This window comes from Rhodanobacteraceae bacterium, from assembly GCA_016713135.1.
Taxonomy (GTDB): Bacteria; Pseudomonadota; Gammaproteobacteria; order Xanthomonadales; family SZUA-5; genus JADKFD01.
In genome coordinates this window covers 346,030-403,700 of sequence record JADJPR010000001.1, presented here as the reverse complement: position 1 = coordinate 403,700, position 57,671 = coordinate 346,030, and the positions used below count along the sequence as shown (strand labels likewise).

33 protein-coding genes and 2 pseudogenes (2 of these 35 only partly in view) are annotated in these 57,671 nt (G+C 69.3%); 16 read left to right on the top strand and 19 right to left on the bottom strand.

The genetic code is table 11. The features are described 5' to 3' along the window. Together IPK27_01470 and hppD are read right to left on the bottom strand one after the other, a co-directional pair. A protein-coding gene (locus IPK27_01470) for a homogentisate 1,2-dioxygenase (protein MBK8066324.1) crosses the window boundary here: on the bottom strand, nucleotides 1-255 show its 5' end (the start). The gene continues 873 nt to the left of window position 1, outside the view; only the first 255 of its 1,128 coding nucleotides appear in the window; it begins with the start codon at nucleotides 253-255; its stop codon lies beyond the left edge, outside the window. A 134-nt stretch (nucleotides 256-389) separates the two neighbouring features. Beyond that, the gene (gene hppD, locus IPK27_01465) at nucleotides 390-1,466 is read right to left on the bottom strand and encodes a 4-hydroxyphenylpyruvate dioxygenase (protein MBK8066323.1); all 1,077 of its coding nucleotides are present in this window, start codon (nucleotides 1,464-1,466) and stop codon (nucleotides 390-392) included. A gap of 200 nt (nucleotides 1,467-1,666) precedes the next feature. On the opposite strand from hppD, the gene IPK27_01460 reads away from it, so the two are divergent. Continuing rightward, nucleotides 1,667-2,167 (top strand): winged helix-turn-helix transcriptional regulator, encoded by a 501-nt coding sequence (locus IPK27_01460; GenBank protein ID MBK8066322.1) that lies wholly within the window; start codon nucleotides 1,667-1,669, stop codon nucleotides 2,165-2,167. A 112-nt stretch (nucleotides 2,168-2,279) separates the two neighbouring features. On the opposite strand, the gene IPK27_01455 is transcribed toward IPK27_01460, so the two are convergent. The 4 genes and pseudogenes from IPK27_01455 to IPK27_01440 form a co-directional block, all read right to left on the bottom strand. Next, nucleotides 2,280-3,764: an MFS transporter gene (locus tag IPK27_01455; protein ID MBK8066321.1), complete on the bottom strand. Its 1,485-nt coding sequence runs from the start codon at nucleotides 3,762-3,764 to the stop codon at nucleotides 2,280-2,282. A gap of 112 nt (nucleotides 3,765-3,876) precedes the next feature. Continuing rightward, nucleotides 3,877-5,386, bottom strand: a pseudogene (locus IPK27_01450) (MFS transporter). 168 nt (nucleotides 5,387-5,554) lie between these two features. Continuing rightward, the gene (locus tag IPK27_01445; protein ID MBK8066320.1) at nucleotides 5,555-5,863 is read right to left on the bottom strand and encodes a hypothetical protein; all 309 of its coding nucleotides are present in this window, start codon (nucleotides 5,861-5,863) and stop codon (nucleotides 5,555-5,557) included. An 11-nt stretch (nucleotides 5,864-5,874) separates the two neighbouring features. After that, the gene (locus tag IPK27_01440) at nucleotides 5,875-7,590 is read right to left on the bottom strand and encodes a proline--tRNA ligase (protein MBK8066319.1); all 1,716 of its coding nucleotides are present in this window, start codon (nucleotides 7,588-7,590) and stop codon (nucleotides 5,875-5,877) included. Between the two features lie 87 nt (nucleotides 7,591-7,677). On the opposite strand from IPK27_01440, the gene IPK27_01435 reads away from it, so the two are divergent. Continuing rightward, nucleotides 7,678-8,721 (top strand): hypothetical protein, encoded by a 1,044-nt coding sequence (locus IPK27_01435; protein MBK8066318.1) that lies wholly within the window; start codon nucleotides 7,678-7,680, stop codon nucleotides 8,719-8,721. Beyond that, complete coding sequence (locus tag IPK27_01430; GenBank protein ID MBK8066317.1) at nucleotides 8,718-10,130, top strand: hypothetical protein; 1,413 nt, start codon at nucleotides 8,718-8,720, stop codon at nucleotides 10,128-10,130. Before IPK27_01435 ends, IPK27_01430 begins: the two co-directional genes overlap by 4 nt. A 98-nt stretch (nucleotides 10,131-10,228) precedes the next feature. On the opposite strand, the gene IPK27_01425 is transcribed toward IPK27_01430, so the two are convergent. The 7 genes from IPK27_01425 to IPK27_01395 form a co-directional block, all read right to left on the bottom strand. Next, nucleotides 10,229-12,079 (bottom strand): hypothetical protein, encoded by a 1,851-nt coding sequence (locus tag IPK27_01425; protein ID MBK8066316.1) that lies wholly within the window; start codon nucleotides 12,077-12,079, stop codon nucleotides 10,229-10,231. Then, nucleotides 12,076-12,834 carry a response regulator transcription factor gene (locus IPK27_01420; protein MBK8066315.1) on the bottom strand — a complete coding sequence of 253 codons (759 nt, stop codon included), beginning with the start codon at nucleotides 12,832-12,834 and terminating at the stop codon, nucleotides 12,076-12,078. The genes IPK27_01425 and IPK27_01420 overlap by 4 nt, the downstream gene beginning before the upstream one ends. Before the next feature lie 2,283 nt (nucleotides 12,835-15,117). Further along, on the bottom strand, nucleotides 15,118-22,275 hold the full coding sequence (locus IPK27_01415; GenBank protein MBK8066314.1) for an Ig-like domain repeat protein: 7,158 nt from the start codon (nucleotides 22,273-22,275) through the stop codon (nucleotides 15,118-15,120). Nucleotides 22,276-22,482: 207 nt separating this feature from the next. Then, nucleotides 22,483-23,883, bottom strand: a complete 1,401-nt coding sequence (locus tag IPK27_01410; GenBank protein ID MBK8066313.1) for a hypothetical protein — start codon at nucleotides 23,881-23,883, stop codon at nucleotides 22,483-22,485. Between the two features lie 162 nt (nucleotides 23,884-24,045). After that, entirely contained in the window at nucleotides 24,046-28,368 is a 4,323-nt protein-coding gene (locus tag IPK27_01405) for an FG-GAP repeat protein (protein ID MBK8066312.1), read from the bottom strand. A 280-nt stretch (nucleotides 28,369-28,648) separates the two neighbouring features. Next, nucleotides 28,649-32,308, bottom strand: a complete 3,660-nt coding sequence (locus IPK27_01400) for an Ig-like domain repeat protein (GenBank protein MBK8066311.1) — start codon at nucleotides 32,306-32,308, stop codon at nucleotides 28,649-28,651. A gap of 88 nt (nucleotides 32,309-32,396) precedes the next feature. Further along, nucleotides 32,397-34,169, bottom strand: coding sequence for a peptidase M14 (locus tag IPK27_01395; protein MBK8066310.1), 1,773 nt, complete (start codon nucleotides 34,167-34,169; stop codon nucleotides 32,397-32,399). 104 nt (nucleotides 34,170-34,273) lie between these two features. Between IPK27_01395 and IPK27_01390 the strand changes: the two genes are divergently transcribed. The 11 genes and pseudogenes from IPK27_01390 (at nucleotide 34,274) to IPK27_01340 (ending at nucleotide 48,870) form a co-directional block, all read left to right on the top strand. Next, on the top strand, nucleotides 34,274-35,521 hold the full coding sequence (locus IPK27_01390) for a hypothetical protein (protein ID MBK8066309.1): 1,248 nt from the start codon (nucleotides 34,274-34,276) through the stop codon (nucleotides 35,519-35,521). Continuing rightward, nucleotides 35,470-35,826: a hypothetical protein gene (locus IPK27_01385; GenBank protein MBK8066308.1), complete on the top strand. Its 357-nt coding sequence runs from the start codon at nucleotides 35,470-35,472 to the stop codon at nucleotides 35,824-35,826. The genes IPK27_01390 and IPK27_01385 overlap by 52 nt, the downstream gene beginning before the upstream one ends. A 102-nt stretch (nucleotides 35,827-35,928) precedes the next feature. Then, nucleotides 35,929-37,719: pseudogene (gene ltrA / locus IPK27_01380) on the top strand (group II intron reverse transcriptase/maturase). 202 nt (nucleotides 37,720-37,921) lie between these two features. Next, nucleotides 37,922-38,926 carry a hypothetical protein gene (locus IPK27_01375; protein ID MBK8066307.1) on the top strand — a complete coding sequence of 335 codons (1,005 nt, stop codon included), beginning with the start codon at nucleotides 37,922-37,924 and terminating at the stop codon, nucleotides 38,924-38,926. Further along, a complete protein-coding gene (locus IPK27_01370; GenBank protein MBK8066306.1) occupies nucleotides 38,905-39,600 on the top strand; it encodes a hypothetical protein in 696 nt (231 codons plus the stop codon). Before IPK27_01375 ends, IPK27_01370 begins: the two co-directional genes overlap by 22 nt. A gap of 71 nt (nucleotides 39,601-39,671) precedes the next feature. Then, a complete protein-coding gene (locus tag IPK27_01365; GenBank protein MBK8066305.1) occupies nucleotides 39,672-40,709 on the top strand; it encodes a hypothetical protein in 1,038 nt (345 codons plus the stop codon). A gap of 519 nt (nucleotides 40,710-41,228) precedes the next feature. Continuing rightward, nucleotides 41,229-43,127, top strand: a complete 1,899-nt coding sequence (locus IPK27_01360) for a pyridoxal-dependent decarboxylase (GenBank protein ID MBK8066304.1) — start codon at nucleotides 41,229-41,231, stop codon at nucleotides 43,125-43,127. A gap of 59 nt (nucleotides 43,128-43,186) precedes the next feature. After that, on the top strand, nucleotides 43,187-44,218 hold the full coding sequence (locus tag IPK27_01355) for an efflux RND transporter periplasmic adaptor subunit (protein MBK8066303.1): 1,032 nt from the start codon (nucleotides 43,187-43,189) through the stop codon (nucleotides 44,216-44,218). Then, a complete protein-coding gene (locus IPK27_01350; GenBank protein MBK8066302.1) occupies nucleotides 44,218-47,286 on the top strand; it encodes an efflux RND transporter permease subunit in 3,069 nt (1,022 codons plus the stop codon). Before IPK27_01355 ends, IPK27_01350 begins: the two co-directional genes overlap by 1 nt. Next, nucleotides 47,279-47,593, top strand: coding sequence for a DUF3240 family protein (locus IPK27_01345; GenBank protein ID MBK8066301.1), 315 nt, complete (start codon nucleotides 47,279-47,281; stop codon nucleotides 47,591-47,593). Before IPK27_01350 ends, IPK27_01345 begins: the two co-directional genes overlap by 8 nt. Continuing rightward, nucleotides 47,593-48,870, top strand: a complete 1,278-nt coding sequence (locus IPK27_01340; GenBank protein MBK8066300.1) for a TolC family protein — start codon at nucleotides 47,593-47,595, stop codon at nucleotides 48,868-48,870. Before IPK27_01345 ends, IPK27_01340 begins: the two co-directional genes overlap by 1 nt. A gap of 255 nt (nucleotides 48,871-49,125) precedes the next feature. On the opposite strand, the gene IPK27_01335 is transcribed toward IPK27_01340, so the two are convergent. The 3 genes from IPK27_01335 to IPK27_01325 all read right to left on the bottom strand — a co-directional run bounded on the left by IPK27_01335 (nucleotide 49,126) and on the right by IPK27_01325 (nucleotide 51,910). Then, nucleotides 49,126-50,502 (bottom strand): HAMP domain-containing histidine kinase, encoded by a 1,377-nt coding sequence (locus IPK27_01335; protein ID MBK8066299.1) that lies wholly within the window; start codon nucleotides 50,500-50,502, stop codon nucleotides 49,126-49,128. Further along, on the bottom strand, nucleotides 50,486-51,154 hold the full coding sequence (locus IPK27_01330) for a response regulator transcription factor (protein MBK8066298.1): 669 nt from the start codon (nucleotides 51,152-51,154) through the stop codon (nucleotides 50,486-50,488). The genes IPK27_01335 and IPK27_01330 overlap by 17 nt, the downstream gene beginning before the upstream one ends. Before the next feature lie 120 nt (nucleotides 51,155-51,274). Continuing rightward, entirely contained in the window at nucleotides 51,275-51,910 is a 636-nt protein-coding gene (locus IPK27_01325) for a DUF2202 domain-containing protein (GenBank protein ID MBK8066297.1), read from the bottom strand. 132 nt (nucleotides 51,911-52,042) lie between these two features. On the opposite strand from IPK27_01325, the gene IPK27_01320 reads away from it, so the two are divergent. Beyond that, a complete protein-coding gene (locus IPK27_01320) occupies nucleotides 52,043-52,753 on the top strand; it encodes a response regulator (GenBank protein ID MBK8066296.1) in 711 nt (236 codons plus the stop codon). After that, complete coding sequence (locus IPK27_01315) at nucleotides 52,750-54,072, top strand: HAMP domain-containing protein (GenBank protein ID MBK8066295.1); 1,323 nt, start codon at nucleotides 52,750-52,752, stop codon at nucleotides 54,070-54,072. The genes IPK27_01320 and IPK27_01315 overlap by 4 nt, the downstream gene beginning before the upstream one ends. Nucleotides 54,073-54,252: 180 nt before the next feature. Here IPK27_01315 and IPK27_01310 read toward each other — a convergent pair whose 3' ends face one another. The 3 genes from IPK27_01310 to IPK27_01300 all read right to left on the bottom strand — a co-directional run. After that, a complete protein-coding gene (locus tag IPK27_01310) occupies nucleotides 54,253-54,510 on the bottom strand; it encodes a hypothetical protein (GenBank protein ID MBK8066294.1) in 258 nt (85 codons plus the stop codon). A gap of 92 nt (nucleotides 54,511-54,602) precedes the next feature. Further along, nucleotides 54,603-56,978, bottom strand: a complete 2,376-nt coding sequence (locus IPK27_01305) for a hypothetical protein (GenBank protein ID MBK8066293.1) — start codon at nucleotides 56,976-56,978, stop codon at nucleotides 54,603-54,605. A 166-nt stretch (nucleotides 56,979-57,144) separates the two neighbouring features. Beyond that, nucleotides 57,145-57,671, bottom strand: partial view of a hypothetical protein gene (locus tag IPK27_01300; protein MBK8066292.1) — the 3' portion only. The gene runs 226 nt beyond the window's last position; the window shows 527 of its 753 coding nt (coding positions 227-753); its start codon lies beyond the right edge, outside the window — the gene reads right to left on this strand; its stop codon occupies nucleotides 57,145-57,147.

Here is a 57,671-nt window from a genome sequence, read left to right as displayed (position 1 = left end):
GTGCATCAACTCATGCGCGCGCCAGGGCGAGTTGCCGTGGCCGGGAAACTTCGTGGTGTCGAAGGCGCGCGGGCGCAGCGGACCCTCGAAGCTGGTCCACGCCGTCGGCGGGTGCGCGTGGTACATGTGGCAGGCCGGGCCAAAGAAGCCCTCCTTGCCCATCTCGCGCTCGTAGGTGCCCTCGGGCAGGTCGCAATGCGCCTGGCGCGAGGCCTTGCCTTCAATGCGGGAAACGCCAATCCATTTTTTCGACATGTTCTGTGACCTCCGAATGGCGAATTGGGAGGGCACGAGGGCATGAGGGCACGAGGGCACGTCAAAGCGACTCGGTGCGAGCTTCGACTTCTACGTGCCCTCGTGCCCTCGTGCCCTCGTGCCCTCGTGCAGACTCACAGCACGCCGCGGCGCATCTGGTCGCGCTCGATGGACTCGAACAGCGCGGTGAAGTTGCCTTCGCCGAAGCCCTCGTTGCCCTTGCGCTGGATGATCTCGAAGAAGATCGGGCCGATATTGGTTTCGGTGAAGATCTGCAGCAGCAGCTTCTTCTTGGTCTCAGGGTCGGCGTCGATCAGGATGCGGTTCTTGGCCATCCGCGCCAAGTCCTCGCCGTGGTTCGGGATGCGCTGGTCGATCACGTCATAGTAGGTGTCCGGCGTGTGCAGGAAGCTCACGCCCTGCCCGCGCATCGCCTCCACCGTGGCGTAGATGTCGTCGGTGAAGCAGGCGATGTGCTGGATGCCCTCGCCGTGGTACTGGTCGAGGTACTCGTTGATCTGCGACTTGGGATCGCTGGACTCGTTCAGCGGGATGCGCACGATGCCGTCCGGCGCGGTCATCGCCTTCGATACCAGTCCGGTCTTGGCGCCCTTGATGTCGAAGTAACGGATCTCGCGGAAGTTGAACAGGCGCTCGTAGTAGCCGGCCCACTTCTCCATGTTGCCGAAATAGAGGTTGTGGGTCAGGTGATCGATGAAGGTCAGGCCGAAGCCGCGCGGATAGTGCTCGATGCCGTCGAAATAGACGAAGTCGGCGGCATAGGGATCGCTGCCGTCGGTGACCAGGTAGAGCATGCAGTCACCGATGCCCTTGATCACCGGCGCGTCCACCGCGCGGGTCTCGGGCTTGTGCACGAAGGCTTCGGCGCCGCGCGCGACCACCTCGCCGAACACTTCCGATCCGTCGCGCACGCGGATCGCGAAGCCGCAGGCGCACGGACCGTGCTGCGCGGCGAAATCGGCGGCGAAGGAACCCGGCTCCTCGTTGACCAGGAAATTCACCCCGCCCTGGCGGTACAGGGTGATCGCACGGCCACGATGCTTCGCGACGGCGGTGAAGCCCATCGAGCGGAACAGTGCGTGCAGCAGCGCAGCATCCGGCGCTGCGAACTCGACGAATTCGAAACCGTGGATACCCAGCGGATTGGGCATGCCGGTGGGCGTGGCGGCGGGCTGCACAGTGGCGTTCATGCGATCCTCGAAAGTGCGTGCTGCACTGCAGATTGCGGGATGGGAGCGCACATTATAGTTTCAATTGAAACTTTTGCATCTGGCGGTGCAGCAGAAGAGCGGCAAAGGGTGAAAAGTGAAAAGTGAAAGGCGCGCAACCTGGCGGGCCGATCTTCTTTCACTTTTCACCTTTCACTTTTCACTCCCTTCCGGCAGGCACGATGGCTACCAAGGGCTTCACGACTTCCCCGCCCACCCTCGACCTCGAACGCTTCCTGCCCTATCGGCTGTCGGTGCTGTCCAACACCATCAGCGAGGCGCTGGCGACGCTCTACGGGGAGCGCTTCAACCTCAGCGTCACCCAGTGGCGGGTGATCGCGGTGCTCGGGCGCTATCCGGATCTGTCGGCGGTGGAAGTCGCCGAGCGCACGCGGATGGACAAGGTGGCGGTGAGCCGGGCGGTGGCGGAGCTGATCGACTCCGGTCGCCTGGACCGCGAGGTGGATCGCCTGGACCGGCGCCGCTCCGTACTCAACCTGAGCGCCGCCGGGCGCCGCGCCTACGAGGAGATCGCGCCGCTCGCGCTCGCCTGCGAGGCGCGCCTGCTGTCGGCCCTCAGCGCCCGCGAGCGCGAGGCACTCGAAGGCATCCTGGACAAGCTGACCACCGCAGGCGTGGGGCTGCTGCTGACGGGTAAGGATCTGGGGATGCGGGGAAGCTGACAGCCGGTTGTGGGTTGTGAGTTGTGGGTTGTGGGCAACAAGGTCAAGAGCGCGCGGGTGCGACGGTCGCGCTCGCTGCCCACAACCCAGAACCCACAACCCAGAACCCGCTTCACTTCACTCCATGCATCAGCCGGTTGACCAGCGGCGCGCCGAACAGCAGCACGGCGCCGAGACCGAAGCCGGCGTATGCGATCAGGGTGTAGGTGGCGGCGTACTGGGTCAGGCCGACGCTGCCATCGCCGCTGACCGCCACCGCGGCCACGTGGCCGGCGGTGGAGTTGCCGATCGCGGTGCACATGAACCAGGCGCCCATCGCCATGCCGACATCCTTGGGCGCGGCCAGTTTGGTCACCATCGACAACCCGATCGGCGACAGGCACAACTCGCCCATGGTGTTGATCAGGTAAGCGAAGGCCAGCACCTCCCACGGCAGCTTGCCATCGGCGCCGACCAGGTTGCCGATGCCCCAGACCAGTGTCGTGAAGCCCGCCGCCACCAGGATCAGCGCGAGGGCGAACTTGCGCGGGATCGACGGATTCAGCCCGCGCGCTTCCAGCCGCGGCCAGGCCCAGGCGAACACCGGCCCGAGCAGCAGGATGAACAGCGGGTTGAAGGACTGGAAGGCGGAGAAGTCGAAGGGCGCGTTGACGTGGTCCTTGGCGAAGAAGTTCAGCGAGGAGCCGGCCTGCTCGAACATGCCCCAGAACACGATCTTGGCAAGGAACAGCAGCAGCATCGCGATGTAGCGATCCAGTTGCACCCGGTCTCCGCTCTTCACGCCGCTGGCGATGAAATAGACCGTGAGCAGCACGAACAGGCCCATCAGGATGAAGCTGACCATCTTCGCCTGGCTCAGCATCAGATAGACCACCGGCACCGCCGCGGCGCAGCCCAGCGCCACCTTGAGCAGGCGGTTCAGGTTCTCCGCCGGCTGCAAAGCAGCGCCGATATGGCCGAGCCAGCCGCTCAGCCAGTGGAACACCACCAGGCCGAGGATCATGCCCAGGCCCGCGGCGCAGAAACCCCATTTCAGGCCAAAGTACTTGCCGATGAGCGATCCGCAGATCAGCGGCGCAATCATCGCGCCGGCGTTGATGCCCATGTAGAAGATGGTGAAACCGGAATCACGGCGCGCGTCGTCCGGCGCGTACAGCTGGCCGACCATCGCCGAGATGTTCGGCTTGAACAGCCCGTTGCCGACCACAATCACCGACAGCCCGATCAGGAACCAGTGCAGTTCCGGGATCAGCAGCAGGAACAGGCCGAGCGCCATCAGCCCGCCGCCGAGCAGGATCGACGGGCGGTAGCCGAGGTAGCGGTCGGCGACGAAGCCGCCGAACAGGCCGGTGGCGTAGATCAGCGCGGTGTAGGCGCCGTAGGTCAGGCTCGCCTGCGCCTTGGCCTCGCCCTCCGGCAACAGGCTGAAGAAGGTGGTGGCGACATACACCGCCAGCAGCGCGCGCATGCCGTAATAGGCGAAGCGCTCCCAGAACTCGGCGCCGAACAGCATCCACAGCGGGCGCGGATGGCCGATGAACTCGCCGGGCGGAGGTGGGATGAAGCCGGCATTGTTGGAGCTGACGGTCGAGCTCATCCTTGACGCTCCGATAATGGCGAGTGTTGGTGTTGGTTGCTGGTGTTGGACAACGGCTGGCGGGGTGTCGGAGCGAAGCGCTCCAACACCCGCACCAGCAACCCACACCGTCTTACTTCACGCCATGCATCAGCCGGTTGATCAGCGGCGCGGCGAGGAAGAAGGCCACCGCGATGACGATGCCGATCAGGAACAGCTGGTTGAACACGCTGGCGTACTGCAGCAGCGAGCCCGCGGCCTGGTCGTGCGCGCCGCCGCCGGAGGCGATTGCGGCGATTCGGCCGGCCACGAAGTTGGCCATCGCGATCGACAGGAACCAGCCGCCCATGGCCAGGCCGGTTTCCTGCGGGCGCGCCAGCTTGGTGACCATGGCGAGGCCGATCGGCGACAGGCACAGCTCGCCCATCGTGTGGATGAGGTAGGTCAGTGTCAGCCAGATCCAGGAAATGCGGCCATCGGCTTCGGCCATGTTGTTGATCGCAAAGACCAGTACATAGAAGCCGAGCGCCGCGCCGGCCAGACCGTAGGCGAACTTGCGCGGGATCGACGGGTTCAGGTCCTTGCCATCCAGCGCCGGCCACATCGCGGCGAACAGTGGCGCCAGCAGGATGATGAAGATCGGGTTGACCGACTGGAACACTTCGAAGGTCGGCGTCCAGCCGAAGATCGACACGTCCGGCATGCGCACATAGTCCTGCGCCAGGAAGTTCAGCGAGGAACCCGCCTGCTCGAAAAGCGCCCAGAACAGGATGTTGGCGAGGAACAGGATCAGCATCGCGATGTAGCGGTGCAACTGCTCCTTCGACCCGCTCTGGATGCCGCTCCAGATGAAGTAGCCCACCAGGCCGAGCATCATCGCGATCAGCAGCACGCCGAGCACATCGCTCTTGGACAGCAGGAAGAACACCGGGATCACCAGCAGCGCCGCGCCGATGACCACCTGGAGCATCGTCTTCGGGCCGTTGCGATCCTTCGGCGCAGTGCCGATGTGGCCCAGCCAGTGCTTGACCACCTGGAACACGATCAGACCGATGATCATGCCCATGCCGGCGGCGAAGAAGCCCCAGCGGTAACCGTACTTCTGGCCGATCATCGAGGCGCAAATGAACGGCGCCACCAGCGCACCGGCATTGATGCCCATGTAGAAGATGGTGAAGCCCGGAGTCGCGGCGCGCGTCGCCGGGTTTGTACAGCTTGCCGACCATGGTCGAGATGTTCGGCTTGAACAGGCCGTTGCCGACGATCAGCACGGCCAGGCCGATCAGGAAGGAATTGAGGTCCGGCGCCATCAACAGGACCATGCCGATCGCCATCAGCACCCCGCCGAGCATGATCGAGCGCTGGTAGCCGAGCATGCGGTCGGCGACGTAGCCGCCGAGGATGCCGGTCATGTAGACCAGCGAGGTGAAGCCGCCGTAGGTCAGGCTGGCCTCGGCCCGCGCGCCGTCGCCCAGGTGGGCGAAGAAGGCCGCGGCGACATGCACCGCGAGCATCGCGCGCATGCCGTAGTACATGAAGCGTTCCCAGAACTCGGTACCGAACAGATTCCACAGCGCGTTCGGGTGACCGAGGAATTCGCCCGGCGGTGGTGGCGTCCAGTCGTGGTTGTCTTTTCCACTCATCGCGAATCTCCAGGGTGAAGGGTTGGTGCGAGCGCACGGGCGCCCGCAACGAGCCGCGAACATCTAGCGGTTCGTTTGTCCTGCGTCAAATGTTGTGCGTGTTGCGGCGCAATAGCGGCCTTCGCGATCGGACCGCGCCATCGCACAGGGGCCCTACCGAATCGATGATCAGGTCGCGATGTTGCGGTAGCCGTCGCAGGCCAGCCAGGCGAGTTCGCAGCGACCGGACGACCGAAGCCAGGCGACCGCCGAGAGCAGCAACGGGTCCTCCAGGTCTGCCGGCGTCAGGCGTCGCTGCGCAGCCCCCTCGGCAAGGTGAAGGAAGCAGGCGCGCCCGGGGGTGTCCGCGTAGCTGCGCGCAACCAGCGTCCGCCCGCGGTCGCTGAAGTGGAACAACTCGAAATCGTAGCGATAGCGGGGCACGCCTTGTTGATCGGGCGGCCCCTGGTCGACTACGCCCTGGCGGCGCACCCGCACGGAGCGCGCCTTCAGCCCCGAATCGCCCCGACGACCCATTCGACAAAACCGTCCACCGGCTTCATCTCGTTCGCGCTGGCGCGGCGCGAGCGGTACTCGTACTGCCCGGCTTCCAGGCCGCGGTCGGAGACCACCACGCGGTGCGGGATGCCGATCAGTTCCTGGTCGGCGAACATCGCGCCCGGGCGCACGCCCTTGCGGTCGTCGAGCAGCACGTCGAGGCCGGCGGCAGTGAGTTCGGCGTAGAGCTTCTCGGCCGCCTCGCGCACGCGCTCGCTGCGGTCCATGCCGAGCGGCAGCACGGCGATGTGGAAGGGCGCGATGGCTTCCGGCCAGATGATGCCGCTGGCGTCGTGGTTCTGTTCAATCGCCGCGGCGACGATGCGGCTGACGCCGATCCCGTAGCAGCCCATGTACATGGTGCGCGCCTTGCCGTTCTCGTCGAGCACCTGCGCGCCCATCGCCTCGGCGTACTTCTGGCCGAGCTGGAACACATGGCCGACCTCGATACCCCGCGCGATCGACCAGGTGCCGGCACCGTTCGGAGCCGCTTCGCCCTCGACCACATTGCGCACGTCCGCCACCACGTCCGGCTCGGGCAGGTCGCGGCCCCAGTTGACGCCGCGGGTGTGGAAGCCCGCCTGGTTGGCGCCGACCACGAAATCGCTCATCGCCGCGACGGTGCGGTCGGCGACCACGGTGATCGCCTTGGCCGGCGCGACCGGGCCGATGAAGCCCGGCACCGAGCCCAGGTGTTCCACGATCTCGGCCTCCGTTGCCAGACGGAAATCGGCCAGGCCGGCGACCTTCTGCAGCTTGATCTCGTTGACCATGTGGTCGCCGCGCACCAGCACCAGCACGAAGCCCTGTTCGCCCACCACGGCGAAGGACTTGACCGTGCGCGCCAGCGGCAGGCCGAGCAGCTCGGCCACTTCTTCGCAGGTCTTCTGGGTCGGCGTGGCGACCTTCTCCAGCGCCTCGGCCGGCGCGGCGCGCGGCGCGGCGGGCGCGGCGGCCTCGGCCAGTTCCACATTCGCCGCGTAGTTACCCTCGCTGGTGAAGGCGATCGCGTCCTCGCCCGAATCCGCCAGCACATGGAATTCGTGCGACCCGCTGCCGCCGATTGCGCCGGTGTCGGCCGCCACCGCGCGGAACTTCAGGCCCAGGCGGGTGAAGATCCGGGTGTAGGCGTCGTACATGTTCTGGTACTCGCGCTGCATGCACTCGGTGTCCAGATGGAAGGAGTAGGCGTCCTTCATCAGGAACTCGCGCGCGCGCATCACGCCGAAGCGCGGGCGGATCTCGTCACGGAACTTGGTCTGGATCTGGTAGAAGTTGATCGGCAGCTGCTTGTAGCTGCGCAACTCGTTGCGCGCGAAGTCGGTGATCACTTCCTCGTGCGTGGGGCCGTAGCAGAACTCGCCGTCCTTGCGGTCCTTGATCTTCAGCAGCTGGCCGCCGAACTTGGCCCAGCGCTCGGTCTCTTCCCACAGCTCGCGCGGCTGGATCGACGGCATCAGCAGTTCCAGCGCACCGGCGCGGTTCATCTCCTCGCGCACGATCGCCTCCACCTTGCGCAGCGCGCGCAGGCCGAGCGGCGTCCAGGTGTAGATGCCGGCCGCCAGTTTGCGGATCATGCCGGCGCGCAGCATCAGTTGCTGGCTGACGACATCAGCGTCGGCCGGCGTTTCCTTGACCGTGCTGAGATGGAAGTTCGAGATGCGCATGAGCGTCTGCCCCGGGAGCAAAGCGCGCGATTCTAGCGCGCCGGGCGCACCTGCCACGATGCCCGCGCACAGGCGGGAGTGAAGCCCATGGGCAGCTGCAGCTTCGGCGGCCGTTGGATCAGCGATGAGGCGGCGATCCTGATCGGCGCCGCAGCCCTGGCGCTGGTACTGGCGCCGGTGATCGTCGGCATGATCGTGGGCTGGAGCACGCGACGCGAACAGGCTCGGCGCTGGCGCCGGGCCCTCCTCGGCGGGGCCTGGGTGCTCGGCGCCTACCTTGCGCTCGGCGGGCTCTGGTTCACCCAGCAGTACCTGAAGCAGCAGCGTGCGATGCAGGCGGCGCGCGCGATGCAGGCGAGCATCGACCCGCTCTACGGCGTCCAGCCCGGCGGTTGGGGCGCGGCGCTGGCGGGACTCGACCTGGCGCGGCACGACCGGCCCGCGCGCACCGCGATCGCCTACGAGACCGTGAACCTGCTGCGCACGGCGCCGCCGCCCAACGCCGACGACTGGCTCGCGATCGCCCGCTTCGCCGATGAACTGCGCGCGGAGAGCCCTGGAATTGCCGGCCAGATCGACGGCATCGCCGCTTTTGCCCGCCATGGTGCCAACGACTTCGACGCGGCATTGGCCGATTGCCGCGACGACCTCTACTGCGCGCGGGAACTGGAGTCACTGCTGGCCGTTCACGACCAGGCGCTGGTGGCTACCGCGGCGAAGGCCGAGGCGACGCTGCGCGCAAAGCCGCTCGACGCGGCCACCCGCGCGGCCTTCGAGCGCGAACTCGAGCGCCGTCGTAGGGCGCCCCATGGCAGCGACCAGGTCAACGTGGAACTGGCATTTGATCGCGCCGCGCCGGGCCAGCTGGCGCACGCGCTGGAGGCCTGCGGCGTGGTCCTGCCGGCGTCGCAGCCGCTGTCAGGCGGGGCGCTCGCGTGCCCGTCGCGGCTGTTCGAAGCGCTCGACGAACACGGCGTGGCCCGCCTGTGCGCGGACTCGCCGCTGGACGACGCCGACCGGGCGACGCTCGATCGCCTGCGGGTGGCGCTGGATGACTCCCGGCCGGCAGCGCGCCTGGCGGCGCAGCTGGACCGACTGGCGGCGGATTGTGCCGCGGGGCGCGAGCGGTGAGCCGCGCTGGCCAGCGTGTCCTTGCCTGGTTGCTGGCGGGCCTTGCCGTGTGCGCGCTCGGCGCCTGCGAGCAGCCGCGGGAGCCGCTGCTGCTGGTGCTGCTGCCGCCGGGATCGGAGCAGGCACGCCCGGATGTCGAACAGCGCGGCGTGCTGGAGCTGATGGCGCTGCGGCTGCGGGCCCTGCGCGGCATCGGCGTGCACGTCGATCCCGCCGGTTGCGAGCTCCGCGGTGCCAGCCACACGCTGCGCATCGTGCGCCGCCACAGCGAAGGCAGCGACATCACTGCGACCGAGCTGCGCGACTGCGCCGACTCCCGCAGCTACCAGGAGACCTTCATCCATCCGCGCAACGCGCCGCGCGACTGGTCGCACGCGGTGGCCTGGTGGGTGGCGCTGCAACTGCGGCGTCCGGCGCCGCGACCGCGCACCGGCGCGACGCTCGACGAGCGCTCGATGGCCGCCTGGCTCGCGGCGCTCGGCCATCTGCAGCAGCGCAACGGCGACAGCGTGGGACGCGCGCGCGAACTGCTGCGCGAGGTGGTAAGGGCACAGCCGGAATTCGCCGACGGCCACGCCGAACTGGCGATCACGGAACTGCTCTCCACCGAGTACGGCCTGCAGCCGCTCGAAGCCGGACTCGAGCGCGCGGCCGCCGCGGTGGATGCGGCGCTGGCGCTGGATGCCGACAACGGCATCGCCCACGCAGCGCGTGGTCTGGCGTCCATGATGCGAGGGCAATACCGGCGCGCCGAGCTGCAGTTGCTGCAGGCGCACCGGCTGGAGCCGGGGCACGACGCGATCCAGTTGTGGCTGGGCAATGCGCTGCTGTACGGCGGTCAGCCGCGCGCTGCGCAGCCCTGGCTGGAAAGCGCCGCGACGATCAACCCGGGCCTGGTGGCGGCGCGCATCAGTCTCGGCGAGGCGCATTGCCTGGCCGGCGACGAGGCGGCCTGCGACGCCTTCCTGGCGACGCCCGCGGCATCGCCGATGCAGAGCTACGTGAGCGCGCTGTTGCGCGCGCATCGGGGTGAGCACGCCGCCGTGCACGCCGCGCTGACCCGCGATCCGCCGGCGGTCGACCCGGACTGGGTGCGTGGCCTGCGCGAGGACTGCTGCCTCGCCGCCGGCCTCGATGAGTGCATGCCGGCACCGCCGCAGCCACCGGCGCGACCGCTGGAGGCCGACCTGTGGCTGCTCGATCTCGGCCTTGCCGGGGCGCTGCCGCCAGCGCGCAGCGATCCGGCGCTCGCCGACGAGCTGCGCGCAGAAATCGCGCGGCTGCGCGCGGGCAACGTGCAACTGGCGGTGCTCGACGCATTCGACGCGTGTCTGGATGCTGGCCGAGTCGACGATCCAGCACTCGCGCGACTGCTGCAATGTCCGTCGGATGCGGCGCCTGCATTGTGACTGCAGGCCGCGGTGGCGCGCAGCGGCTCTGCGGCGCCTTTCTGCCGGGGAAGCGCTGCGCGCTACCCCGGCCTACATAGAGCGATTCGCGCCTCGGCTCATCCCAGCGGCAATTCCAGTGTCACCCGAGTGCCGTTTGCGTCGTGGGCGATGTCGAGGTTGCCAGCGATCGCCGCGGTGCGGGCGCGCATGCTGGCGAGTCCGCGGCCACTGCCGCCCTCGCGCCAGTAGCCATCGTCGGTGACCTCGATGCGCAGCCGGGCGCCATCCCAGTCGGCTGCGATCTCGATGCGCCGCGCCTGCGCATGCTTGAGCGCGTTGGTCAGCGCCTCCTGCAGGATGCGCAGCACATGCAGAACGGTCGCCGGCGACGCCGGCGGCAGGTCCGGCAGGTGCGCGGTGCGCCATGCGACCCGCACCGGCTGACCCGTGAGCATCGGTTCCATGCGCGCACGGAACATGCCGAGCGCCACCGACAGATCGGCGCAGGCGCTGTCCAGCGAATCGATCATCAGCCGCAGGTCGTCGAGCGTGCTGCGCAACTGCGGCGCCAGCTGCGCCGCGTCCACTTGACGACCCTGGACCTGCCCGATCAGGGCGACCAGTTGGCCACCCACGCCGTCGTGCATGTCGCGCATGATGCGCGCGCGCTCATCGGCGAGCATGCGCGCCGACTCGGCCGCACGGCGCCGGCCGAATTCGGCTTCGAGTTCGCGGCTGCGCTGCGCCAGCTCGATGGCCAGTTCGGCGCGCCCGCGCTCCGCCTGGCGCAGGCCGTCGAGGATGCGCAGCAGCAGCACCACGAACAGCAGCAGCGCGATGTACAGGATGCCCCAGTGCAACAGGTAGCCGGGCGTGCTCCAGACGCCGCGCAGCAGCAGCCGCAGCACGTCGAGCACCCCCAGCGTCATCAACAGCACCAGCGCCGCGGCGAACCAGCGGCCATCGGGTCGGTGCATTGCGTGGCGCCGGCGCCACCACCACCCGGTCAGCCCGGCCAGCAGCGCCAGCACCAGCAAGCGATAGGTCAGCGAGATCAGCGAGGTGCCGGCACGCGGCCACCACACGGCTTCGAGCAGCACCAGCAGTGTCGCGGCGCCCGCCAGCAGCAGCGGCCAGCGCGGCACCGGCGTCGCCAGCAGCGCGCACGAGCAACGTGCCAGCGCATAGGCGGCGAGCACCAGGCCGAGGTGGATGGCCGCCGCCCAGGCGAGGAAGTCCAGCGGTCGCCAGTCGCCGGCGAAGTTGGACACGTAGACCACGCTGCCCACCAACGCCAACGCGAACCAGCGGTACAGCGCCTCCTGCGGGCGCGCGATCGAGATCGGCACCAGGAACAGCAGGATGCCGCCGAGTAGTACCAACACGGCACCGGCACCGGCGGCATGCAGCCATTCGTAGCGTGTCTGGAAGTCCTGCATGAGACGGCTCGGACCAATCAGGGCGCTGCCCAGGTTGACTCGCGGCAACGCGCCGCTGCCGCTGCGCAGCTCCAGCAGCAGTTCGTTGCTTCCCGGGCGCAGCAGGCCGTCGGCAAGACTCAGCCAGAGCAAGCCGGACAATCGCGAATGGTCGCCGTGCAGATCGGCGCTGCGCACCTGGATGCCATTGACGATCACGCTGACGTCCTGATGCACGCCAGCGAGCACCAGCATTGAGCCTTCCAGTTCCAGCCCTGGCCGGTCGATGCGCGTGCGCAGCAGCCAGCAGTCGCCGACGCCCCAGAAGGGTAGCGCCGCCGGGCGCCATTCCTCTCCGGCGGCCGGCACGCAGCGCGTCGACTGCCACTCGTGCAGCGCCAGTTCGCGCACCTCGCGCCAGGTCGGACTGACGCCGTTTGCCAGCCACACCAGTGCGCCCAGCAACAGCAGCGGCAGCCACCACCAGGCGCCGCGCGCGCCCAGCCGTGCCGCCGCCGCGAACCGGCCTTGCGCGGGGCCCGCGCTCATCCGGATTCCCGGGCTCCGCCGACCAGCCCGAGTTGCACCGCCTCGAAGGCCGCCTCGGCACGCCCGCGCACCTGCAGCTTGCGATACAGCTCCTTGGCGTAGGAGGCGATGGTGTTGTAACGCAGGCCGGTGAGCTGCGCGACTTCCTCGTAACTCAGGCCCTTGGCAATCAATCGCAGCAGCTCGGTCTCGCGCGCGCTGAGCTCGGGCGCGGCACGTGCCGCCGGATCGGCCGGCGCCTGCAGCCGGCGCATCAGGTGCACGGCGATGCTGGGACTGAGCGGCGCGCCACCCTGCAGCAACTGCTCGATCGCAGCCACCACCGCGGCGTCCTCCGAGTCCTTCAGCAGATAGCCACCGGCGCCGGCCTGGATCGCCGCGAGCACACTGCCCTCGTCGCCCATCACCGAGATCACCAGCACCTCCGGCGGGCGCGCCAGCCGCCGGGTCTCGACGATCAGCTCGATGCCGCTGCCATCGGGCAGGCCGAGGTCGAGCAGCAGCACCTCGGGCACTTGCGCCGCGATCGCAGTGCGCGCCTCCGCGAGGGTCGCCGCGGCGCCCGCCAGCAGGAAGTGCGGCTGCGCGGCGATCACCTGCGCGAGGCGTGCCCGCGTGCGCGCCTCGTCCTCGACGATCAGCAGCGTGCAAGGCCCGGTGCGCGCACCCATCTCCGGCTCCGTCGGGATTCCGGCGTCGATGCTGCCCGGCGCGGGGGTGCCCGCGCCAGTCGTCCGCGGCACGGATGCGCTCATGGCGGCGGCAGCGCCGGTGCCCGGATGATGACCAGACGCCCCTTGCGCGCGACCAGGCCGCGCAAATCGTCGCTCTGAGCACCGAAACCGATGGCATCGAGACCGGGGCCGTCGAAGTCGCGGATGGCGCGCACCTGCACCAGCGCATCGGCCCCGAAAGCCGCGTTGCGGATGGTCAGGCCGGCGCCGACCGGCACCATATCGTCGATCTCGCGCACTTCGGTGCTGGCGCCGAGGCCGGGCAGCGCAAAGCCGTGCAGCAGGAACACCTTGCCAGAGCCCGGCGCATGGCCCTCGGCCTCGCCGAGGCCGATCAGCAGTTCCCGGCGTTCATCGCCGTTGCGGTCGGACAGGCTGTCCAGGCTGGTGATCGCGTGCACGCCGCTGCCGCGCAGCAGCACCCGGCCCTGGATCGTCCCGGCCGGCGGATCGCGCAGATCGAGCAGCGCCGGGAAGCTGGCGCGGCCGCTCAGGATCTCGACCTGGCCGACCGGGCTGCCGTCGCGCGAGGGCGGCGAGTGGGCGATGCCGATGTCCGCGCCCGGCTGGCCATCGAACTGGCCGAGGCCGATCACCCTGACCGCGGACTCGTCCGACAAGTGGCCACCCACGAGGCGCAGCGTGTGGCCGTTCAGGGCAACCGGATCGGCGCGCATGTGCGGGCCGCCGAAGATGATCGTCGCGCCGCCGCCCTCCTGCGCCAGCACGAAGCTGTCGGCACCGCTGCCATCGTTGCGGACCGGGCCGATGGAGGGCGCGCTGCCGATGTTGCGCACGCTGTTGATCGACGCCACCCCGCTGAAGCCGGTGGCCGAGCCGAAGTGGATCTGCAGCGCCGACAGTTGCTGGCTGCCCATCGTCGGACACACCACGCCCAGGTCGTCGAAGCCGTCGCCGTCGACATCGCCGAGGTGGGCCAGGTGCAGGATGCCGGTGCAGGGCTGCAAGGTGTCGTCGGCCTCGCGGAAGGGATCGAGGAAGGCAGGCGCGAACCGGTCGACGCCGCGGCCATGAACGATGGCGATGCGGTCGAGCGTGCCGGCCAGGAAGGCGAGGTCGGTGCGGCCGTCGCCGTTGTAGTCGCCGCCGGCCGCGTACGCGACCGCGAGCGGCTGTTCCGGGTCCTCCGCGCGGCGGATGCGCACCGCGCCGAGCGGCAGGTCGTCGAGTCCGAAATTCGGCGGCAGCGACTGCCCGGAGGACAGCAGCAGCGCGATCGCACCCTCGCCGGCAACGCTGGCGGCGCGCCCGGCGCGGCGCGCGGCCTTGGCATCCAGCGCCTGCACGCTCGGCTGGCCGATCAGCACATCGCCGCGACCGTCGCCGTCGAAATCGCCGGCGGGCAGCAGCTCGACCTCGTTGTAGACGCCCGCGCTGCGCCCGATCCGGATCTCGGCGCCGCCGCCCGCGGACGAGTAGACGGCAGGCTCGGCGGCCGGCGGCGGGCGCTCCTCGCCGCTGGTGCTGAAGATGCGCTCGCTGCTGAACACCACATAGCTGCGACCCACCGCCGGCGCGCTGACCCCGAGGTCGTCGAGGCCGTCGCCATCGACATCGGGCAGTGCCGCCAGGCGCCAGCCAGCGCGCTGTTCCTGCTGGCCGACCAGCCACTGGATGCTGTCGCCGGCATCCGCCAGGGACAGGGTGCCGGGCTGCAAGCGAGCGTGCAGGATCGCGATGCGGCCGCTACCGGTGTGGGGCGCTTCGGCGCCGGGTATGCCGATGGCCAGTTCCGCACCGCCGCTGCCGTCGAAGTCCGGCAGCACGGCGAGACCCTGGCCGGTGCGATCGCGCGGGAAGGCCGGGAGGATGCGCTGGCGACGCAGCGGATCGACGACGTCTTCGAGCTGCGCGCCGCCGAACAACAGCGTGAGGCCGCCGTCGGAGGCGGGCGCCGCGATCGCCAGGAAGTCCACGATCGCCGCGTTGCCATCCTCGACAAAGCCGGTATCGCCGCTGACGAACTCCAGCGTATCGGCCAATTCGGCCGCGCCGCCGCTGGCGAAGGGATCGACGATTTGCGCCTGGCCGGTGTCCGGCACCTGGGCGCCGGTGAAATTGGTGCGGCCGGGAATCAGCCACAAGGAATAGCCCGCCGCGTTGCGACCGCGCACGACCAGGTCGTCGCGGCCGTCACCGTTGAGATCGCCGGCACCGGCGATCTGCAGGATTTCGACGCCTTCGGGCCCGTTTGCCTGGATCGCCGGGCCAAGCACGAGCGGTGCGCCATCGTTGCGGCCGAGCAGCAGGAAGGCGCGCGGCGGCACCGCGACCGCGGCATCCTCACGGCCGTCGCCGTTGACGTCGCCGACCGCGACGATGCGCTGGGCCGCCGCGGGCAGCGCCAGCGTCTGCCCATCGGCGCCGCTGGCGAGCGACTGGATCGAGCCGCTCGCCGGCAGGCTGTCGCGACCGTGGATCAGGTAGATCGAGGCGTTCCCGCGCAGGCCGATGCTCGGCCGGCTGGCCGCGCCACGGATCCTGCCGAGCGTCGCCGGCAGCAACGCGGCACCCTCCCTCGCGGTGTCCACGTAGAAATTCGGCTGGAATCGTCCCAGCGACAGGGTTGCCGCGAACGGCGGCGCCAGCGCGGGCAGCAGTTGCAGCGAGCTTTGCGCGCGGAAGCCTGGTGCGCGACCGGCTGTCGCCACCGACCTCGCTGATCGCCAGCGCCAGGCGGCTGCCCGGCGCGCCATCGAAATCGCCGAGGTCCACCAGCACCGCCTCATCGGCGCGCGGATGCTCGATGCGGAAGCCGCGTCGGCCGTCGAGCGCGTCGAGATTCAGGGTGTCGAACTGGCGCACGTCGGGACGCACGACGTCCTCGTCGACGATACTGCCGGTGACCAGCGCCGAGCCGAGGCCGAAGTCCTCCTCGCTCCAGACTTCCAGCTGGAAGCTCTCCGCGCGCTCGACCAGCGCGTCGTTGAGCAGCGGCACGTCGACGAACACCTCGAACTCGCCGGCGGGCGCCTGCACGCTGCCGTCCACGGCGGTGTAGTCGCTGCCGGCGCGCGCGCTGGCGTCGATGCTGCGGAAGCGCAAGCTCCGCGGCGCGGCGAGCGGGCGCTCGGAGCGGATCGCAAAGCGCAGCGGCCCGGCGTTCTCGCGGGTCGCCGCGGCCTGCGCCAGCAACTGGTTGCCGGCCAGCGGCAGCGAGCTGGTCGCCAGCTCCGAGCTGATCGGCGCTGACTGCTCGCGCTCGTGCAGGGCGTGGATCGCGGTGTCCAGCGGCAGGCGCCGGCCGAGCGCGAGGTCGAACTCGTCTATGCCGCCGCCGTAGGGGCGTGCGCCCAGCCATACTAGCCGACCGTCTTCCTCGGCATAGAAATGCGCCACGCTGCGCGTCAAGTCGCCGGCGGTGCTGGCCGGTTCCATGCGGTAGCGGATGCGCAGGCGGTCGCCGCGGTCGTTGTAGGCGACCGCCAGCAGCTCCGGGAAGTTCAGCAACTCGTTCGGCCCGCTGTCGTTGTCGCCAATGTCGTTGGGCGTGGCGCCAAAGGGCGCGAGGTCGATCACCGCCGGCTGCGCCGCCATCGAGGCCGGCACCACCAGCACGCGGTGTGCGCGATTGGGCCCGCTGAGCGCGTGGATGCGCGCCGCGGTCTGTCCCGGTCCGAAATGATCGGCGACGAAGCGCAGGCCCTCGAATTGTCGGAAGTTGCCCGGCAGGACCTCGATGCCGTTGCCCGTGGCGAGGCTGCGGCCGCTGCTGTCGGTGCCGAACCAGTTGCCGCTGGCATCCAGCTTGAGTCCCGGGCTGACGCAGCAAAACACGCTGCTGCCGGGTTCGAGCGCGACGCCGGCCTCGCTGTAGCCGCCGAGCACATTGCCGACCAGCGTCAGTGCGCTGGCGATGCCGTTCGGGTTGTCGTCGGTGATGGCGATGGCGCGACTGAGCGACGCGACCGGCAGGCCGCTGGCGCCGAGCCCGCCGATCAGGTTGCCCTCGATGCGGATGCGGGTGCCGGCGCGCAACTGGGCGTTGTTGCTGTTCAGCGACAGCGTGCCGAGCAGCAGGTTGCGATCGGCGCCATCGCCGCCAACGAGGAGGTCGACCAGGCCGTCCGCGGAGCGCCCGTCGACGGTCAGCACCACGCCGCTCGCCGCCGCCAGCGTGCCGCTCTCGTCGCTGCCGATGTAGTTGCCGACGATGCGCGTCGGGCGCCCGTTGAAGGCGTTGCGCGCGTTGACGCTGACGCGCACGAGGGCGAGGCCGCGCAGGGTGCCGCCGTGCTGCAGCGTGAACCCGCCGCCGCCGATGGCGCTGGCATCGACGACGATGCGCAGGTCCGCATCCAGCCCGCGCGGATCGCCGATGGCGCGGCTGTTCGGCCGGCTGCCGGGCTTGGTGTAGCCATCGATGGTGTGCAGCGTCGATGGCAGGATCGGCAGCGGCGCGTTCAGCAGGATGCGGTGCGGGCCGCTGCCGGGAATCGCGAACGCAATGCGCACCGACTGCAACTGGGCGGCGCGCAGGATCGCTTCGCGCAGCGTGCAATCGGCAGGCGTGCATACGCCGTCGCCGGGATCGGCGGCGGAGTTCACCGTCAGGCTGGCATCCGGGCCATCGTCGAGGATGCTGCCCGCGCCGAGCGCACGGGCGATGGTCAGGCCCTGCGGCTGCGAGAGCTCCACGCTGAAGGTTTCGGTGGGCTCGCTCACCAGGTCGTCGCGGATGAAGACGTCCAGCGTTTTCTGGCGCTGGCCGGCGCTGAAGCCGAGCACGAAATCGTTGCCGTCGAAATCCTGCCCCTGGGTCGCGCTGCCGCTGAGCGTGCGCACGCGCACCGAGGCCGGCGCCGCGGCCGGGCGGTCGAGCGTCACCGTGAAGCGCGCGCGCGTCTGCGTCAGGCCGCGCAGCACCGGCTCCTGGACGATCACATCGTCGATCGACACCGCCGGCAGCACCGGCGCGTCGTCGTTGAAGATCGTGCCCTTGGCCTGCGCGTCGGCGAGCGCCGCGCCGCTGGCATTGGCGAGGTTCACGAAGAAGCGCTCGTCGGCTTCGATGTCGCTGTCGCCGGCCACCGGCACGCTGATCGTCTGCGTCGTCGCGCTGCCGGAGAAGTTCAGCGTACCGGCGCTCGCGCTGTAGTCGCCGGGTGCGACGGCGCTGTCGTCGGCCGTCGCGTAGTCGACGCTGACCGCGGCGCCGGTGGGGTTGTCCAGCGTCACCGTGAACACCAGGGCGCTGCTGCCGGCATCGCCCTCGTTCTGGCTGACGTCGCCGATGCGCAGGCTCGGCGTGTTCGCCACTGTGTGCGTCGCGAACGCCGCCTTGCTGCTGCGGTAGGCCCCATCGCCCGGGTAGAAGGCCTGGATCGGGCGCGCGCCGACGGTGGTGAACAGCAGCTGGCAACTGACGGCCGGCAGCACGATGGTGCAGGCCTCGCCGGTGTTCGCGCTGACCGCGACGCTGCCGGTCGGCGGCGGACCGCCGGCTTCAGGATTCAGCGCGATGGTGACGGTCACCGCCTGGCCGGGGTTCGACGGGTTCGGCAGGTTGGAGACGATGGCGAGCGCGGTATCGAGGCCCGGCTCGTTGGTCAGCGTGAAGTCCTGGCTCAAGCTACCGACGCGCGCGGTCACGGTGTAACTGCCACCGTTGCGGACGGCGGTTGCGGTGGTGCTGGCGATGCCGTCGACGCCGCTGACCGCGGTGACCGGATCGAAACTGGCACCGGCGCCGGTTGCCGGCCCGCTGAACTGCACCGGCACGCCGGCGATCAGCGCGCCGCCGACGCCGAGTGTGCGCACTTGCAGGGGCAAGGCGAAGGCATCGCCAACCGCTGCGGTCTGGCCGCTGCCGGCCACCAGTTCCAGCGCCTCGATGCCCGCGGTGAGCGTGTGGCTGGCGGTGGCGTTGGCGACGCTGGTGCCGCCGGCGAGCGCGAAGGCGCTCTCGGTTGCCGGCAGGGATGCGGTCAGCGTGATGGCGCCCGGCGCGCCGGTGCTGAGCAGCTCGCAACTGCCCTCGCTGCGCAGCGGCGTGGCGGTCGGCACCAGCGTCGCACGGCATTCGCCGCCGCGGCCGTCGACGATGCGCACGCGGCCATTCGGCGCGAAGGGCTCGCCGGGCACCGCCTCGGCGCGCACCGTCACCGTGTACGGCACGCCGGCCGGGCTCGGGTCCGGATCGTCGGACAGGATCGCCAGGCTCTGGATGCGATAGAAGTTGAACTCGCTCTGGTTGCCCTGGGCGTCGATCGCGGTGGCGACGACCACGTCGTTGGGGCCGAAGCTGACGCCGACCGGCAGCGTCAGCGCAATCGCCTTGACCTGCTGCGCGTTGCCGCTGGTGTAGGTGTCGCTACCGAGGTAGACCTCGCCCTCGTCGCCGTTGGCGCGGTAGAAGTCGACCGTCAGCGGATAGACCGATCTGCCGCCGGCGGCGCCCGCGTCGAACTCCGAATCCACCCGGTAACTCAGGTTCAACTGGTTGCCGGCCTGGCTGAAGGCGCTGATCTCCGGCCAGTTCTGCTGGCGCGAGGTACTGATGGAATCCTCATCGCCGACATCGTTGAGCGAGCGCGTGCCGGCCGCGGCACCGATGCTCAGCCCCAGGCCCGCATTGCCGGACCACGCATTGCCGCGCGCCCGCACGAAGCGGCGCAGGCCGGCGATGCCGTGGCCGGGGCTGCCGAAGCTCTGCGCGATCGTGTTGCCCTGCCCGGCCGCGAGCCCGCCGATGTCGACACCGCTGCCCTGGGCGGCGATGGCGATCGCGCCCGCCGCATTGCCAAGCGGATTGCCGTCGACCGCCAGGCCGAACACATTGCCGCTCAGCGCGCCGCCGGCGTCGCTGCTGCAGATGTCGCCACCAGTCCAGAACAGGCCTCGCGCGGCATTGCCGGCGATGCGATTGTCGACCAGGTTCGGGAACGGCGCGCTGCAGTTGCTGGTGATGCGGATGCCATCGCCGCTGTTCGGCAGTTCCGCCAGGCCATCCCGGCGCAAGCCGATCAGGTTGCCCTCGACGCGCGGCGCGCCGGCCAGGCGCAGGCCGTCGCTGCGGTTGCGCGACACCAGATTGCGCGCCGTCGGCGTGTCGCCGCCGATGGTCACGTTCTCGTCGGCCAGCACGCCGAACTGCGCGGAGCGCGCGACGCCGCCGCTGGCATCGGTGCCGAGATAGCAGCCCTCGACGCGCGAGTCCGCCGAGCGGAAGCCGAAGTTCACCGCGTTGGTGCCGTTGTTCGACGGCACGCCACCAATCGCGAGGCCGCGCAGGATCACCAGCGGCGCGGCGCCAGTCGGGCCGGCGGCACCGATGTTGAGGATCGCCGGCACCGCGGCGGCCACGCCGCTGCCGTCGATCTCGATCTTGATCACGCTGTCGAGCGCGCCCGGCGCCGGGATCGTGTTCGCACTGGCACCGGGTTGGGTGTAGCCGTCGATGGTCAACGGCTTGGCGATCGTCGGCAGCACGCTTTGTGGCGCGATCCGGCACACGCCACTGGCGTCGCAGCCGGGATCGCTGCCCGGAATCGCGAAGTGCAGCGTGTCGGCCGCGTCGTCGAGGTTGGCCTTGGTGATCGCGCCGCGCAGCGAGCAGTCGCCCGGCGCCGCGGTGCAGGCCTGGAAGGCGGCCGATCCGTCGTCGCTGGTGGTGTCGACCGTGAACGGCTCGCGCACGGTCACCAGTTGCACGATCGAGGCCGGACTGCCCCCGTTCGGCAGCGCGAAGGCCGCCAGCGCGGCGTTGTAGCTGACGCGCACGCCGACGTTGCCGGGCGCTGCGTTGGTGACCAGCAGGCACTCGCCCTCGCTGGTGCGCGCTGCCGCCACCGGGACCAGTTGCGCGATGCATTCCTCAGCAGGATTGACGCGTGCCTGCACCAGCACCGGGCCATTCGGCTTGAACGGCGCGCTGGGCGCGGCAACCGCGCGCACGCGCACCGGGAAGGGCACGCCGGCCTGCACCGTGGACGGCACCGAGACCAGCGTGAAACTTTCCAGCGGGTAGAAACTGGTCTCGCTGGTTTCGCCGGAGGCGTTGTCGCTGGGGCCGGGCGAGGCGACCGGCGTAGTCGTCGCGGTGGCGACGACGACATCAATGGCGCCCAGCGTGACGCCGGCCGGCAAGGTGAAGCTGATGGCCTTGTCGGTCTGCGCCTCGCCGGCGGTGTAGGCATCGCTGCCAATCGGCGTCAGGTTGCCTTGGCCATCGTCCTTGAGGAACTCGATGCTGAGCGGATACAGGCTGTTGCCGGTGCTCGAATCGACCCGGTAGGTCACATCGACCTGATTGCCGGCCAGGCTGAAGGCGCTGATCGTCGGGAAGTTCTGGCGGCGGTTGGCGCCCAGAGGATCGGCATCGTTGGCGTCGTTGGGCAGGCGCTGCGGTTGGTTGTAGCCGTTCACGACCAGATCCACCGCCATGCCCTGTTGGCCGACGTAGCGATTGCCCTGTACCGTCCACACGCCCATGCCCTCGCCTGCGGCGACCGTCTGCGCATAGGGTGGTGGCTCGATCTGCGGCGCCGGGCAGCGCGCGCGGTTGATGCCGTTGGGGCCGAAGAGGTTGCCTTCCCCCGGCAGCGGGCCGCCGACCTGGACCGAACCGGGCAGAGAGAAGCCGCCGCGGATCGCCGCGAACGGTGTACAGACGCTGTTCTGTGGATTGATGTTCGGCGCCGGCGTAAGGCCATCGACACCCATGCCGATCTTGTTGCCGCGAATGCGCACCAGCACGTTGCGCTCGGCCGGGATGATGTCGATCGCGTTGAGGACGTGGTTGCCGATGACATTGCCCTGGCCGGGCGCCGCGCCGCCGATGTCCAGCGGCGCCAGGTTGGGCGAGGCCTGGTGCGAGACCTGCAGGCCGTTCTGGCAACCGGAGCCGCTGATGCCGCTGCGATCGGTGCCGATGAAATTGCCCTGCACGCGGTTCTCGCCGAGGATGATCAGGCAGAAGTTCGGCTTCTGCGACCCCGCGCCGAAGAGGTTGATGTCGGCGGGATCGCCCGAGCCAATGCGCACACCGCGGATCAGGTTCGAGGTGCGGATGTAGCCGGAGCCAGCGAGGCTCGGCGAATTCAGCCCGGTCACGCCATCGGCGTCGTAGCCGAAGAAGTTGCCGAAAACCTCGTAGCGCAGGTTGGCCGGATGGCCGTTGCCGCCGGAGCCGCCGTCGCCGCGCTGGTGAACCAGCGCGATGTTCTCGAAGATCAGCCCGCGGAGGGTAAATGGGGTATACGTGGTGATCTGGCGCGACGTCCCCACCGGACCCACCAGCTTGATCTTCAGTTGTGCGTTGCTGCCCTGCCCCAGCGGCAGCGTGTTGGCGCTGGCACCGGGTTGGGTGTAGCCATCGATGGTGAAGCCCTGGCTCTGCCCGGTCTGGATGCCGGGTACCAGGTTCGCGAGATCGATGGAATCAGTCGACAGCGTGATCGTGCACACACCGCTGGCGGCCACGCAGCCCGGATCGCTCATCGGGATGTCGAAGGCGATGGTGTCCTCGCCCGCAAGGTCGCGCTGGGTCTTGATCAGCGCACCGCGTAGTGAGCAGTCGTCATCGGCCGCGGTGCAGGCGGTCAGCGCCGGGCTGTCGGAGGTAGTGTCGACGACCAGCGTGGGGAAGCCCGCCGGCGGCGTCAGGCTGGCGCGCAGCTCATCGAAGTCGAAGTGGCGCTGGTCGCCTCAGACCAGGCTCAAGCCGCTGAACAGGCTGGCGTAGTTGCGGAAGCTGCCGCTCAACTGCGGCGCGCCCAGCGGCTGGCCGATGACCGGGTTGAACCACGCGCGCATGGTGTCGTTGGCGCCGCTGTTGCTGTTGTGGTCGACGCGCAGAACGACGTAGGTGACGTCGCCCGGGCTGCCGCCGAGGTCTAGACCACTGGTGCATTCGACGCCGCTGTAGAAGGCGCAGATGAAGGCATTGGGCGAGGGGCCGCGGCCGCCGGTCATCGCGTTGGCGCCGTTGCCGAAGCCGACGCCCGGCGTGGCTGTGGCGTAGTCCTGCCCGGCACCGGAGGAGCCCTCCTGCCTGACCAGGAAACTCAGCCAGGTCGATGAGCCGGCCGCCCCGAAGCTGTGCCGGGTCAGCCGCTGGGCCTGCCCGGCGACCACCGCTGCGCTGGTGCGCAGCGCGTTGCCGGATGTGCTGAGTCCAGGGTAGCTCAGACCAGCGACGATCTCGCCGCTCGCGGCACCGGTGACCAGCTGCGTGGGGCCGTTCTGGGTGACCGTCCACGGGCCGTCGAAACCCTCGCCACCGATGGCGTTGTGCAGATTGGTGCCGAGCGGGTAGTCGAAGGGCTCGTAGGCATCGGCGGCGGCTTCCACGGTCCAGCCGATATCGCTTCCGATGCGCAGCTCGTCGAACACGAAGCTGCGGTTGTCGCCCCACAGCAAGGTCGCGCCGTTGAAGCTGCCGCTGTAGTTCTGCAAGGACTCGATCAGCCCCGGCGAGCCCAGCGGCTGGTTCAGCACGGGATCGAACCACACGCGCAGGGTGTCGTTGCCGCTGGCTGCGAAATCCAGGCGCATCACCACCAGCGTGGTCTTGCCGGCTGCATTGCCGATGTCGCGGCTGCGACCGTCGCTGCCGTAGAAGCTGGCGACGGCACCGCCCGGCAGGGCTGCGATTCCCGAGAACATGGCCGCGCTGCCGAAGCCGAAACCAGTGCCGGGCGTGCCGCCCGCGTAGTTGACGCCGGCCGTCGTCTCCGCCTGGCGCACCAGGAAACTCATCCACACCGAGCTGCCCGCCGCGCCGAAGCTGGCAACGGTGCCGCGCTGGGCCTGGCCGAACTGCAGGCCGCTGTTGGTCTGCCAGGCACCGCCGGACACCGGCAGGACCTGCCCGAGGGCGTCGCTGTAGGACAGCCCGGCGACGATCACGCCACTCTGCGCGCCGGTGACGGCGGATGACGGGCCGTTCGCGGTCACCGTCCACGGCCCGTCGAAGCCCACCCCGCCGTTGGCGCCGGCAAGGTTGTCGTTCAGCGGATAGTCGAAGGGCTCGTAGGCGGCCTGAGCGGTCGCCGCGGCGGACCCGCACAGACCCAGCACGACCAGCACACATCGCAGCGCACGCATCGGCAGCTTCCCGCCCGGACGATGCCCACAGTGTTCGCGATTGTGCGGACGAGCGGCACCCCGGAATTGGGGTCCGACGGCACTTCGGTGCCGGTTGGGATCGTCGGCTCGTTCCCTGCCCTGCCCGCACACCGCGGGCCCGTCGACAGCGTCGGAAGGGGACTACTGCGGCAAGACAGAACCGCGGAGGATGCCGGCGCTGCCCGCTCTTGCCAGGCCATCGCCAACTGCTTCGTTGGCATCGGCGCCGTAGGCAAAGTCATCCCGGCCGTCGCCATCGATGTCGCCGAGGGTGCGCAGGATCGCCCAGTTGCCGCCCTCGAAGCGGCCGTAGCGCAGCGTGACGCCCTGTCCCGCCGGCACTTCGTCGTCGAATTCGAGGACGGTCTGTTGTCCGGTCGGCAACGCGGGCCCATGGACGATGAAGGCTTTGCCCGATTGCGTCGCGTGACCCTCGGCCAGCCCCAGGGAGATCAGCAACTCGCGCCGGCCATCCGCATTGCGGTCACGCAGTGCATCCAGGCCGTTGATGCTGCCGACCCCTTCGCCTCGCAACACGATGCGGCCGGCGATCAGGGCGGGATCGCTGGTGCCGACATCCAGGCTCGCCGGCCACGAGGCACGGCCGCGCAGGATCTCGATGCGCCCCTGCCCGCTGCCGTCGATGGCCAACGGCGAGTGCGCGATGCCGAAATCGGCGATGCCATCGCCGTCGATATCGCCGAGAGCGGCAAGTGTGGCGGCATTGGCGGGCAGGCGATGCGCGGCCGAGACATACATGCCTGCCGCGCCAAGATTGCCAAGGTCCAGCGTTCCCGGCAGTGCAGCAGTACCGAACACTACCGCGCGCTGGCCATCGCCAAGAATCACCTCGAAGCTGTCTGCCGGTACGGCACCGGTGCGGATGCGACCCAAGCGCGGCGTGCGCGCCAAGGTGATCGGCTGCAGGCCCGCCGGTGCCGTGATCTGCGTTCGCCGCGGCGTGCCGCTGGCAATGCCGTAGATGATCTCGATGCGCGGCGCGCTCGGTGCGCCACGCAGCACGCCGAGATCGGCGAAACCGTCGCCATCGATATCGCCAAGTCCGGCCACGCGCAGCCCGTCCGTAGCGTCGAGCGCATAGCGTCGCGAACGCGCCTGTGCGTCTGCTTGCGGATCGATGAAGGCCGGCAAGGTCGCGCGTCCGGCGACCACCGCCACAAAGCCGCCCGCCGCCGAAAGGAAGGCCAGATCGGCACGGCCGTCGCCGTTGAAATCGCCAACACCGGCGTACTTGCCGGTGAGCGGCTCATTGGGCTTGTCGGCTCGGCGGATGCGCGTCGTGCCGCTCGGCGGCGCGGTCGGCACAATGCTGCTGTGGGCGTTGAGCACGGCACCAGGCAACAGCAGTTCGGCGCCCGTTTGCGCGCCAGTGGATCGCAGCAATTCGATGCCCGCGGCGCAGGAGCCGGCCTTGGGACAGAGCGAGAGTGGCTCCGGCATGCCAAACAGCACATCGGGTCGACCATCACCGTCAACATCACCTGCCGGCAGAACCTCCTTTCGCCCGTCGATACGGATCTCGCCTGGCGATCCATCGCGTGTGCTGTAAACCTGTCGAACCGGCGGGGGCGGTGGTGCAGCCTCGCCACCAGCGCTGAAGATGCTGTTGTGGCTGAAGTAGATGTAGCTGCGACCGACCGTGGGCGCGGTGATCGCCAGTTCGCCGCGCCCATCGCCGTTCATGTCGCCGATTGCCGCCAGCCGATGGCCGACGCCGGCACCGGCGCGAGTCGACAGGAACTTGACGGTTTGCGGTGGCGGACTCGACAGGTCTATTGCAGCAGGCCACGTTGACCTGCCATAGAGAACGGCAACGCGCCCTGCGCGTGTTCCGCCCTGATCGGCGCCCGCGGCACCAAGCGCCAGATCGGAGATGCGGTTGCCGTTCAGATCCATCACGGCCAATCCACTGCCCAGTTGGTCGCCGGGGAAGCCCTGGCGGACCTCGGTGATGTTGGCGGCGCTGTTGATGCCATTGAAGTTGCCGCTGCCAAAAATGATGAAAGTACTGAGCGCGGCGCCGTTACCCGGATTGGGCGTAGCGATCACCACATCCAGATGACCATCACCGTTGAGGTCGCCTGAAGCGGTTTCGATGTCATTTGAGTCGCTTGTTCCGAGCGCCCGCATCGGGTTGATCTGATCGAAAAAGACCTGCGATGCGAAGGCCGCCTGGCCTAGAATCAGCGCGTCGCGACGAACTCCCGCTCCGGTGCGCCCGCGCACCAGCAGATCGGCACGGCCATCGTTGTTGATGTCGCCGATGCTGCGAATTGCGATGATGGCGCCAAGCTGCGCCTGGGTCAGGTTGGTAATGGTGAATCCGTTGGTGCCATTCAGGGCTCCGAGGTTGCTCGGCATCGGCCCCAACGAGCCAAAGATCACCGCAGCGCTGATGCTGCCGGTGGCCGAGCTGTCCACCGCGAAATCCATTCGCCCATCGCCATTGATGTCGCCGAGCGGCGTAACCCGGAAGGTCGAGCCGCTGATGGTCTCCGTCGAACTCAATGCAGCCAGGTTGGTACTCGCGGCCAACGCTGTGGTTCGGCCGTGCACGACGACCAGACGATCGCCATTTCGCAACAGCAGCGAAGGCAATTGGCCGACGTCGCGCAGCCGTCCTGCCGCGCCTGCAAGATAGCCGGCGCCGCGCTCAGCGGTGTCGACGATACGTGGGAACTGGGCGCTGCCGCTGGCCGGAATCACATAGGAAGGCTGGAATGGTGCGCTCAGGTTCGGCATCAGGTACAGCGACGAGGGATTGCCGGTCAGCGCAGTACTGGTGGCCTGCGCCAACAACAGATCGGTCCCCGCGCTGCCATCGAAGTTGCCGAGAGCGACCAGCGAGGTTTCCGGCATGCGCGGGTGCTCGATTCGAAAGCCCTCGATGCCATTCAAGCTGTCGAGATCAAGCGGATCGTACTCTCCGCGATCCTGGCGCAGCCGGTCGTCGTCGAGGATGACTGCGCTGGCCACGCCACTGCCGATGGCGAAGTTCGTCGCGCTATAGACCTCGAGATCGAAGGTCTCATCCTGTTCGACGAGCCCGTCGTTGGCCAGCGGTACGTCGACGATCGCCGTCGGCTCAGCAGGCGTCAGCGTGACGCTGCCACTGCGCGCAAAGTAGTCGCGAATAGCGCCTTGTGATCTGGCACTGCCATCGATAGTGCGATAGTCCAGCGTGGTCGAACTGCTGCCCAGTGGCTCCAGCCCGATCACGAATCGCGCGATAGCACCGTTGCCCTCGAGTACCGGCGTAGTGCTGACCAACGCCTGCCTTGCTTCCACGACTATGGGCATTGGCGTCAGCTCGGAGCTGGCGATTCCCGTGAGTACGGTTTGCGCGACGATCTCGCTGCCGACCGCGAGGCGGCCGGTCAGGAAGCGGTTGCTGGCCTCGAGTTCGGCTGTTGCGATGCCACCGGGATAACGGTGTTCGCCCACGAACTCCAGTCGCTCCTCGATGCGACGGTAGAACTTCACGGTGAGTCCAGCATCCTGCGGCGAATCGACCTGATAGCTGACGCGCAGGCGATCGCCACGATCATTGAACAAGGCCGACAGCAACACGGGCGTGTTGAGCAGGCGATTGGGACCGTTGTCCAGGTCACCCGGATCGTTCGGCGTCGCGCCGGCTGGGCCGATGTCGATCGGGACGCCGTCTGCCGGCAGACCAAGCGCACTAATGATCACCTCGGTCTGTGCCCCCAGAATGCGCACCGCGGGCCCTGCGTCGTGGCCGATGGACACGCTCGAGAAGTGAACCTTGCCAACGCCAACGGATCCCTCCCCTATCGAAATTGCGTGGCCGAGGTTCGGACGCAGTTCGCCGTCGGCGATGCCGATCTGATCACTCAGGAATCGAATGACCGGGAGATTGATGCCGTCCGGACTGGTCTGCGAGCTGATGATCTGGACGCCACCGCCGATGTTGGCGCCGATGTAATTGCCGGATGTGAAGAACGCATGGACCAGATTGTTCGAAGGCGTGCTGATGGACAGGCCGTAGGCACCGTTCCCCAGCGCTGAGCCGTCACGCGCCAGGCCGATCCGGTTTGCCGATATGCCACCAGCGGTCGGCCCAGGCTCGCCACCGACGACCATCACGCCATGGGCGCGGTTGCCCGAGATGAGGTTCCCCCCGCCTATCCCCGCACCGATGACCCAGCTCAGGGATGTACCTGTCACCCGGGCGTTCGGGCGCAGCTCAATGCCTACCAGATTGCCGCGTGCGACCTGACCGCTGCTATCGGTTCCGAGATAATTGCCCAGGATGTTCATTGGCCGACCGTTGGCACTGGTCGTCATGCGGATGCCGGCGCCACTCCAGCTGTGGATCGCGAGCCCAGTCACGGTCGCGCCGTGGATCAGATCGAGTCCATTGACCGTACCGGATATCGCACTGCCATCCAGCGCGATCTGGATGACGTTGTTGAGCGCCACGCCGTCGCGGTTTGAGTTGGGCATGCTTCCAGGCTGGGTATAGCCATCAATCGTGTGGATCGCTCGCCCGAGCAGCGGCAGCGGTGAGAGCGGACGGATCGTGTGCGGACCGCTGCCCGGGATGCCGAAACCGATACGGATGGACTCGAAGTTGTTCCCCAGGGTGATCGCTTCACGCAAAGTGCATTCCGCGATTGTGCAGGTGCCATCACCGGGGTCGGCGCTGGAGGTGACGATGATCGTAGCGCCGGGGCCACCGTCCAGAATCGTGCCTGTACCGCTACCGTCGCCGACGCTCAGGCCCTGCGGCTCCGATAGCTCGGCGAAGAAGTTCTCGTCCCCCCTCCGGAATGTCGTCGTCGCGCACGTATACCTCTACGGTTTGTGACTGATCGCCGGCCGCGAATTCGAGGACGAAGTCGTTGGAGTCGAAGTCGGCAGATGCCTGCGCGCTGCCGTTCTGCGTGCGCACGCGCACGCTCGCCGGACCCGGCGCCGGCCGATCCAGGCTTACGGTGAAGCGCGCCAGCACCTCGGCAAGGCCGCTGGATACCGGCTCCTGCACCGTGACGTCGTCGATGCTGGCTATCGGCGGCGGCGGCTGGTCATCGTTCAGCACGATGCCGATCGCTTGTCCGTCGGCGATGCTGGCGCCGCTGGCGTTGGAGAGGTTGACGAAGAACTGCTCGTCGGGCTCGACCTCGGTGTCGCCGTTGACCAGCACCGTGACCGTCTGGGTGACCGTGCCGCCGCTGAAGTTCAGCGTGCCGCTGGTCGCGGTGTAGTCGCCGGGGGCGGCCGCGCTGTCGTTGGCGGTGGCGTAGTCCACGCTGACCGCGGCGCCGGTGGCATCCTGCAAGGTCACCGTGAAGTCGAGCGCAGTGGTGCCGGCGTCGCCTTCGTTGGCGGAGACCGCGTCGATGCGCAGGCTCGGGGGTGCCTGCACCACCTGTGTGGCGAACGCCGCCTTACTGCTGGTGTAGGCGCCGTCGCCCGGATAGAAAGCCTGGATCGGGCGCTCGCCGACAATGGTGAACAGCAGCTGGCAACTGACGGCCGGCAGCACGATGGTGCAGGCCTCGCCGGTGTTGGCACTGACAGCGACGCTGCCGGTCGGCGGCGGACCGCCGGCTTCGGGATTCACCGCGATGGTGACGGTCACCGCCTGGCCGGGGTTCGACGGGTTCGGCAGGTTGGAGACGATGGCGAGCGCGGTATCGAGGCCCGGTTCGTTGGTCAGCGCGAAGGTCTGCGTCAGCGCGCCGACGCGCGCGGTCACGTTGTAGTTGCCGCTGGTGGTGATCGCGGTCGCGACGACGCTGGCGATGCCGTCGGCGCCTGTGGTCACCGGGTTCTGCGCGAAGCTGGCGCTGGCGCCGCCCACCGGCGCCTGGAACTGCACCGGCACGCCGGCGATCGTCGCGCCGCCGGCGCCGAGTGCACGCACCTGCAGGGGCAAGGCGAAGGCATCGCCAACCGCGGCGGTCTGGCCGCTGCCGGCCACCAGTTCCAGCGCCTCGATGCCCGCGGTGACGGTGTGGCTGGCGGTGGCATTCGCCACGCTCGTACCGTCGACGCGCGCAAACGCGCTCTCGGTGGCGGGCAGGGATGCGGTCAGCGTGATGGCGCCCGGCGCGCCGGTGCTGAGCAGTTCGCAACTGCCCTCGCTGCGCAGCGGCGTGGCGGTCGGCACCAGCGTCGCACGGCATTCGCCGCCGCGGCCGTCGACGATGCGCACGCGGCCATTCGGCGCGAAGGGCTCGCCGGGCACCGCCTCGGCGCGCACCGTCACCGTGTAGGGCACCCCGGCCGGGCTCGGGTCCGGATCGTCTGACAGGATCGCCAGGCTCTGGATGCGGTAGAAATTGAACTCGCTCTGGTTGCCCTGGGCGTCGATCGCGGTGGCGACGACCACATCGTTGGGGCCAAAGCTGACACCCGCCGGCAGCGTCAGCGCAATCGCCTTGACCTGCTGCGCGTCGCCGCTTTCGTAGGTGTCGCTGCCCAGGAAGACCTCGCCCTCGTCGCCGCTGGCGCGGTAGAAGTCGACCGTCAGCGGATAGACCGACTTGCCGGCGGTGCCGGCGGCGCCCGCGTCGAACTCCGAATCCACCCGGTAACTCAGGTTCAACTGGTTGCCGGCCTGGCTGGGGGCGCTGATCTCCGGCCAGTTCTGCTGGCGCGAGGTACTGATGGAATCCTCATCGCCGACATCGTTGAGCGAGCGCGTGCCGGCCGCGGCACCGATGCTCAGCCCCAGGCCCGCATTGCCGGGCCACGCATTGCCGCGCGCCCGCACGAAGCGGCGCAGGCCGGCGATGCCGTGGCCGGGGCTGCCGAAGCTCTGCGCAATCGTGTTGCCCTGCCCGGCCGCGAGCCCGCCGATGTCGACACCGCTGCCCTGGGTGGCGATGGCGATCGCGCCCGCCGCATTGCCAAGCGGATTGCCGTCGACCGCCAGGCCGAACACATTGCCGCTCAGCGCGCCGCCGGCGTCGCTGCTGCAGATGTCGCCACCAGTCCAGAACAGGCCTCGCCCGGCATTGCCGGCGATGCGGTTGCCGACCAGGCTGGGGAACGGCGCGCTGCAGTTGCTGGTGATGCGGATGCCATCGCCGCTGTTCGGCAGTTCCGCCAGGCCATCCCGGCGCAAGCCGATCAGGTTGCCCTCGACGCGCGGCGCGCCGGCCAGGCGCAGGCCGTCGCTGCGGTTGCGCGACACCAGGTTGCGCGCCGCCGGCGTGTCGCCGCCGATGGTCACCGTCTCGTCGGCCAGCACGCCGAACTGCGCGGAGCGCGCGACGTTGCCGCTGGCATCGGTGCCGAGGTAGCAGCCCTCGATGCGGGAGTCCGCCGAGCGGAAGCCGAAGTTCACCGCGTTGGTGCCGTTGTTCGACGGCACGCCCCCGATCGCGAGGCCCCGCAGGATCACCAGCGGCGCGGCGCCGGTCGGGCCGGCGGCACCGATGTTCAGGATCGCCGGCACCGCGGCGGCCACGCCGCTGCCGTCGATCTCGATCTTGAGCACGCTGTCGAGCGCGCCGGGCGCCGGGATCGTGTTCGCACTGGCGCCGGGCTGGGTGTAGCCATCGATGGTCAAGGGCTTGGCGATCGTCGGCAGCACGCCCTGCGGCGCGATCCGGCACACACCGCTGCCATCGCAGCCGGGATCGCTGCCCGGAATCGCGAAGTGCAGCGTGTCGGCAGCATCGTCGAGATTGGCCTTGGCGATCGCGCCGCGCAGCGAGCAGTCGCCCGGCGCGCTCGTGCAGGCCTGGAAGGCGACAGAGCCGTCGTCGCTGGTGGTGTCGACGACCAGCGTGGGGAGTCCCGCCGGCGACGTCAGGCTGGCGCGCAACTCGTCGAAGTCGAACTGGCGCTGGTCGCCCCAGACCAGGCTCAAGCCGCTGAACAGGCTGGCGTAGTTGCGGAAACTGCCAATCAGTTGCGGCGCGCTCAGCGGCTGGCCGACGACCGGGTTGAGCCGTGCGTGCATGGTGTCGCTGGCGCTGGATGCGAAGTCCAGGCGCATCACCATCAGCGTGGTCTTGCCGGCTGCATTGCCGATGTCGCGGCTGCGGCCGTCGTTGCCGTAGGAGCTCGAGACGGCGCCGCCCGGCACGGCAACGGTGCCGCGCTGGCCTTGCCCGAACGCCAGGCCGCTGTTGGCCTGCCAGGCACCGCCGGACACCGGCAGGACCTGCCCGAGGGCGTCGCTGTAGGACAGCCCGGCGACGATCACGCCGCTCTGCGCGCCGGTGACGGCGGATGACGGGCCGTTCGCGGTCACCGTCCACGGCCCGTCGAAGCCCACCCCGCCGTTGGCGCCGGCAAGGTTGTCGTTCAGCGGATAGTCGAAGGGCTCGTAGGCGGCCTGAGCGGTCGCCGCGGCGGGCCCGCACAGACCCAGCACGACCAGCACACATCGCAGCGCACGCATCGGCTTTCTTCCCGCCCGGACGGTGCCATCAGTGTCCGCGATTGCGTGCTCGCGCGGCACCCCGGAACTGGGGTCCCGTCGGGGCGCGTCAGTCCGCCGTCAGCCCGGCGAGCGCCCGCGCATCCAGTCGCAGCACCGGATAGCGCATCCAGGCCTGGTCGAAGTAGGGCGAGCGTTCGTAGAAGAAGCGCAGGCGGGCGCGCGGGTCGGCGGCGAAGGCCGTGTCGCTGGCCAGGCGCGCTTCGAACTCGCGTTTGAGGGCCGCATCCGCCGCCAGCATCTCGCGCGCGAGGCGCTCGAGCACGCGCGCCTCGGCGTACTCCTTCTCCTCGAAGATGGTGTCGAAAAAGCCCCAGCGGATCAGGCTGTCGCCGCTGGCGGGCTCCAGCAGCAGCGCGATGAGGCGCGCGCGCGGCTGGTCCATGTCGATCAGCCAGCTCCCGGCGGGAACCTCGGCCGCGACCGGCTCCAGGGTCGATTCCAAGCTGGTGACGAGGTGGCGTCCCTCGAAGGGCCGCGGCGCCCACTCGACCTTGCTGAAGCGGTGGCGCTCGCCGGTCACGCGCGCCGCCGCAGGCAGCCGCTGCATGCGGATGCCGTGCAACTGCAGGCGCTCGATGACCTGGGTCCATTGCGGCGGCACCAGGTAGGCGGCCGGCGCCGCGGCGCTGGCGGTGACCGTGATCTCACGCTGCACCGGCAGCGCGAAGGTCTCCGGGCGGGACTGGTCGTACTGCACCCAGGTGCCGCCGGAGACCTCGCTCGGCGTGCGGGTTTCCGCGTAGCCGAGGAAGTCCATCGACTCGGTCTTCGCCGACAGATCGAAGGCCAGCGGCACCGGCTGGTCCGCATCGAAGCGTTCGCCATCGGCCGCCGCCACTGCCGCCATCAGCGCGGCCGGGTCGGCGGCGACCGCGCGCAGCACCTCGCGCAGCGTGGCCAGGGTCGCCAGCGCGCGGGTCTTGTGGTCCTTGACCATGTGCGATTCGAGCAGCAGCCCGGGGCGGCCTGCGGCGGCGGCGTAGCCAACCGAAAACCTCGGCGCGGAGACGCCCTCGACCAGCCCGGCGCGCAGATCGTCCCAGTTCTGCATGTTGACGTAGAAGGCGACCGGCCAGCCGGCCTTGGCCAGCGCCGGCTTGACCGCCTGATCGAAGCTCTTTCGCTGCCAGCCGGCGAGCGCGCCGTGGATGTTCGGCCCGGCCTCGTAGGCCCAGGTCATGGCGTACTGATAGTCGGCGCCGTCGGTGTTGTGCAGATCGACCAGCAGGTCCGGCTGCCAGGCCTGCCACAGCCGCAGCCAGGCCTGCATCTCCGGGGCGTCGGCCTTGGTGTAGTCGCGGTTGAGGTTGAGGTTCTGCGCGGTGGCGCGCCAGCCCATTTCCGCCGGGCCGTTCTGGTTGATCCGGTTGTAAGGCCCGAAGCGCTCGTGGCCGTCGACGTTGAAGATCGGCACCAGCACCAGCACCACCGGCTCCAGCAGCGCACGGTCGGCGCCGAACAGCAACTCGCGCGAGAGCGCCATCAGCGCGTCCTTGCCCTCGATCTCGCCCGCGTGGATGCCCGCCTGCAGCAGGATCACCGGCTTGCCCGAGGCGCGCGCCGCTTCCGGCGTGGCGATGCCGTCGGAGCTCAGCACCACCGCGTTCAGCGCGCGCCCCTGCGGGCTGCGGCCGAAGGCGAGCAGGCTGGCGGCAGGGCTGGCCGCGTCCAGGCGCTGGAACCATTGCATCGTCTCGGCGTAGCGCGGCGTGCGCGCGTAATCGCTGGCCTCGGCGGGGGTGGTCCAGTCGGCGTCCGCCGCCAGGATCGACGGGGACAGGGCGCAGGCGAGCGAAAGGGACAGGGCGCGCAGCAGCATGGTCGGACCTTCGAACCGGAGAGCGCGCAAGCATGCCTGATCACGGTCTGCGCGAAAGCAGCGCGCTACCATCGCACTGTCAGCACCTTGGACGGAGACTCGCCATGCGCACGCGCTACGCCCTGCTGGCCTGGCTCTGGTGCGCCACTGCGAGCACCCAGGAGTTCAATTGCGACACGCCGGCGACACCGCTGCTGGCCAGCCCGACGGTGCTCGGCAATGGCAGCCCCGGCAGCGTCACGCGCGCACAGCTGCAGGCGGCGTTGAATGCCGGCGGCGATCTCCGCCTGAACCTCGGCGGCGCCACGCTGACACTCGACGCCACCTTGCAGATCACCCGCGCGGTACGCCTCGACGGCGGCGGCGCCACCCTGTCCGGCGGCAGCGCGCGACGGATCATCGACATCAGCAATCCGGCCCTGGCGAACTACGACATCGTGCTGATGAACCTGGTGCTGCGCGATGGCGACGCGCGCAGCGCCGGCGGCAACGAGTTCGCGCGCTCCGGTGGCGCGATCCTCAACGACCATGGCAGCGAGCCCTGGCGCGCGGTCGGGCTGCAGCTGTACGACGTGCAGCTGATCGGCAATCGCGCCATCGAGGTGGCGCAGGATGGCGGCGGCGGCGCGGTCTACCTCACCGGCCACCGCGAGTTCGTGTGCGTGCGCTGCCGCTTCGACGACAACCACGGCGCCAGCGGTGGCGGCTTCTACGCCCTCGGTACGCAGCAGATCCGCTTCTTCGACAGCGAGTTCAACGCCAACTACGCCACCGGCGATGGCGGCAACCCGGGCAGCGGCGGCAATGGCGGCGCGCTGGCAGTGGACGGCGACACCCGCGAGCTCAGCCTGTGCCGCACGCGCCTGACCGCCAACCACGCGAACGCCTTCGGTGCCGGGTTGTTCACCACGGTCTACGACCAGACCAGCCTGACCCGGATCTGGCAATCGACCCTGCACGGCAACATCCAGGACGGCAGCGACCAGCACACCGGCGGCGCCTACATCCAGGGCGGCCCGGTGTCGATCCGCGATTCCACCTTCAGCGACAACTCGGCGGTGGGCTACGGCGGGCTGGCGCTGTTCGACCACGGCGCGGTGACCACCGGCGGCGAGATCGTCAACTCGACCTTCTCCGGCAACATCGCGCGCAATGGCCTCGGCGGCGCGATGAACCTGCAGGGCACCGCCCCGCTGCTGCTGCAGAACCTCACCATCGCCGGCAACCGCGCGCCCTGCGGCGTGTGCTTCGCCGGTGGCATCGCCAACGGGCGGGACGGCCGATCACGCTGCGCAACTCTGTGTTCTTCGACAACACCGGCGGCAATGCCTTCAACCCCTGGACCCTGCTGAACCCGGTGCAGGGCGGATCCAACAACATCCAGTTCCCGCAGACCCGCCCCGGCAGCGGCGGCCAGCAGGAAGCGCGCGTCACCCCCGACGCGATCTACGCCGACGCCCTGCTCGGCGCGCTGGGCGACAACGGCGGGCCCACGCGCACGCAAGCGCTGCTGCCCGGCTCGCCGGCGATCGACAGTGGCACCGCCACCGGCGCGCCGCCGGCCGACCAGCGCGGATTGCCGCGGGTCGGCGCCGTCGACATCGGCGCCTTCGAAGTACAGGGCCCAACGGCGCTGTTCGCGGACGGGTTCGAGTAGGTGCGCCGGCGCAAACCGGCAAAGCGTAAGGGGTGAGAGTCCCCGACAGGGAGAGGAGTAGCGATCCAATCTGTCCCCGAGTCATGCATGGCGCATCGCGAGATGCGTCGTGAAGCGTTGACAGGGGCGTCCATAGGCCAGCCATTGAGCCGCGAAAGAACCCTAATTCCGGGTGCCGACGCTTTCTATTCGGCGGAAGGCAGCACGCTGCGACGCGCTATTCGCGAGCGTCGTGGCGACCCGGCGAGGTCGCTGAACCCTGGCATGGGATACGCGCTTTGTACGGAGCCGGGAGGTCTCCGGTCCGACCGGTGGGCGGTGACGCCTGTCGGCCCGTGTCGGGAAGGCGAGGAGCCGAAGCCGACAATGCACGGACCGGAGAAGTCAGACTGCTGCGTAGTAGCGATGAAGTGGGCGAACAAGAACGCGCGAGCGGAGGCGGAGTTCATGGAGCGAAGGCGGCAGGCCGAAGGGAACGCGGGACAGCCACGCACGCGCCGGACGCAGAGCCGGAAAGCGTGTCACTGCAGCTGCACCGTGTACGCGAACGGGCGAAAGTCCGAGGGCAGGAGCGCTTCACGGCGCTGTTGCACCACCTCACGCCATCGCTGTTGGCGGCCGCTTTTTCCTGGTTGAAGCGGGATGCGGCCGTCGGTGTGGATGGCGTCACGTGGCACGACTACGAGGTTGACCAGGAGCGCCGACTCGCGGATTTGCACGAGCGTGTTCACCGTGGCACCTACCGAGCACGACCTTCGCGCCGCCAGTACATCGAGAAGGCTGATGGACGGCAACGTCCCTTGGGCATCGCGGCACTGGAGGACAAGATCGTGCAGCGGGCGCTGGTGGAAGTGCTGAATGCGATTTACGAGCAGGATTTTCTGGGCTTCTCGTATGGCTTCCGACCAGGGCGTGGACAGCACGATGCGCTGGACGCTCTGGCGGTGGCGATTGGACAGGAAAAAATTTGGATCGTGGACGCCGATTTGGCGAAGTTCTTCGACACCGTGAGTCATGAGTGGTTATTGCGGTTTCTGGAGCATCGTATCGGCGATGAGCGGGTGTTGCGGCTGATCAGGAAGTGGCTGAAAGCGGGAGTCATCGAGGACGGGGTGCACCTGGCCACCGAGGTGGGGACGCCGCAAGGCGCCGTGATCTCACCGCTGTTGGCGAATGTGTATCTGCACTACGTCTTTGACCTCTGGGCCCAGCAATGGCGAAAGCGCCATGCCCGGGGCTCGATGATCGTGGTGCGATATGCCGATGACATCGTGCTGGGATTCCAGCACCAGAGCGACGCTGAAGCATTCCCTGGTTGCGATGCGCGCACGACTGGAGCGATTTGCACTGACCCTGCATCCGGAGAAGACCCGGCTGCTGATGTTCGGCCGCTACGCGCAAGTGCAGCGCGACCGGGAGGGACAGGGTAAGGCCGAGACGTTCGACTTCTTGGGGTTCACGCACATCTGCGGACGCGACCGGCGCGGCGAATTTCAACTTCGTCGCCATACTCGGCGTGACCGCATGCGTGCTGCCCTGGTGGCGATCAAGGACGGCCTGCGGAGTCGACTCCACCAACCGATCCCGGTTCAGGGGAAATGGCTGGGGCAGGTGGTTGGCGGTTACATGGCCTACCACGGCGTACCGACCAACTTTCATCGGCTGGACGCGTTCCGGCACTACGCGGTCGACCACTGGCGCAAGGCGCTCAAGCGTCGCAGCCAGCGGGGCTCCACCACGTGGGACCGAATGAGCCAGCTGGCGGAGGCTTACATTCCCCGACCGCGCATCACCCATCCCTGGCCCAGCGTGCGCTTTCGCGTCAAACACCCAAGGTGGGAGCCCGGTGCGTTAATTGCGCCCGCCGGGATCTGTGCGGGGGGTGCCCGGTGACGGGCATTCCTACCGCGATCGAGCAGGACAGGCGGCTTGGTCCCAGGTGCAATGCCAGCCCCACCCAGTTTCCAAGCAATCGGCCAGCGGTATTGATCGGGATCAATGTCGCTCGTAGCCGCGGGCGCACGCTCATAAGCCGAGCAGTATCCGGAATGCCCGGATGACCTGCGCCAGGCTCGGAGTTCGCTGGAGAACAGCCATGAGTACCGTCACTCGCACAGCCATCGCAATCGCGCTCTCGCTGGCGCTGTTCGGTGCACAGACGGAGGCACAACAACTGAATTGGACCGTCGGGGTGAACAACGCCGACATTGCGCCGGGTGGCGTTGCGGGCGCGACGTTCAAGAGCTACAACCAGCCCGCCATCAACAATGCGGGACTGTTGGTCTTTCGCGCGCGCAGCAGCGTGGGGAGCGCGCAACAAGTTGACGGTATCTACCAGCGCAACCTGTTTCCGGCTGGTCCTGTCGTGAAGTTGTTGACCCGCGGCGACGCTGTTTCCGATCCCAACAACACGCTTTACAACGGCGTTCCAGCGGGTTATCTGGAATTCCCGTCGACTCCCCGGATCGACGCCACCTCGAACCTGATTGCCACCCGGGGCCAGCATGAGCCCGTCTGGACTTATCTGTTGGGAACCACGGAAACGCGTATCGGCACTTCAGGCATCTATGTCTTTCCGAATGGGGTTCCGGTCACCGGCGCAAGCCTGCTCGGCAGTGCCGTCGAACCCGATCAGTTCACTTTGAGCTTCCCCTGGTCTTCGGTGCCGGGCGCACTGCTGGGCCAGCGCTTCGACCAGTTCCCCGGGTCACCCGCGATCGCCGATGGCCGATACATCGTCTACAAGGGCAATTACACCGATCTGGGCGATGGGCTCGGACGTACCGGCATCTATTTCCGGGACGTCGTCGCGACCTCGCCAGTCCCTTATACCGGGCTTATTGCCAGCTCCAACACGGTGATCCCCAACCAGCCCGCCGGTGGTACCACCAAGTTCGGTTCTACAGCTCCGCCCAGCGCCGCCAATGGCTTCGTGTATTTCACCGGCCTCGACATCGAGGAAGCCCCGACGCTCGGCGGCATCTATCGCGCCCCGATCGCGTCGACGCCCCCGCTGCAGGTCATCGCGAGCATCGGCGGCCAGGTTCAGGCGAGCCCGCGGGAGTTGGGTTCCGGACGATGGGCGAGGCGCTCTCCTTGAATGAGGACGGCAGCCGAGTTGCATTCTGGGCCAGCTGGGGGGCCGAGACCTTCCAGAAGACGCTGGTGTGTCCGGTCGATGGCAATCCCGACATCATCGCGTACTGCAACCTGATCCATCCGACCGGTCTGGTAGTCGAGATTCCGGTCAATCAGGGCGTGTTTGTCTACGACCTGGACACCGATACCACCCACCGCGTCGCACGTACCCTGCAGGAGGGCATCGAGGACTTCATGTTCTGGGGATTCTCGGGCAGAGCGCCCGATGCGGGCGGATCGATCGAGCCCGGCACGGAACTGGCGCGCTGGCGTGCGGGCACCTTCGCCGCGCTGCATTCGCCGCCGGGCAGCAGTGGCCAGGTCGTTTTCAAGGCCAAGCGCAGGTCCCTGGATGGCCTCTATCTTCGCGAAGGAATCGTCAACGGTTTTCCGTTGCGGACGGTGGCCGAGGTCGGGACCACGACGGGTACGTCAGTCGATCCGTTGGCCCCGGCGGGTTCTTTCGTCAGTGCAGTCGGTGTGGAGCGGGACGGATTCCGTGGCGGTCGGCTGAGTGTGACCCTGAGCATGCTGTACGTCGATCCGCTCGACCCGGAAAACACCTTGGGCTGGGCCGGGATCTATGTCGCACCGATCGCCGAGGATGGTCTGTTCCGCAATGGCTTCGAGGGTTGACCCCACGCCCCCGGCGCCGCTGCAACGGCGCCGGGGACCTTCGACGCACCGCATGAATCCAAGTCCGTGCCATGGCGCCGGCGACCCGATGGAATCTGCTGGCCGCCGCGATGACCGTCGGCACCCAGGAGTTTCCAATGAACGCGTGGACGTTTTCCGCATGTACATGGGCGGTCGTGACTGCTGGCACGCTGGCCCTCGCCGCGGACACTGCAGCGGCTGAACCGGGACGTACGCCGAACAAGGAAATCACACCGCAGTGCCTCGCAGTGCCATTGACGACGGTTCCGAGCGGACCTGCGTGGTCCTTTGAAGTCAACACCGCCGGCGCAAGCGCACCGCCGGCGGTGGTTCGCGGCACGTTCTGGCGCAAGCCTTGCTCAACGCCCGACGACGCGCAACTGCTGCTGACATTCACGGCCGTGACCGGTACCCCGTTTGTATGCGGTGGCCTGCGCGTGGTGTTGATCCAGAACGCGCAGCAGACGAATGAAGTGTTTCTCGACACCGATCCCGACAATGGATTGGTGGACAGTTTCTGCGGCAGTTTGCTGGCGCCGACCACGATGGTCCTGAACGAAACGAACTCATCGTTTGTCTTTGATGACGACGCCAGCTTCAGTTTCGTCTACCTGGCGGGCACCAGCGCGTCGCCGAATGCCAGCGTGGCGGTGGCCGGATACAACCCGGCAGACTATGGACTGCCCACGCTACTGCAGCCGATCTCGGGCAAGCTGAGCGGCAGCTACTGCGATCCGGCGCGGAATGGCGAAGGTGTATTGGTGGAGGCCGGACAGATCGGCACACGCCGCGTCTTGTTCCTGACCTGGTACACCTATTCCGGCGGATTGCAGCGCTGGATCGCCGGCAACGTGGACTACACCGCCGGCACCACCGAAATCACGGTGCCACTACTGCTGACTACCGGCGGCTACTTCGGTTCTGCCTTCGATCCCGCGCAGGTGCAATGGTCCAACTGGGGTAACGCCACCCTGAGTTTTCCAACCTGCACCACGATGCGATTCCAGTGGATGGAGTTCGGCGGACAAACGGGCACCTACCACTACCAGCGGCTGCTCGAAGGACTCGACGGCGTTCCCTGTCCCTGAAACGATCCAGCCAGCGCGCGTCCTCCGGAGACCGTCGTCATTGGGCCCCGTCCCGCGCGCACATAAGCGCTGCCAGGCTCATTCGCGATCGAAATAGGCACGTAGGCTGTCGCGCTGTCTCAGCCGGTGAGACGCGAGCGGCATCCACTCAGGCTCCCACCCGCAGGAGCAACGCCATGAAATCCGGCCTCCGTGAAATCGTCGGCAAGACCATCACCGACGTCATCGTCGCCCGCAACGAGCGCGGCGACCCGGCCAATCAGGTGTTCCTGATCTTCGACGACGGCAGCTCTTCGAGTTCTGGGGCGCGCAGTTTAACTGCAACGGTGGCGTGTGGCCCGGCGGCGTGGCCGAGGCCGAGCACTACGTGGGCCGCTGCGGGGCCCGGGTGGTCGAGCGCAATCCGCAGCGCGCAGCGGACTGACCCGGCAGCACGCCGACGCTCGACGGGTGGCGGCGGGGTAGAGTCGGATGACTCCGATCAATGCGCGCCCGGCCGCGTGCCCACAGCATCCACCCATGTCCGACCCCGCCCTCTACCCCTGCTTCCTCGGCCCCTACGGCGAGAACGACGCGCTGCTGGAGAAACTGGTGGTCGAGTTCCTGCGCGACCACATCTACTGGCGGCGCAACTTCCATCCCGAGGACCCGCCGGCGATTCCGACGCATGCGGCGCAATCGCCCGGGTTCATGGCCTTCGAGGCCAGGCTGCGGCGCGAGCTGCACGCGCTCTCGGCGGCGCTGAAGCGCTCGGTGCCCTTCCATAGCCCGCGCTACCTCGGGCACATGGTGTCGGATTTGCTGATCCCGGGCCTGGCGGCGCAGATCCTCACGCTGCCCTACAACCCAAACAACGTGACCGGGGAAGTGGCGACGGTCACCATCGACCTGGAGCTGAAGGCCGGCCTGCAACTGGCGCGGATGCTCGGCTACCCCAGTGATCCTGCGGCGCCGGACTGCGCCTTCGGCCACCTGACCAGCGGCGGCACCCTGGCCAACTACCAGTCACTGCGGCTTGCGCTGGCGCTCAAGGCCTGGCCGCTGGCATTGCGCGCGGCCGGCGTGCCGGGGCTCGATTGCGGTGAAGACGACTGGCAGGCCTTCAACCTCGGCCCCGACGCGGCCATCGCGTTGCTCGACCGCTTCAATGCCTGGCTGGCGCAGCAATCCCCGCACGACGCGCGCACCTGGCGCATGCGGGTCAATGCCGAGCGCATCGAGACCCTCGGGCTGATCGATTTCTTCGCGCGCCATCCCGATCTCAAGCCGCCGATCGTGCTCGCGCCGGTAACCGCGCACTACTCGTGGAGCAAGGGCCTGAAGCTGATCGGCCTGGGCCGCAACTCGCTGCACCTGGTGCCGGAATCGGGAATGCGCATCGACCTCTCCGCGCTCGAGCGCATGCTCGACGACTTACTGGCGCAGCGCCAGCCGGTGCTGATGACGGTGGGCGTGCTCGGCAGTACCGAGTTCGGGACCATCGATCCGATCGACGGCCTGGTCGCGGCGCGTGCGCGGATGCAGGCGCGCGGGCTCGGCTACTCGGTGCACGTCGACGCCGCCTGGGGCGGCTACCTGGCGACCCTGTTCCGCGAGCCCGACGGCAGCCTGCGCGCATGGTCGGCGATGCGCGAGGACTACGCCGACTTCCCCTCGCCCGCGGTGCATGCCGCCTTCGCCGCGCTCGGCCAGACCGACTCGGTGACCATCGATCCGCACAAGCTTGGCTACCTCGCCTTCGGTGTCGGCGCCTTCGTCTGCCGCGACCAGCGCGCGGTGGGCCTCCTCGACGAGAGCGCCGACTATGTGTTCAAGGCGGATGCCGGCGACGATTTCTTCCACCGCCACCGGGCGCTCGGACGCTACATCCCGGAGGGTTCCAAGGCCGGCGCCAACGCCGCGGCGGTGTACGTGACCCACCAGGTACTGCCGCTGGACCACGCCCACTTCGGCCTGCTGCAGCGGCAGACCATCCGCAGCGCCGAGGCGTTCCTGCGGGCGCTGGCCGTGTTCGCCACCGCGCAGGCCGGGCGCGTGCGCGTCAGCGTGCCCTTCGCGCCGGACAGCAACCTGGTGTGCATGGCGCTCAATCCGGTCGGCAACCGCGACGTCGGCGCGATGAACCGCTACGTCCGCGGGCTGTACGACCAGATCAAGGCCAACCCCGACGTGCCGCTGCAGGCACGCGAGTTCTTCGGCTCGATGACCACCCTGCATCCGGATACGCTGGGGCCCGGCGACACCGCGCGGGTGCTCGCGGAACTCGACCTCGACCCGGCCACCCTGAACCCGGACGATCCCACCGCCGACCGCCTGGTGATCCTGCGCCACACCCTGATGAACCCGTACCTGATCGACCGCGAGAACGGCATCAGCTACCTGGAGCGCTATTTCGAGTTCCTGGCGCAGCGGGTGTAGCCCAAAGCGAAACCAAAGCTGGGCTTGCCAGGATGCCGCCACCAGATTGCGGGGTGGCCATGATTCGGATACTGGGGTTTGCGGCGGCGCTGTGCGCCTTTGGTGCATCGGCGCAGGAGATTGCGGTCAGCGCGGACCAGATACGCCTGCTGGAACTGGAGACGCGGCCGGCGCGGGCCGCGGGCACGCTGCGCCTGGCCGGGTTGCCGGCGCAGGTCGAGATCGCCGCCGGGGCCCAGCGCAGCGTGCTCGCGCCTTGGTCCAGCCAGGTGCTGATGCTGCAGGCGGACATCGGCGACCGGGTGGCGGCCGGCACGCCGCTGGCGGAACTGGCGAGCAGCGAACAGGCCGCCGCCGCCGCGCGGCTGGTGCAGGCGCAGGCGCTGGAGCGGCGCGCCAGGGCGCAGGCGCAGCGCGATCGCCAGTTGCATGCGGAAGGCGTGATCGCGCGGACGCGGTTGGAGCTCAGCGAGGCCGAGGCGCAGGCGGCGCGCGCGGCGCTGCAGGCCGAGGGCTCGGCCCTGGCCGGGGTCGAGTCGCTCGGCGGCGGCCGCTACCGCCTGCTGGCGCCGATGGATGGCGTGGTGGTGGCGCGCGCGCTGCAGGTGGACCAGCCAGTCGCGGCGTGGTCGGCGGCCTTCGTGATTGCCGACCCTGCGCGGCTGGCGGCGGTAATCCAGGTGCCCGCCGAGCGTGCGGGCGTGCTTCGGGTGGGCGATGCGGTGCGCATCGGCGATGCCACCGGCGCGATCACGCGGATCGGCGCGGTGGTCGATCCGCAGACCCAGACCCTGGCGCTGCGCGCGACCCTGGAGGCCGCCGGCAGCCTGCGCAGCGGGCAGCGCGCCAGCGCCGAGATCGCGGTGGCGGCGCCCGCGGGCGCGCTGGCGATCCCACGCGCCGCGCTGTGGTTCGAGGGCGATGCGGCGCATGTGTTCGCGCAAGGCGAGCCCGGGCATTTCCGCGATGTGCCGGTCGAGGTGCTCGACCAGGATCGCGACAGCGCCGTCGTGCGCGCCGATCTGGCCGCCGGCGCGCAGGTGGTGGTGCGCGGCGTGGCGGCACTCAAAGCCCTGCGCGAGGCGCCGTGATGCTGGCGCGCCTGATCGAGTTCTCGCTGGCGCAGCGCCTGCTGGTCGCGGTGCTGACGCTGGGCCTGTTGGTCGCCGGCTGGCAGGCGTTTCGCGGCCTGCCGATCGACGCCTTTCCGGACATCTCGCCGACCCAGGTCAAGCTGATCCTGAAGGCGCCGGGGATGACGCCGGAGGAGGTCGAGTCGCGCGTGGTGGCGCCGCTGGAAATGGAGTTGCTCGGGATTCCGCGCCAGCGCGTGCTGCGCTCGGCGGCCAAGTACGCGATCGCAGACATCACGATCGACTTCGAGGACGGCACCGACTTGTACTGGGCGCGCCAGCAGGTCTCGGAGCGCTATGCAAACGTTGTCGACGTGCTGCCGCAGGGCGTCGAAGGCGGCCTGGCCCCGATCGCCACGCCACTCAGCGATCTCTTCATGTTCACCATCGAGGGCGGCGAGCTGAGCCTGGCCGAGCGCCGGCGCCTGCTCGACTGGACCCTGCGTCCGGCGCTGCGCACCCTGCCCGGCGTGGCCGATGTGAATGCGCTCGGCGGGCGGGTGGGCGCGCTGGTAGTGGTGCCGCGCGCGGCAGCGATGCAGCAGGCCGGCATCGACAGCGAGGACCTGCGCGAGGCCCTGCTCGACAACAACCGCAACGACGGCGCCGGACGCCTGGTCGATGGCGAGGAGGCGCTGGTGCTGCGCACTGAGGGCGCGCTGGCCGACGCGCAAGCGATCGGCGAGCTGCTGATCGCGAATCCGCGCGGCGAGCGCGTACGCCTTGCGGATGTGGCCGACGTGCGCAGCGACAGCCTGACGCGCTACGGCAGCGTCACCCGCGACGGCAGCGGTGAGGCGGTCCAGGGCATCGTGATCGGCCTGCGCGGCGCCAATGCGCGCAGCCTGATCGCCGCGGTGCGCGCGCGCCTGGTGGAGCTGGCGCCCAGCCTGCCGCCAGGCGTCCGGGTGGAGGTGTTCTACGACCGCAGCGAGCTGGTCGACCGCGCGGTCGGCACGGTCACGCGCGCGCTGATCGAAGCCAGCGTGCTGGTGGTCGGCCTGCTGCTGCTGTTCCTCGGCGATGTGCGTGCGGCGCTGGTGGTCGCCCTCATGCTGCCGCTGTCGGCGCTGGCCACCTTCGTGCTGATGCGCCAGTTCGGGCTCAGCGCCAACCTGATGAGCCTGGGCGGCCTGGCGATCGCGATCGGCATGCTGGTCGACGGTGCGGTGGTGGTGGTCGAGAACGCGATCAGCCGGTTGTCCGCCGCGCACGGCGACACCCGGGTGCCGCGTTTGCACCAGATCTATCGCGCGAGCGTGGAGGTGGCGCTGCCGGTGGCCTCGGGCGTGTTCATCATCGCCCTGGTGTTCCTGCCGCTGCTGACGCTGGAAGGCCTGGAGGGCAAGTTGTTCGTGCCGGTGGCCCTGACCATCGTGTTCGCGCTCGCCGCCTCGCTGCTGCTGTCGCTCACGGTGGTACCGGTGCTCGCGTCCTGGCTCTTGCGTGCGCACGCCGGCGAGCCCTGGCTGATGCGCCAGGCGCTGCGCGCCTACCCGCCGCTGCTGGACGCGGTGCTGGCGCGCCCGCGCGCGGCGATCGCGGTGGCGCTGGCCAGCCTGGCGCTGGGCGGCGCGGCCTACCTCGCCACCGGCAAGACTTTCCTGCCGACCCTCGACGAGGGCGACATCCTGGTGCAACTGGAGAAGCTGCCGTCGATCCAGTTCGACGCCTCGCAGGCGCTCGACCTGGCGGTGCAACGCGAACTGCTGGCCAAGGTGCCGGAGATCGAGCACGCGGTGGCGCGCGTGGGCTCCGACGAGCTCGGTTTCGACCCGATGGGCCTGAATCAGACCGACATGTTCCTCAAGCTCAAGCCGCCCGGCGAATGGCAGGTGGCGGACAAGGATGCGCTGATCGAGCGCATACGAGGCGTGCTCGAGGGCTTCCCCGGTGTCGAGTACGGATTCACCCAGCCGATCGAGATGCGCGTGTCGGAGATGCTCACCGGCACCCGCGGCGATGTCGCGGTGAAGATCTTCGGCCCGGACCTCGCGGTGCTCGGCGATCTGGCGCAGCAGGTGGCGACGACGCTGGAACAGGTGGCCGGCAGCCAGGACGTGTTCCTGGTCGCCAACGAAGGCGTGCAGTACCTGTCGGCGCGCATCGACCGCGCGGCGGCCGGGCGCGAGGGCCTGTCGGTGGCGACGATCCAGGACGAGTTGCGCGCGCGGGTCGAAGGCGTGCCGGCCGGCAGCCTGCTCGACGGCAACCGCCGCATACCGCTGCTGGTGCGCGGCGCCGAGGACCTGCGCCACGATGCCGTGGCGTTTGCTGCAGCGGCGCTGGCGCGCGACGACGGCGGCGCGGTGCCGCTGTCGCAGGTGCTCGCCTTCGAGCGCACCGCCGGGCCGGTCAAGGTGGATCGCGAGAACGCCAGCCGTTTCGCGGTGGTCCAGAGCAATGTCGGCGGACGCGACCTGGTCGGTTTCGTGGCCGACGCGCAGCAGGCGGTCGCCACACGGGTGGCGCTACCGGACGGCTATCGCCTGGTCTGGGGCGGCCAGTTCGAGAACCAGCAGCGCGCCGCCGCGCGCCTGGCGCTGGTGGTGCCGATCGCGCTCGGCGCGATCTTCCTGACCCTGTTCGGCACCTTCGGCGCGGTGCGCCCGGCACTGCTGATCCTGGCCAACATCCCGTTCGCGCTGGTCGGCGGGGTGATCGCGCTGTGGCTCTCCGGCGAGTACCTGTCGGTGCCGGCGGCGGTGGGCTTCATCGCGCTGCTGGGCATCGCGGTGCTCAACGGGCTGGTGATGGTCGCCTTCTTCACCCAGCTGCGCGCAGCCGGCGCGAGCCTGGCGCATGCGGTGCGCGAGGGCGCGATCCGCCGCCTGCGTCCGGTGCTGATGACCGCCAGCATCACCGCGCTCGGCCTGGTGCCGCTGCTGTTCGCCAGTGGACCCGGGAGCGAGATCCAGCGCCCGCTGGCGGTGGTCGTCATCGGCGGCCTCGTCAGCGCAACGCCGCTGACGCTGCTGCTGCTGCCGCTGTTGTATCGCCGCCTGGGAGAACGCACCAATGGCTGAGCTCGACCTCAAGCGCCTGACCCTGGTGTATCCGCCGGATGTCGAGGTGGACCTGATCGAACTGCTGCTGGCGCTGGAACCACCCCTGCCCGGCTTCACCACCCTGGATGCCACCGGCCACGGCGCGGACTTCGCGCAGGCCAGCGTGCGCGAGCAGGTGCGCGGCCGGGTCGCCCGCTGCGTGCTGTTCATGGTGATCCCGCGCGAACGCGTCCAGCCGCTGGTGGCCGCAATCGCGCGGGCGTTGCCGGCGCGTCACGTCAGTTGGTGGATCGAACCGGTGGAAGCTTTCGGGAGGTTGGCTTGATGCGCACGCAGATCCTTCGCCGGTGCCTGCCGGCCGTGCTCGCCGCGCTGCTGCCGGGCGCGCTGTCGGCGGAACCGCTGCCCACGCTGGCGCAGGCCGAGCGCGCCATCGCTGCGCATCCGCTGGTGCGCGCGGCGGCCGCTGGCGCCGTGGCGGCGGCCCATCGCGCCGACGCCCTGCGCGCGGGCGAACACGAGTTCAGCGTCGACGGCCGTTGGCAGCAGCGCCGGGTGGATGGCGGCGGACACTATGGCGAGTGGGAATTCGGCCTGTCGCGCGGCCTGCGGCTGCCGGCCAAGGGTCGCGCCGATCGCGCCGGCGCCGAAGCGTTGGAGCGCACCGGGCGCGAGGCGCTCGCCGATGCGCACCACCAGGCGGCGCTGCTGCTGCACCAGCGCTGGTTCGACGCGCTCACGGCGCGTGCGCGGCGCGATGCGGCGGCCGCAGCCGCCGACAGCCTCGCCGCGGAAACTGCGGCCGTACGCCGGCGCCTGGACCTCGGCGATGCGGCAGCGATCGATCTCGACCGCGCCGAGGCCGCCAGCGCGGCGCAGCGCGCCGAGCTGGCGCGGGCCGAAGGCGAGTGGCAACTGGCCGCGACCGCCCTGACGCAGGAGTTCCCCGGCATCGCGCTGGAACGACTCCCGCCACTGGACGAACCCACACTGGCCCCGGACGCGATCGCCACGCTCGGCGCCGCGATCGTCGAGCACAGCCACGAACGCAGCCTGGCGCGGGCGCAACGGGACTTCGCGCTGGCGCACGCCGACCGCGCGCGCGCCGCGCGGATCGCCGATCCGGTGGTCGGCCTGCGCACCCTGAACGAAGTGGATGGGCGCGAAACCGCGCTGGGCCTGACCTTCAGCTGGCCGGTCGGCGGCAGCCGGCGGCGCGCCGAAGCGGCGGTCGCCCTGGCCGAGGCGGATCGCGCCGAAAGCGAACTGGCCGCGGTCGAGCGCGCCCTGCAGGCGCTGTCCGCAGCGGATGTCGCCGCGGCACGCGCCGGCGGCACGGTACTCGAACAGACGCGCACGGCGCTGGCCGCGGCCGAGCGCCAGGCGCGGCGCTCCGAACGCGCCCACGCGCTCGGCGAGCTGGACCTGGCGCAGCGCCTGCTTGCCCTGCGCCAGTTGCACGAGGCACGCAGTGCCGAACTCGCGTCCCTGATCGAAGCACATCGCGCGCTGACGCGGCTGCGCATCGACGCGCATGCGTTGTGGGCCGCACCGGGCAGCTCGGACGAGCACCTGCCGGCGCAAGTGGGCGATCCAGGCTGAGAGCACGGGCAAGCCCGGTCGCGCGCAGCGAGCCGATCATCGCAGCGGCACGGACGAGCGCCCGACGGCAATGCCTGCGGGCCGGACCGGGGCACGGAGCTTGCCCCTTGCCCCAAAACCGAATCCATGGGTGCCTAGGCCGGAGTGCCGCGCAGCGGCTCTGCGGCACGCTGCCGGTGAGGCGTCGCGCGCGACACCAGCCTGCGCAGCAGCGCCCCGTGTCATCCTTCCCGGTCGGACCCTTCGGTGCACGGCTCACACCAGCGGCAGCCCCGCCAACTGCGCGCGGAAACAGCCGTCGGCATAGTCCAGCGACAGGTCCAGGCGCAGCGCCGCCGCGAGGCCGCGCGCGATCACGAGGCCGCGGCCGGCGTGGCGCGGATCATCCGCTTGCAGGCGCACGCCGGCCTGGCCGAGCTGGGCCAGGTCGTCGGCGCTGATCGGGTTTGCCGGGTTGCTGATCGTGAGCGTCGCGCTGGCTTCCCCGCTGGCGAGGCGGACCTGCACCGGCGCATCCGCCAATGCGTACTCGAGGGCATTGCCGAGCAGGTTGGCGAGCAGCGGTCCCAGCAGGGCCGGATCGCTGCTGATCCAGCATTCGCGCGGCAGGCTGCGCTCGAGGCTGCGCTCGCCGTGGCCATTGCGCGCGGTCCGCAGGCACTGTTCCAGCAGTGCGACCAGATCGAGCGGTTCGCGCTCGACCTGCTCCAGTCCCGCCTCCACGCGCGCCAGCGATAGCAGCGCGCCAACCGACTGCGCGAGTCCCTGCGCCGAGAGCGCGATCTCGGCGACGTGCATGCGCATCTGCGCGGGATCGTTGCTGGCCGCCGCGGCATCGGCGAGCGCACAGATTTCGGCCAGCGGCGTACGCAGTTCGTGCGCCACATCGCGTGCGAAGCGCCGTTCCTGCTGCAGCAGGCGCCGCTGCTGCGCGAAGGCCTGCTCCAGCGTGTGGCCGATCGGCTTCAGCTCCACCGGCAGGCTGGCCACCGGCAACGGCCCGGCCTCCGGCGCGCCGGCGCGCGCCAGCGCCGCGTCGGCGAAGCGGTCCAGCGGGAGCAAGCCGCGGCGGATGCTCCACCACGCGGCCACCAGGGCCAGCAGCAGGGCGAGGACGATCCCGGCGCTGAGGCTGAGGTGCACCTGGCGCTCCAGTTCGTCCAGGCTTTCGCGCTCGGCGGCCACCACCAGCCAGCGCAGGGGATTGCCCGGCAGGCGCAACGCCACCGCCCGCCCGCCGTGCGCATCCGGCAGGCGCAGGTCGTAGTACACCGGATCCGCTGCGGGCCAGGTCTGCGGCGGTTGCAGCGAGCGCCCGCGGGCGGATTCCGACAGCAACAGACGCTCGCCGCGCTGATCGTAGATCTCGAAGAAGTCCTCGTGCCCGGATCCGCTGTAACCCGGCCACAGCCGCTGCAGCCCAGGGGCCGGGTCGCGGTGGTCGGCGAACGCGGCCACCGCACGCGCGCGATCCAGCAGGGCTCCATCGAAGCGCTGGTACAGCTCGCGGTCGACCAGCCAGTCGAGCATCAGGAACAATCCGCCCAGGACCGCGCCGAGGCCGATCGCCTGGGTCCAGACCAGACGCGCGCGCAGCGAGCGCGGCCCGCGTCCCTCAGGACTCGATGACATAACCGAAGCCCCGCCGGGTCTGCACCAGCTCACCCGCGCCGTGCTCGCCGAGCTTGCTGCGCAAAGTACTCATCAGCACCTCGATGACCTTGTCCGAGGACTCGCTGTGTCCGCTGTAGACGCGCTCGAACAGTTGCGCGCGGCTGAGCACGCGGCCGCGCTCGCGCAGCAGGCATTCGAGCAGGGCAAACTCCTTCGGCGACAGATTCAGGGTGCGCCCACCGACCTGCACCGCCCGCCGGCGCGGATCCAGCACCAGCGTCCCGGCGCGCAACTCGGGCTCGGGTTGCTCCAGGCTGCGACGCAGCAGCGCCGACAGGCGCGCGAGCAGTTCTTCGGATGAGAAGGGCTTGACCAGGTAATCGTCGGCGCCGCGGTCCAGCGCAGCCACCCGGTCCTGCACCTGGTCGCGGGCGGACAACACCAGCACCCGCGCCGGGTTGCCGCGGGCGCGCATTGTCCGCAGCACCTCAAGCCCGTCGACCTTCGGCAGCATCAGGTCGAGCACCACCACCGCGTAATCGTAGCGCTCCAGGTAGGCGAGCGCCTCGGCGCCATCGGCGGCCTGGTCCAGCGCGTAGCCGGCGCCGGCCAGCAGCGGCGCCAGCGCGTGGCGCAGGCGCTCGGAATCTTCTACCAGCAACAGGCGCATCGCCGACCGCCCAAACGGAATCCCGGGCCAGCATGCTGCACCAAGCTTCGAGCTTGATTAAGCCCGCTCAGGCGGACCGGCCGAGGCGCCCGGAGTGACACGCCGGCCGGCCCTGGTGGATCAGTTGCCGCAGCGCTCCTGGCCGGTGGCGAGGATCGCGTCCACTTCGACCTGCGGCAGCACCTGAGCGGCATACGGGAGCCCGGTGGTCAGCTCGATCTGTCCGGCGAAGGCGCGCAGATGGTTGCGCGAACCGCACAGCAGGTTGGCGTAGACCGAGTCGATGTCGGCGTGCTGCGAACGCTCGATCGCGGCGACGATGTCGCGCATGTCGACTTCCTCGATCAAGCCACCGACCTTGAGTGCTGACAGTGCGTCGGCAGCGCCGAGGCCCATCAGGTTGTCATGCAGGGCCTGCAACTCCGGATCCACGAACTCGCTGATGGGCAGGCCGACCACCGGATCCGTCAGCCGATACCGCTGCAGCAGCTGCAGGATCGCATCCATGTGCCGCTGTTCGGAGGTGGCGATGTTGTCGAAGGTGGCGATTCCGTAAGTCTCGCCGTTCTGCAGGTAGACATCGCGCGCCAGCTTCTCCTCCTGACGCATGAAGATCAGGTCGGCCTGCTCCACCACACTCAGCGGCTGCGCGGTCTGACCACCGCCGCCGCGACCACCGCGGCCGGCGTCAGCCGGGTTGCCCAGGACGCCGATGGCGCCGAACAGGGCCAGCACCAACATCGATTGCCGGAACATGATGCGTCTCCTCTCTTGGGGTTGGCACCAGTGTTGCGGCCGTCTGTTTCGCGCGGAATGCAGGTCGGCAACAGCGTGTTTCAGGTTGTTTCAGGTCAGTGCGGCGGTTCGCATTCTGGCTACCATCGCGCGATGAGCGAAGTCACCGGCCCGCGCATCCTGGTTGTCGACGACGATGCCGCCCTGCGCGGACTGGTGGTTGCCTACCTCGGCAACCACGGCTACCGGGTCGAAGGCGTGGGCGACGGGCGCGCGATGCGCGAGTCGATGGCGCGGCAGATGCCGGACCTGGTGGTGCTCGACCTGATGCTGCCGGGCGAGGATGGCCTGTCGCTGCTGCGTGGATTGCGCGCCAGCGACGGTCCGCCGGTGATCATGATCTCCGCGCGCGGCGAGGAGGTCGACCGGGTGGTCGGGCTGGAAGTCGGCGCCGACGACTACCTCGCCAAGCCCTTCGGTCCGCGCGAGCTGCTGGCCCGGGTGCGCGCGGTGCTGCGGCGCGGCCAGGCGCCGGTGGCGGCGGCCGAGTCAGGCCGCTTCGGACCATTCCGGCTGGACCGTGCGGCGCATGTGCTGTTGCGTGACGAAGTCGAGGTGCCGCTGACTTCCGGCGAGTACAACCTGATGCGGATCTTCGTCGACCATCCGAACCAGGTGCTGACGCGCGACCACCTGGTGTCCTTGCTGCGCGGCTTCGAGCGCACGCCCTTCGATCGCAGCATCGATGTGCGCGTGACCCGCTTGCGGCGCAAGATCGAGGCCACGCCGGAGGCACCGGCATACCTGCGCACGGTGTGGGGCGAGGGCTATCTGTTCGCGCCGCGCGGGGATTCGCGCGGATGAAACGCCGCAGCCTGTTCGCGCATGCGCTGTGGACGGTGTTCGCCGGCATGCTGCTCGCGCTGGGATGCGCCGCGTGGCTGGCCTATGCGCTGGCATTCCAGCCGCTCGCGGAGCGCAGCGCGGACGATTTCGCCGCCTTGCTGCTGCTCTCTGGCGAGCGCTACGCCGGACTGCCCGCCGCGGAACGTGGTGGATTCGCGGCCAGCGTGTGGCAGCAGGAGCAGGTGCGGATTACGGCCGTCAGCGTTCCGCGGGACGACCAGGTGCGGCACCATCCCTACCTGAACCTGCTGCGCGAGGCGCTGCGCCGACGTACCGGCGCGGCCGCGCGCGTGCGCGTCAGCGAGACCCTGCCGCAGCGTTTCCACGCCGAGATCCGCTACGACGCGCAGTGGCTGCGCTTCGACTTCGGCAAGGCGCGGGTGCCGCAGCGCCCGCGGCGCGCGCTGCTGCTGGCGCTCGGGGCGATGCTGCTGCTCAGCCTGGCGACTGCCGCCCTCCTGGCGCGTCAGCTCAGCCGTCCGGTGCGGGCTTTTGCGCTGGGCGCACGCGAGATCGGCCGCGGCGGCACACCGGGGCGATTGCCCGCGAGCGGAGTCGAAGAGCTCCACGCCCTGGGCGAAGCGATCGGCGGCATGGCGCAACAACTCGGCGCGCAGCGCGAGCAGGAGCTGACCCTGATGGCCGGCATCTCGCACGATCTGCGCAGCCCGCTGGCGCGGCTGTCGATGGGGCTCGGCATGCTCGGCGAGGGCGACGACGCGGCGACCCGGCGCCGGATGGAACTCGACATCGCCGAGATGGACCGCCTGATCGGCGCACAGATGGAATTGACCCGCGCGCGCCAGCCCGAACCGGTGCAGGCGGTCGATGTGTGCGCGCTGTTGCAGGAAGTGGCCGACGGCGCCGAGGCGCAACTGCCCGGCAGCGTCCACCTGCGCCTGCACGCCGACGCCTGCCGCGCGCAGCTGCCACCACTGGCGCTGCACCGGCTGGTGGCCAACCTCGTCGCCAATGCGCAATCGCACGGCGGCGGGCGGCTGGAGATCGTCTGCCGCCAGCTGCGCGGCGTGCTCTGCATCGGCGTGCGCGACCGCGGCCCCGGGATTCCCGCCGACCAGCGCGTAGCAGTGTTCCGCCCCTTCCACCGCCTCGATCCCGCGCGCCAGCGCAGCACCGGCGGCAGCGGGCTCGGCCTGGCCATTGCCCGCCAGCTGGCGGACACGCACGGCTGGACCCTCGGCCTGCGCACCCGCGGCGGCGGTGGCAGCAGCTTCTGGCTGCTGCTGCCCGGGGCTCTCGTGGCGGCCCGGGGCTGACCGGCGCGGTTCAGCCTGGCGGCGGGCGTCCACAAATCAAACCGTGCGGGACCGCGCCATAATATGCGTCCGATCAAATTGCGCAGTTCCGCGTTGCCGGCGATCGGCCTTCACATCGGTGGTGTGCAAGGAGAATCTCATGTGTCCACCCAGGCCCGCGCGATCGCTGGTTTTATCCGCTCATCGCTGAATCACCAGCCCATTGAAACTATGGTTGCAAGGGTCATCCACATCGTAAAACCGGATGCCCTTCCCATCAGCCGAGACCTCTGCGAAGAACCCGCCTCCGCGACAGTTTGCCGCTTGAAATCGCTCATCGAGACCCACCAATGGCTTGACGATGAACCGCCATGTTCCATTGATTTTTCGCCCGTCGATCTTGCCTTCCAGAACATAATGAGGAGCAGCGGCCGAGCGCCGGTCATTGGCAAGCTGCAAATAGACAGTCTGATCTTCGTGATGAATGGTGGCCTTGCCGTGCGAACCGTCAGCCGGTCAGCCCCCGGTAGCGGAGCGGGCGGGTGTCCCGCTCAGCCGCAACTGCCCTCCACTCGCAGGCTGAGCGTCTGCGAGTCGATCTCGCTACCGTCCGCAGCGCTCAATGTGGCGATCAGGCGGCGCTGGCCGCTGGCCACCACCACGTACAGGGTCAGTTCGTGCGTGCCGCTGGCCGGGAGCGGCGCGACATCGACCGCAGGCTGGGATTCGGCGATGCGCAGTCCAAGCCGCAGTGGCGCGCTCGGGGCGGCTGCGGGATTGTGCAGGCGCACGACCACCGGCACGCGGCACAGCCCGCCGCGCACGCGCGCAAGCCCTTGGGCTGGGATCGCCACGGTGGTTTCCCACCTACCCTCGGTGCTCGCCAGGCGCACCTCGGACTGGATGCGCACGGGCTGGCCGGTCAGCACCGCCGGCAGCCGCGGGCGGATGCGGTTCGGATCGACCCGTCCGGGAGTCTCATCGCCAGCATCCGACTGGCGATCTCGCGGGATCGGCGTTGGCCGGTCGGGCAGGGTCAGCGGGCCGTCCCAGCAGGGCTGGTCGGCGCCATTGCGCTGGGGATCCGGCAGGCAGATCGGGAGGCTGGCGCCGGGCAGGCGCTGGGGCAACTCGGCATAGCGGCCGCTGTCGGCGCAGTGGATTGCCAGCGGGTCGAAACCGGTCTGGCAGTTGGCCAGCGCGGCGGCCAGCGGCGGCTGGACGCGCAGGCGCCCGCCGCCAGCCATGGGCTTGTTCAGGGCCGCCAGGATCTCGCCGGCCCGCGCCTTGGCCGCCGTGAACTCCGCCGTCTCGGTGTAGACGCATTGCATCGGCGTGTCGGCGTATTCGGCCTGGCGACGGGCCGCGGCGAGCAGCGCGCGGCACTCTGGCTGTTTCCAAGGTCGCGTGCAGGCCAGCCGGGTCGGCGTCTCGCGGACACACCGCGCGCGCCCGCCGAGGGCGTCGATGATCTGCCCGGCCAGGCGCGTGTCGGACTTGCTGCGATCGAAAGTGCAGCGCTTCTTCGGGTGCGCCGCAGCGGCGATCGCCAGGCATTTCTGGTGTGCGCGGAAGTTGCTGCAGACAAACTGCACGCCGTCGCCAGGATCCCAACCGGCAGGCTGCACGCAATGGCCTCCCTGCAGCAGTTGCATGCGCACCTTTTCCACCTGCATCGCATGCTGGTGCAGTGCGTTCTCGAAGCTGTCGCCGACCGACTTGCAGATGACCTCGTGCGCACTCGGCTCAGGCGTTTGCAGGTCCTGGTCGGCGAGGCACTGCTGGTAGATCTTCTCGACCATGTCCTCCGAAACCATGGGCATCTGCGACCAACGCTGCCGCACCAGCGGACACAGGCGCTCGTCCGGGCCGGGTAGCGGCAGGCGCTTGCGCAGCTCGGTGGCGCAAGTCAGTTCCACCAGACGGCGATGCGCCGCGACACCGCTCTCGCGGCCCAGATCGGTCACCGCGAAGATCTCCGCCAGTTCGAAAGCCACCGTGTGCACGTGCGCATTGCCGCCGGCGCGCAGCACCTGCTCCATCGCCGCGCTCTCGCTGCTGAAGCGGCTACGCAGCCGGTCGCAGGTCTTGCGCGCGTTCTCGGCGCTCATCGTGTGCGAATCGAAGTACTTCACGCACGGGTCCCACAGGCGTCCCATCAGCCCGTCCCAGCCACCCTTGAAGCGCGTCCACACGCCATAGTGGTACCACGGCCGCCAGTACAGGTCGTAGTAGGTATCCACCGGCATGTGCTTGCTCTGGCCGGAGATCCATTCGCCGAAACGCTGCATGGTGCCCCAGACCGCGTCCACCGCCGCCGCGACCGCCTGCACCGCGACGCCGAAGACCTGCGCCAGTGTCGAGCAGATCGCATCGCCGCCGGGGACGTCGTCGGGCAGCAGCCGGCAGGCCAGATCCGGCCCCAGCAGCGCCGCGACCTTCAGCCAGTCGTCCAGGCTGCGCGACTGCACCGCGACGAGCACCAAACGCACCACCGGCTTGGCCTGCTGCGCGATTTCGACGAACAACCCGCCGCAGATGAAATCCTTGACCGGCCCGCCGGCGGGAAAGCCCGCGGTGCATGCGACCTGGGCGAGCACATCGGTGCCGGTCAATTCGAGCACATCGATCCAGCGCCGCTGCTGCGCCGCAAGGACCAGATCGACCACCAGCCGGACCTTCGGATCGGCGGCGCTCAGCGCAGACCCGACCGCCGGTGCCGCAACCCGCCCGGCGCAGGTGCTCGCGGAGCCGCCCTCGATCAGGCACTGGACCAGGGGCTTCGCGTCGACGACCGCGCCATCAACCAGCCCCGCGGTGTGCAGGATCTGCAACACCTGGTCCAGGGTATCGGCGCGTGCCGAGGGCATTGGCGCGAGGCCAAGCGCCAAGGCCAATGACAGGATCCAGATCCGCGGACGCCACATGACATGCTCTCCGGCAGCATCGCTGGCTTCCAGCGTGCGCCCGATCCGGCGCGGCACCCTTGATCGCGATCATGCTGCCGCGGGCGTGGCCGGCCCCGGCTACACGCACTGCCGCCCTGCGGGCAACGGCAAGCCTCTGCCCGCAACTGCTCCGAACCCGCCGGGGTCAATGCACCTCCCAGTCGAGCGTGCTGCCGGCACGGCCGGCGGACCGCGCGCTGAGCAGGATGCTGCGCTCGCCGGATTCGAAGCGCACCACCTCCGTGCCTGCGTCGGCCTTCAGCACCTTTGCGCTGTAGCCGGCGGCGGCGAGCTGCCCGGTGTAGAAAGCGACGACTTCGGCGTGCGGCGCCGGGCCGGCCCAAGAGACCTTCAACGTGTCGCCATCGCGGGCGAAGGCGGTGCGCACGAATCCGGGGAGGCGCGCGATGCCGGGCGGATCCTCGCCGCCGACATCGCTGGCCGGGCGCGCCGGGCCGAGCAGCGAGCCGAGTGCCTGGTCCGCGCTGGCGCGACCCTGTTCGGTGAGTTGCCGCAGGCCTTCTGCTGCGGCGGGCAGGGTGGCCGCGGCCAGACCCTGCTGCAGCGCGTCGGTCGAGGCCGGGACCGCGGCCTTGAGCCGTTCCACCTCGGCCTGGACGCGCTGCTGCGCCTCGGTCTGCAACGCCTCCAGCGTGTCGGCCGCTGGCAACT

Bases quoted from the DNA above. Each gene is read 5' to 3' on its own strand.
- IPK27_01395 (MBK8066310.1), bottom strand. From the start codon at position 34,169: ATGCTGCTGCGCGCCCTGTCCCTTTCGCTCGCCTGCGCCCTGTCCCCG.
- IPK27_01410 (MBK8066313.1), bottom strand. From the start codon at position 23,883: ATGCGTGCGCTGCGATGTGTGCTGGTCGTGCTGGGTCTGTGCGGGTCC.
- IPK27_01345 (MBK8066301.1), top strand. From the start codon at position 47,279: ATGGCTGAGCTCGACCTCAAGCGCCTGACCCTGGTGTATCCGCCGGAT.
- IPK27_01420 (MBK8066315.1), bottom strand. From the start codon at position 12,834: ATGAGCGCATCCGTGCCGCGGACGACTGGCGCGGGCACCCCCGCGCCG.
- IPK27_01335 (MBK8066299.1), bottom strand. From the start codon at position 50,502: ATGTCATCGAGTCCTGAGGGACGCGGGCCGCGCTCGCTGCGCGCGCGT.
- IPK27_01305 (MBK8066293.1), bottom strand. From the start codon at position 56,978: ATGTGGCGTCCGCGGATCTGGATCCTGTCATTGGCCTTGGCGCTTGGC.
- IPK27_01440 (MBK8066319.1), bottom strand. From the start codon at position 7,590: ATGCGCATCTCGAACTTCCATCTCAGCACGGTCAAGGAAACGCCGGCC.
- IPK27_01330 (MBK8066298.1), bottom strand. From the start codon at position 51,154: ATGCGCCTGTTGCTGGTAGAAGATTCCGAGCGCCTGCGCCACGCGCTG.
- IPK27_01390 (MBK8066309.1), top strand. From the start codon at position 34,274: ATGCGCACGCGCTACGCCCTGCTGGCCTGGCTCTGGTGCGCCACTGCG.
- IPK27_01425 (MBK8066316.1), bottom strand. From the start codon at position 12,079: ATGAGCGCGGGCCCCGCGCAAGGCCGGTTCGCGGCGGCGGCACGGCTG.
- IPK27_01455 (MBK8066321.1), bottom strand. From the start codon at position 3,764: ATGAGCTCGACCGTCAGCTCCAACAATGCCGGCTTCATCCCACCTCCG.
- IPK27_01325 (MBK8066297.1), bottom strand. From the start codon at position 51,910: ATGTTCCGGCAATCGATGTTGGTGCTGGCCCTGTTCGGCGCCATCGGC.
- IPK27_01375 (MBK8066307.1), top strand. From the start codon at position 37,922: ATGAGTACCGTCACTCGCACAGCCATCGCAATCGCGCTCTCGCTGGCG.
- IPK27_01355 (MBK8066303.1), top strand. From the start codon at position 43,187: ATGATTCGGATACTGGGGTTTGCGGCGGCGCTGTGCGCCTTTGGTGCA.
- IPK27_01340 (MBK8066300.1), top strand. From the start codon at position 47,593: ATGCGCACGCAGATCCTTCGCCGGTGCCTGCCGGCCGTGCTCGCCGCG.
- IPK27_01365 (MBK8066305.1), top strand. From the start codon at position 39,672: ATGGCGCCGGCGACCCGATGGAATCTGCTGGCCGCCGCGATGACCGTC.
- IPK27_01370 (MBK8066306.1), top strand. From the start codon at position 38,905: ATGGGCGAGGCGCTCTCCTTGAATGAGGACGGCAGCCGAGTTGCATTC.
- IPK27_01435 (MBK8066318.1), top strand. From the start codon at position 7,678: ATGGGCAGCTGCAGCTTCGGCGGCCGTTGGATCAGCGATGAGGCGGCG.
- IPK27_01460 (MBK8066322.1), top strand. From the start codon at position 1,667: ATGGCTACCAAGGGCTTCACGACTTCCCCGCCCACCCTCGACCTCGAA.
- IPK27_01415 (MBK8066314.1), bottom strand. From the start codon at position 22,275: ATGAGCGATCCGGGCTGCGTGGCCGCCAGCGGTGTGTGCACGATCACG.
- IPK27_01320 (MBK8066296.1), top strand. From the start codon at position 52,043: ATGAGCGAAGTCACCGGCCCGCGCATCCTGGTTGTCGACGACGATGCC.
- IPK27_01360 (MBK8066304.1), top strand. From the start codon at position 41,229: ATGTCCGACCCCGCCCTCTACCCCTGCTTCCTCGGCCCCTACGGCGAG.
- IPK27_01350 (MBK8066302.1), top strand. From the start codon at position 44,218: ATGCTGGCGCGCCTGATCGAGTTCTCGCTGGCGCAGCGCCTGCTGGTC.
- IPK27_01315 (MBK8066295.1), top strand. From the start codon at position 52,750: ATGAAACGCCGCAGCCTGTTCGCGCATGCGCTGTGGACGGTGTTCGCC.
- hppD (MBK8066323.1), bottom strand. From the start codon at position 1,466: ATGAACGCCACTGTGCAGCCCGCCGCCACGCCCACCGGCATGCCCAAT.
- IPK27_01400 (MBK8066311.1), bottom strand. From the start codon at position 32,308: ATGCGTGCGCTGCGATGTGTGCTGGTCGTGCTGGGTCTGTGCGGGCCC.